This is a genomic window from Streptomyces sp. CA-288835 (assembly GCF_050936385.1).
GTDB lineage: Bacteria > Actinomycetota > Actinomycetes > Streptomycetales > Streptomycetaceae > Streptomyces.
This window is the reverse complement of sequence record NZ_JBNJMW010000001.1, coordinates 6,476,332-6,530,636: the sequence shown is the minus strand read 5'-3', so window position 1 is coordinate 6,530,636 and position 54,305 is coordinate 6,476,332. Positions and strand designations below refer to the sequence as shown.

Annotated in this window: 55 protein-coding genes, 2 tRNA genes and 1 pseudogene (1 of these 58 running past the window's edge); 31 read left to right on the top strand and 27 right to left on the bottom strand. The window is 68.0% G+C overall.

What is annotated here, in order from left to right; all coding sequences use genetic code 11:
- Positions 1-233 precede the first annotated feature (233 nt).
- Entirely contained in the window at positions 234-872 is a 639-nt protein-coding gene (locus tag ACQEVY_RS29870) for a hypothetical protein (protein ID WP_432952465.1), read from the top strand.
- Positions 863-936 (top strand) — tRNA-Lys (locus ACQEVY_RS29865). The genes ACQEVY_RS29870 and ACQEVY_RS29865 overlap by 10 nt, the downstream gene beginning before the upstream one ends.
- 138 nt (positions 937-1,074) lie before the next feature.
- On the opposite strand, the gene ACQEVY_RS29860 is transcribed toward ACQEVY_RS29865, so the two are convergent.
- Entirely contained in the window at positions 1,075-2,319 is a 1,245-nt protein-coding gene (locus ACQEVY_RS29860; protein ID WP_432952464.1) for a M6 family metalloprotease domain-containing protein, read from the bottom strand.
- 468 nt (positions 2,320-2,787) lie between these two features.
- Here ACQEVY_RS29860 and ACQEVY_RS29855 point away from each other — a divergent pair, with 468 nt between their 5' ends.
- Positions 2,788-4,752: a putative bifunctional diguanylate cyclase/phosphodiesterase gene (locus tag ACQEVY_RS29855; protein ID WP_432952463.1), complete on the top strand. Its 1,965-nt coding sequence runs from the start codon at positions 2,788-2,790 to the stop codon at positions 4,750-4,752.
- Here ACQEVY_RS29855 and ACQEVY_RS29850 read toward each other — a convergent pair.
- Together ACQEVY_RS29850 and ACQEVY_RS29845 are read right to left on the bottom strand one after the other, a co-directional pair.
- The gene (locus tag ACQEVY_RS29850; protein WP_432952462.1) at positions 4,743-5,846 is read right to left on the bottom strand and encodes an LLM class flavin-dependent oxidoreductase; all 1,104 of its coding nucleotides are present in this window, start codon (positions 5,844-5,846) and stop codon (positions 4,743-4,745) included. The two genes, ACQEVY_RS29855 and ACQEVY_RS29850, sit on opposite strands and share 10 nt — an antisense overlap.
- A 63-nt stretch (positions 5,847-5,909) precedes the next feature.
- Positions 5,910-6,098, bottom strand: coding sequence for an Arc family DNA-binding protein (locus ACQEVY_RS29845; protein ID WP_432952461.1), 189 nt, complete (start codon positions 6,096-6,098; stop codon positions 5,910-5,912).
- A 17-nt stretch (positions 6,099-6,115) separates the two neighbouring features.
- Between ACQEVY_RS29845 and ACQEVY_RS29840 the strand changes: the two are divergent.
- A pseudogene (locus ACQEVY_RS29840) lies at positions 6,116-7,363 on the top strand (RNA-guided endonuclease InsQ/TnpB family protein).
- 34 nt (positions 7,364-7,397) lie between these two features.
- Here ACQEVY_RS29840 and ACQEVY_RS29835 read toward each other — a convergent pair.
- Complete coding sequence (locus ACQEVY_RS29835; protein WP_432952460.1) at positions 7,398-8,129, bottom strand: maleate cis-trans isomerase family protein; 732 nt, start codon at positions 8,127-8,129, stop codon at positions 7,398-7,400.
- Positions 8,126-9,058 carry a maleate cis-trans isomerase family protein gene (locus tag ACQEVY_RS29830; RefSeq protein WP_432952459.1) on the bottom strand — a complete coding sequence of 311 codons (933 nt, stop codon included), beginning with the start codon at positions 9,056-9,058 and terminating at the stop codon, positions 8,126-8,128. The genes ACQEVY_RS29835 and ACQEVY_RS29830 overlap by 4 nt, the downstream gene beginning before the upstream one ends.
- A gap of 253 nt (positions 9,059-9,311) precedes the next feature.
- On the opposite strand from ACQEVY_RS29830, the gene ACQEVY_RS29825 reads away from it, so the two are divergent.
- Positions 9,312-10,289, top strand: coding sequence for a D-2-hydroxyacid dehydrogenase (locus ACQEVY_RS29825; RefSeq protein ID WP_432952458.1), 978 nt, complete (start codon positions 9,312-9,314; stop codon positions 10,287-10,289).
- A gap of 39 nt (positions 10,290-10,328) precedes the next feature.
- A complete protein-coding gene (locus ACQEVY_RS29820) occupies positions 10,329-11,747 on the top strand; it encodes an amidase (protein WP_432952457.1) in 1,419 nt (472 codons plus the stop codon).
- A 100-nt stretch (positions 11,748-11,847) separates the two neighbouring features.
- On the opposite strand, the gene ACQEVY_RS29815 is transcribed toward ACQEVY_RS29820, so the two are convergent.
- Positions 11,848-12,348: a DUF3830 family protein gene (locus tag ACQEVY_RS29815; RefSeq protein ID WP_432952456.1), complete on the bottom strand. Its 501-nt coding sequence runs from the start codon at positions 12,346-12,348 to the stop codon at positions 11,848-11,850.
- Positions 12,349-12,557: 209 nt separating this feature from the next.
- Between ACQEVY_RS29815 and ehuB the strand changes: the two genes are divergently transcribed.
- From ehuB to ACQEVY_RS29785, 6 genes are all read left to right on the top strand, one after another.
- Positions 12,558-13,487 (top strand): ectoine/hydroxyectoine ABC transporter substrate-binding protein EhuB, encoded by a 930-nt coding sequence (ehuB, locus tag ACQEVY_RS29810; protein WP_432952455.1) that lies wholly within the window; start codon positions 12,558-12,560, stop codon positions 13,485-13,487.
- Positions 13,484-14,221 (top strand): ectoine/hydroxyectoine ABC transporter permease subunit EhuC, encoded by a 738-nt coding sequence (ehuC, locus tag ACQEVY_RS29805; RefSeq protein ID WP_432952454.1) that lies wholly within the window; start codon positions 13,484-13,486, stop codon positions 14,219-14,221. The genes ehuB and ehuC overlap by 4 nt, the downstream gene beginning before the upstream one ends.
- Positions 14,221-14,868, top strand: a complete 648-nt coding sequence (gene ehuD, locus ACQEVY_RS29800) for an ectoine/hydroxyectoine ABC transporter permease subunit EhuD (protein WP_432952453.1) — start codon at positions 14,221-14,223, stop codon at positions 14,866-14,868. The genes ehuC and ehuD overlap by 1 nt, the downstream gene beginning before the upstream one ends.
- Positions 14,869-14,911: 43 nt before the next feature.
- On the top strand, positions 14,912-15,682 hold the full coding sequence (ehuA, locus tag ACQEVY_RS29795) for an ectoine/hydroxyectoine ABC transporter ATP-binding protein EhuA (protein ID WP_432955464.1): 771 nt from the start codon (positions 14,912-14,914) through the stop codon (positions 15,680-15,682).
- Positions 15,683-15,949: 267 nt separating this feature from the next.
- Positions 15,950-16,708: an IclR family transcriptional regulator gene (locus ACQEVY_RS29790; RefSeq protein WP_432952452.1), complete on the top strand. Its 759-nt coding sequence runs from the start codon at positions 15,950-15,952 to the stop codon at positions 16,706-16,708.
- 97 nt (positions 16,709-16,805) lie between these two features.
- A tRNA-Lys gene (locus ACQEVY_RS29785) sits at positions 16,806-16,882 on the top strand.
- Positions 16,883-16,962: 80 nt separating this feature from the next.
- Here ACQEVY_RS29785 and ACQEVY_RS29780 read toward each other — a convergent pair.
- The 4 genes from ACQEVY_RS29780 to ACQEVY_RS29765 form a co-directional block, all read right to left on the bottom strand.
- Positions 16,963-17,481: a hypothetical protein gene (locus tag ACQEVY_RS29780; RefSeq protein ID WP_432952451.1), complete on the bottom strand. Its 519-nt coding sequence runs from the start codon at positions 17,479-17,481 to the stop codon at positions 16,963-16,965.
- Between the two features lie 137 nt (positions 17,482-17,618).
- Positions 17,619-18,233, bottom strand: a complete 615-nt coding sequence (locus tag ACQEVY_RS29775; protein WP_432952450.1) for a lytic polysaccharide monooxygenase auxiliary activity family 9 protein — start codon at positions 18,231-18,233, stop codon at positions 17,619-17,621.
- 110 nt (positions 18,234-18,343) lie between these two features.
- Complete coding sequence (locus ACQEVY_RS29770; protein WP_432952449.1) at positions 18,344-19,024, bottom strand: nucleoside/nucleotide kinase family protein; 681 nt, start codon at positions 19,022-19,024, stop codon at positions 18,344-18,346.
- A 208-nt stretch (positions 19,025-19,232) separates the two neighbouring features.
- On the bottom strand, positions 19,233-20,135 hold the full coding sequence (locus tag ACQEVY_RS29765; RefSeq protein WP_432952448.1) for an SPFH domain-containing protein: 903 nt from the start codon (positions 20,133-20,135) through the stop codon (positions 19,233-19,235).
- A 286-nt stretch (positions 20,136-20,421) separates the two neighbouring features.
- Between ACQEVY_RS29765 and ACQEVY_RS29760 the strand changes: the two genes are divergently transcribed.
- The 3 genes from ACQEVY_RS29760 to ACQEVY_RS29750 all read left to right on the top strand — a co-directional run bounded on the left by ACQEVY_RS29760 (position 20,422) and on the right by ACQEVY_RS29750 (position 25,340).
- The gene (locus ACQEVY_RS29760; RefSeq protein WP_432952447.1) at positions 20,422-21,123 is read left to right on the top strand and encodes a FadR/GntR family transcriptional regulator; all 702 of its coding nucleotides are present in this window, start codon (positions 20,422-20,424) and stop codon (positions 21,121-21,123) included.
- A 330-nt stretch (positions 21,124-21,453) separates the two neighbouring features.
- Positions 21,454-23,403: a glycosyltransferase family 2 protein gene (locus ACQEVY_RS29755; protein WP_432952446.1), complete on the top strand. Its 1,950-nt coding sequence runs from the start codon at positions 21,454-21,456 to the stop codon at positions 23,401-23,403.
- Positions 23,400-25,340 carry a galactose oxidase-like domain-containing protein gene (locus tag ACQEVY_RS29750; RefSeq protein ID WP_432952445.1) on the top strand — a complete coding sequence of 647 codons (1,941 nt, stop codon included), beginning with the start codon at positions 23,400-23,402 and terminating at the stop codon, positions 25,338-25,340. Before ACQEVY_RS29755 ends, ACQEVY_RS29750 begins: the two co-directional genes overlap by 4 nt.
- A gap of 98 nt (positions 25,341-25,438) precedes the next feature.
- On the opposite strand, the gene ACQEVY_RS29745 is transcribed toward ACQEVY_RS29750, so the two are convergent.
- From ACQEVY_RS29745 to ACQEVY_RS29720, 6 genes are all read right to left on the bottom strand, one after another.
- Positions 25,439-26,455: a glycoside hydrolase family 6 protein gene (locus ACQEVY_RS29745; protein WP_432952443.1), complete on the bottom strand. Its 1,017-nt coding sequence runs from the start codon at positions 26,453-26,455 to the stop codon at positions 25,439-25,441.
- Positions 26,456-26,908: 453 nt separating this feature from the next.
- Positions 26,909-27,589: a class F sortase gene (locus ACQEVY_RS29740; protein WP_432952442.1), complete on the bottom strand. Its 681-nt coding sequence runs from the start codon at positions 27,587-27,589 to the stop codon at positions 26,909-26,911.
- A gap of 9 nt (positions 27,590-27,598) precedes the next feature.
- A complete protein-coding gene (locus ACQEVY_RS29735; RefSeq protein ID WP_432952441.1) occupies positions 27,599-28,207 on the bottom strand; it encodes a hypothetical protein in 609 nt (202 codons plus the stop codon).
- 135 nt (positions 28,208-28,342) lie between these two features.
- The gene (locus ACQEVY_RS29730) at positions 28,343-29,122 is read right to left on the bottom strand and encodes an HAD-IIA family hydrolase (protein ID WP_432952440.1); all 780 of its coding nucleotides are present in this window, start codon (positions 29,120-29,122) and stop codon (positions 28,343-28,345) included.
- 160 nt (positions 29,123-29,282) lie between these two features.
- Positions 29,283-29,603 carry a hypothetical protein gene (locus ACQEVY_RS29725; protein WP_432952439.1) on the bottom strand — a complete coding sequence of 107 codons (321 nt, stop codon included), beginning with the start codon at positions 29,601-29,603 and terminating at the stop codon, positions 29,283-29,285.
- An 827-nt stretch (positions 29,604-30,430) separates the two neighbouring features.
- Positions 30,431-31,534, bottom strand: a complete 1,104-nt coding sequence (locus tag ACQEVY_RS29720; protein ID WP_432952437.1) for an ROK family transcriptional regulator — start codon at positions 31,532-31,534, stop codon at positions 30,431-30,433.
- Positions 31,535-31,602: 68 nt separating this feature from the next.
- Between ACQEVY_RS29720 and ACQEVY_RS29715 the strand changes: the two genes are divergently transcribed.
- Positions 31,603-32,697: a Gfo/Idh/MocA family oxidoreductase gene (locus ACQEVY_RS29715; protein WP_432952436.1), complete on the top strand. Its 1,095-nt coding sequence runs from the start codon at positions 31,603-31,605 to the stop codon at positions 32,695-32,697.
- The gene (locus ACQEVY_RS29710) at positions 32,694-33,176 is read left to right on the top strand and encodes a heme-degrading domain-containing protein (RefSeq protein ID WP_432952435.1); all 483 of its coding nucleotides are present in this window, start codon (positions 32,694-32,696) and stop codon (positions 33,174-33,176) included. Before ACQEVY_RS29715 ends, ACQEVY_RS29710 begins: the two co-directional genes overlap by 4 nt.
- Here ACQEVY_RS29710 and ACQEVY_RS29705 read toward each other — a convergent pair.
- The 5 genes from ACQEVY_RS29705 to ACQEVY_RS29685 all read right to left on the bottom strand — a co-directional run bounded on the left by ACQEVY_RS29705 (position 33,163) and on the right by ACQEVY_RS29685 (position 37,004).
- Positions 33,163-33,750 (bottom strand): Uma2 family endonuclease, encoded by a 588-nt coding sequence (locus ACQEVY_RS29705; RefSeq protein ID WP_432952434.1) that lies wholly within the window; start codon positions 33,748-33,750, stop codon positions 33,163-33,165. The genes ACQEVY_RS29710 and ACQEVY_RS29705 overlap by 14 nt on opposite strands.
- 165 nt (positions 33,751-33,915) lie before the next feature.
- Entirely contained in the window at positions 33,916-34,773 is an 858-nt protein-coding gene (locus tag ACQEVY_RS29700; RefSeq protein WP_432952433.1) for a fumarylacetoacetate hydrolase family protein, read from the bottom strand.
- Between the two features lie 100 nt (positions 34,774-34,873).
- Positions 34,874-35,647 carry a YidC/Oxa1 family membrane protein insertase gene (locus ACQEVY_RS29695; RefSeq protein WP_432955463.1) on the bottom strand — a complete coding sequence of 258 codons (774 nt, stop codon included), beginning with the start codon at positions 35,645-35,647 and terminating at the stop codon, positions 34,874-34,876.
- Positions 35,648-35,823: 176 nt separating this feature from the next.
- On the bottom strand, positions 35,824-36,138 hold the full coding sequence (locus tag ACQEVY_RS29690) for a DUF6412 domain-containing protein (protein ID WP_432952432.1): 315 nt from the start codon (positions 36,136-36,138) through the stop codon (positions 35,824-35,826).
- A 44-nt stretch (positions 36,139-36,182) separates the two neighbouring features.
- Positions 36,183-37,004: a class E sortase gene (locus ACQEVY_RS29685; protein WP_432952431.1), complete on the bottom strand. Its 822-nt coding sequence runs from the start codon at positions 37,002-37,004 to the stop codon at positions 36,183-36,185.
- A gap of 126 nt (positions 37,005-37,130) precedes the next feature.
- Between ACQEVY_RS29685 and ACQEVY_RS29680 the strand changes: the two genes are divergently transcribed.
- The 3 genes from ACQEVY_RS29680 to ACQEVY_RS29670 all read left to right on the top strand — a co-directional run bounded on the left by ACQEVY_RS29680 (position 37,131) and on the right by ACQEVY_RS29670 (position 39,120).
- A complete protein-coding gene (locus ACQEVY_RS29680) occupies positions 37,131-37,574 on the top strand; it encodes a DUF3592 domain-containing protein (RefSeq protein WP_432952430.1) in 444 nt (147 codons plus the stop codon).
- Between the two features lie 59 nt (positions 37,575-37,633).
- Positions 37,634-38,650 carry an SEC-C domain-containing protein gene (locus tag ACQEVY_RS29675; RefSeq protein ID WP_432952429.1) on the top strand — a complete coding sequence of 339 codons (1,017 nt, stop codon included), beginning with the start codon at positions 37,634-37,636 and terminating at the stop codon, positions 38,648-38,650.
- A gap of 68 nt (positions 38,651-38,718) precedes the next feature.
- Entirely contained in the window at positions 38,719-39,120 is a 402-nt protein-coding gene (locus tag ACQEVY_RS29670) for a hypothetical protein (protein ID WP_432952428.1), read from the top strand.
- Positions 39,121-39,162: 42 nt separating this feature from the next.
- Here ACQEVY_RS29670 and ACQEVY_RS29665 read toward each other — a convergent pair whose 3' ends face one another.
- A complete protein-coding gene (locus ACQEVY_RS29665; RefSeq protein ID WP_432952427.1) occupies positions 39,163-39,516 on the bottom strand; it encodes a YrdB family protein in 354 nt (117 codons plus the stop codon).
- A 150-nt stretch (positions 39,517-39,666) separates the two neighbouring features.
- On the opposite strand from ACQEVY_RS29665, the gene ACQEVY_RS29660 reads away from it, so the two are divergent.
- The 3 genes from ACQEVY_RS29660 to ACQEVY_RS29650 are packed head-to-tail and all read left to right on the top strand — an operon-like array spanning position 39,667 to position 44,850.
- The gene (locus ACQEVY_RS29660; RefSeq protein WP_432952426.1) at positions 39,667-42,807 is read left to right on the top strand and encodes a DUF3427 domain-containing protein; all 3,141 of its coding nucleotides are present in this window, start codon (positions 39,667-39,669) and stop codon (positions 42,805-42,807) included.
- 42 nt (positions 42,808-42,849) lie between these two features.
- Complete coding sequence (locus tag ACQEVY_RS29655) at positions 42,850-43,848, top strand: hypothetical protein (RefSeq protein ID WP_432952425.1); 999 nt, start codon at positions 42,850-42,852, stop codon at positions 43,846-43,848.
- 27 nt (positions 43,849-43,875) lie between these two features.
- Positions 43,876-44,850, top strand: coding sequence for a hypothetical protein (locus ACQEVY_RS29650; RefSeq protein WP_432952424.1), 975 nt, complete (start codon positions 43,876-43,878; stop codon positions 44,848-44,850).
- Here the strand turns inward: ACQEVY_RS29650 and ACQEVY_RS29645 are convergent.
- A complete protein-coding gene (locus ACQEVY_RS29645; RefSeq protein WP_432955462.1) occupies positions 44,805-45,452 on the bottom strand; it encodes an ATP-binding protein in 648 nt (215 codons plus the stop codon). The genes ACQEVY_RS29650 and ACQEVY_RS29645 overlap by 46 nt on opposite strands.
- Positions 45,453-45,645: 193 nt before the next feature.
- On the opposite strand from ACQEVY_RS29645, the gene ACQEVY_RS29640 reads away from it, so the two are divergent.
- Together ACQEVY_RS29640 and ACQEVY_RS29635 are read left to right on the top strand one after the other, a co-directional pair.
- The gene (locus tag ACQEVY_RS29640; protein ID WP_432952423.1) at positions 45,646-46,494 is read left to right on the top strand and encodes a helix-turn-helix domain-containing protein; all 849 of its coding nucleotides are present in this window, start codon (positions 45,646-45,648) and stop codon (positions 46,492-46,494) included.
- Entirely contained in the window at positions 46,491-46,709 is a 219-nt protein-coding gene (locus ACQEVY_RS29635) for a DUF397 domain-containing protein (RefSeq protein ID WP_432952422.1), read from the top strand. The genes ACQEVY_RS29640 and ACQEVY_RS29635 overlap by 4 nt, the downstream gene beginning before the upstream one ends.
- A gap of 13 nt (positions 46,710-46,722) precedes the next feature.
- Here the strand turns inward: ACQEVY_RS29635 and ACQEVY_RS29630 are convergent, their stop codons facing one another.
- Entirely contained in the window at positions 46,723-47,895 is a 1,173-nt protein-coding gene (locus tag ACQEVY_RS29630; protein WP_432952421.1) for a serine hydrolase domain-containing protein, read from the bottom strand.
- A 120-nt stretch (positions 47,896-48,015) separates the two neighbouring features.
- Entirely contained in the window at positions 48,016-48,504 is a 489-nt protein-coding gene (locus ACQEVY_RS29625) for a hypothetical protein (protein WP_432952420.1), read from the bottom strand.
- 103 nt (positions 48,505-48,607) lie between these two features.
- On the opposite strand from ACQEVY_RS29625, the gene ACQEVY_RS29620 reads away from it, so the two are divergent.
- The 3 genes from ACQEVY_RS29620 to ACQEVY_RS29610 are packed head-to-tail and all read left to right on the top strand — an operon-like array spanning position 48,608 to position 50,285.
- The gene (locus ACQEVY_RS29620) at positions 48,608-49,495 is read left to right on the top strand and encodes a hypothetical protein (RefSeq protein WP_432952419.1); all 888 of its coding nucleotides are present in this window, start codon (positions 48,608-48,610) and stop codon (positions 49,493-49,495) included.
- 41 nt (positions 49,496-49,536) lie between these two features.
- The gene (locus ACQEVY_RS29615; RefSeq protein ID WP_432952418.1) at positions 49,537-49,737 is read left to right on the top strand and encodes a hypothetical protein; all 201 of its coding nucleotides are present in this window, start codon (positions 49,537-49,539) and stop codon (positions 49,735-49,737) included.
- Positions 49,734-50,285, top strand: a complete 552-nt coding sequence (locus ACQEVY_RS29610; RefSeq protein WP_432952417.1) for a GNAT family N-acetyltransferase — start codon at positions 49,734-49,736, stop codon at positions 50,283-50,285. Before ACQEVY_RS29615 ends, ACQEVY_RS29610 begins: the two co-directional genes overlap by 4 nt.
- A gap of 90 nt (positions 50,286-50,375) precedes the next feature.
- Here ACQEVY_RS29610 and ACQEVY_RS29605 read toward each other — a convergent pair whose 3' ends face one another.
- Positions 50,376-51,650, bottom strand: a complete 1,275-nt coding sequence (locus ACQEVY_RS29605; protein ID WP_432952416.1) for a hypothetical protein — start codon at positions 51,648-51,650, stop codon at positions 50,376-50,378.
- Between the two features lie 122 nt (positions 51,651-51,772).
- Between ACQEVY_RS29605 and ACQEVY_RS29600 the strand changes: the two genes are divergently transcribed.
- Positions 51,773-52,357 (top strand): GNAT family N-acetyltransferase, encoded by a 585-nt coding sequence (locus tag ACQEVY_RS29600; protein ID WP_432952415.1) that lies wholly within the window; start codon positions 51,773-51,775, stop codon positions 52,355-52,357.
- Between the two features lie 277 nt (positions 52,358-52,634).
- Here ACQEVY_RS29600 and ACQEVY_RS29595 read toward each other — a convergent pair whose 3' ends face one another.
- Positions 52,635-52,880, bottom strand: coding sequence for a DUF5302 domain-containing protein (locus tag ACQEVY_RS29595; RefSeq protein WP_432952414.1), 246 nt, complete (start codon positions 52,878-52,880; stop codon positions 52,635-52,637).
- Between the two features lie 441 nt (positions 52,881-53,321).
- On the opposite strand from ACQEVY_RS29595, the gene ACQEVY_RS29590 reads away from it, so the two are divergent.
- Both ACQEVY_RS29590 and ACQEVY_RS29585 read left to right on the top strand, forming a co-directional pair.
- A complete protein-coding gene (locus ACQEVY_RS29590; protein WP_432952413.1) occupies positions 53,322-54,047 on the top strand; it encodes a DUF6152 family protein in 726 nt (241 codons plus the stop codon).
- A protein-coding gene (locus tag ACQEVY_RS29585; RefSeq protein WP_432952412.1) for a hypothetical protein crosses the window boundary here: on the top strand, positions 54,044-54,305 show its 5' portion. 236 nt of this gene lie beyond the right edge of the window; 262 of the gene's 498 nt are visible here — the first part of the coding sequence; its start codon is at positions 54,044-54,046; its stop codon lies off the right edge, out of view. Before ACQEVY_RS29590 ends, ACQEVY_RS29585 begins: the two co-directional genes overlap by 4 nt.

Below are 54,305 nucleotides of genomic sequence, written 5' to 3'. Positions count from 1 at the left end.
GCCGCGAGGCCTGAGTCGGCGAAACCTGATTCTTGGAGGCCTGAGCCGGCGAGACCTGAATCAGGGCCACCTGAATCAGGAGACCTGGGTCACGGAGGCTTGAGTCGGGGCAACGGCCGCCCGGCATATGCCGGGTGGGCAAGCTACCCCACTCGCACCCCTCCTGTCCCGATTTCCGGCGACTCCTCGCAATCGGCCTCTCACTGCCAGTAGACCTATGCGCCATGAGCGGCATGAGCAGCACAGGCAACCCGGCAGGCACCGTCGCGCCCAGCGCACGTACCGTCGCGCAAGGTGCACTCACCCTCACCTCGGACGGAGCCGCCTGGCTCGCGTCCGCACAGAGCCACAAGCACAGCGCCACCGTCGCCGTCCGGAACCGCCGGCCCACCACCCCGGCGGTCCTCCCCTGCGGCGCCGCCTTCGACGTCGTCAACGCCCCCGCGATCTTCGGCCGCCGCATGCTGGACGAGCTGTGGGGCGAGGGACCGGGTTCGGGGCCGGTGGCCGCGTACCGGGGGCGGATGCTCCTGTTCGCGACGCCGGGCACAGCGCAGCGACTGCCCGCGCTGCTGAAGTGGGAGGAGTGGGGCTCCGACGGCGGCGCGGGCCGCAGCCGCGCGATCCCGCCCCTGCTCTGCCACGGCCGGGGCGACGCGGTGACGGTCCCGCCCGCGGGTACGACAGCCGCCCCCGCGCCCATCCCCACCCCCGCCCGCTGGGTCGTCGCCCCGGACACCCAGCGGCCCTGGCTGCCAGGCCCGGAGGTCCTGCTCTGGGCAGCGGTACGCGCAGCTCGGGCGGCCCGGATATCGATTTTTCCTCCCCCGGATCCGGGTGCTAAGGTCTACGACGTCAGCAGGCGCCGCTAGCTCAGTTGGTTAGAGCAGCTGACTCTTAATCAGCGGGTCCGGGGTTCGAGTCCCTGGCGGCGCACGATAGCGATGGCGAGGCGTGTTCGCGGAAAGCGCGAACCTCCTCGCCATCGTTGTTTTTGCGCGGCTTCGCCGCGCGTTGTGGGGGCTCCGCCACCCACACCCCCGACGGGCGCGCTGTGACCGTCAGTCCGAGAGCTCACCCTGTCGAGATCCGCACCCCCCACGCCCCCGCGACCGTACGGCTCTCCACCTCGACCCGTACGTCCTCCCCCGGCACCGTGAAGCTCTCACCGAGCCCGACCGGGGCGTCCGCGAGCGGTGGATAGACCGACTCCTCCCGGCAGGCCGCGGTGTCGGGGTGGGCGTCGAGGACCTCGATCGGGCCGCCTCCGGACACGGCCTCACTGCGTACGCGATAGACGAGCACCCCCTGAGAACAGACCGCCCCGTCGTTCCCGACCCGCCCTCGCACCTCGAAGGCGAGCGCACTGTCCCGCCCGGTCCGCACCACCGCCAGCTTCGTCCCACCCCCCGCCGCAACTCCCACCGCACCCCCCATAGCCCCAGCGGCCACACCTGCCCCAGCCGCCCCAGCCCCAGCCCTCACCGGACCGCCGCTCGCCCCCAACGGCTCCAGCGCCAGCCGCGTACCGTCGCCACCCGCCGCCTGCACACACGACACCTGCCGCGATTCCAGCCAGCCGAGCTTCCACTTGTGCCAGGCGAAGAGATCCGGTGCGAGGCCGAACTGGCTGCCCATGAGGTCCCAGTCGCCGACGTACGTGTCCCAGTCGCCCCGATCGTCGGGCGGGCGGTGGTAGAGGTCGGGCAGGTCGAAGACGTGGCCGGTTTCGTGGGCCAGGACCAGGCGGTCCGGTGGATGCCGCTCGAAGACCGTGACGACCCGGCGGATGTCCGTGCCGTCGGCGCGTAGCGGCGACTCCAAGTTGACCACCTTCGTCGCGTCCGAGTTGACGCCGGGTGCATCCGGGTCGGCGACGAAGTAGACGACGTCGTAACGCGAGAAGTCGACCCGCGCGTCGGACGCGGCGAGGGCGTCGCGCAGATACGCGGAACGGCGCGCGGAGTTCCAGTCGCGCCGTATGGCGTACGCCGTGGAGGCACTCGGCATCGGAAGCCATGAACGCACTGCGTGCGGGCGCAGCGTGAACTTGCCATAGGAGGCGCGTTCGAAGAAGCGGCTGGTGGACGGGAAGTGGTCGGCCGTCAGTTCGGTGGGTGTGGTCCGCGGGACGGAGTCGGGGAAGGAGAGGAAGACCATCACCGCGTCGAGTTGGCGGTCTGGGCGCGGATAGGCGGTGTTCCAGGTGTCGAGGCCCACGGAGTGGTGCGCGTCGGTTCGCTTCAGAGCGCAGGGCGTCAAGGGCGGTACGGCATTGGAAGGGCCCGCCGCCAGGGAGGTCGCGGCGAGCGCCGTCATGGAGGTGAACAGTGCCGCGGGACCACGCCAACGAGGTCGTGCCCCGCCACGGGTGAGCCCCTTGAGGGGGAACAGACGCGGCACTTCGACCTCCGGTGCGGAATTCGGGATACCACACCCAGCCTGTACGTATTTGTCAGCCAACGTCCTGTTTGTCTGCACCAGAAGGGTGAGCACAAGGGCATCTGGATGAGCACGCCACAGGGAAGCTGACACCCTGAGCACTCACGGAACGTCACAACCGATCGGCCCCTGAAGGAACATGTCCACGTGCGGGCAGAAACGATCTGTCAGAAGAGCCGGTTAATTGGGGAGACTGAGGAGTAGCTGGAAGGCGTTCGGGCCAGCCTCTATGATCGGCACACTTTCCTGCGCGGACACGGCTAGAGCGGCCGTCCTCCACCGGCCGACCACCCGACGAGACCTGTACGAGTAACGAGTGCACAGCGGGAGCGAACGGTGAGCGGAATGTCCGATGGGCCGGTGCCGGCGGCGGACCTTGTCCGGCCGACGGTCACAGAAAGTGACAGTCAGCCGCTTTCTCACGAGGAGACGACCCCACGCGTCGACACTCACACCTCACGCGTGGACACGCGTACCACACGTACCGAACCGGTGACATCACGCGCCGAGGCCGAGCCTCCACCCGCCCCCACCGGAAGCCCCGGGACCGGCAGCACGACCGACGACCTCGAGGACCGTACATTCCGGTCCGCCTTCGACTTCGCCCCCGTGGCGATGGCCGTCGTCGACCGCGAAGGCCTGGTCGTCACGGCCAACGACGCGCTGGCCGCACTGCTCGGCGCCGGCCCGGACGGACTCGCGGGCCGGGTCGCCGCCGATCTGGTGGACCTGGCCTCCGACGCCCGCACCTGGCACGCGTACCGCGAGGTGCTCCGCGGCCGACAGGCCAGACTGCGCTGCACCCGACGACTCAAACACCCCGACGGGCACTCCCTCTGGGCCCAGGTGACGGTCTCTCCGCTCCCGGAGGAGGAGCAGGCCGTGCTGGTGTCGGTCTGCGACATCAGCGCCCGCCGTGAACTCCAGGCGCGGCTGCGGCACTTGCAGATGCACGACCCGGTGACGCGGCTGCCCAACCGCACCCTGTTCTTCGAGCGCCTGTCGGCCGCGCTGGAGGCGGAGGCGTACGAGGAGTCGGGCACCGGCCGGATCGGGCTGTGCTACCTGGACCTCGACGGCTTCAAGGCGGTCAACGACACGCTCGGCCACCGCATCGGCGACCGGCTGCTCGCGGCCGTCGCCGAGCGGCTGACGCGCTGCGCGGACGAGGCCGGTCACGCGCGAGCGGTCAAGCCGCTGGTCGCCCGGCTCGGCGGCGACGAGTTCGCGCTGCTGGTCGAGGACTCGACGGGTACGGAGCAGCTGGCGGAGCTCGCCAAGTCCGTACTGACGGCCCTTCAGGCGCCCTTCGACATCTCCGGGCAGCGGCTGTCGGTCTCGGCCTCGATCGGGGTCGTCGAGCGGCACGCGGCCGACACCACCGCGACGGGCCTGATGCAGGCCGCCGATACGACGCTGTACTGGGCGAAGGCCGACGGAAAGTCCCGCTGGACGCTCTTCGACCCGGAGCGCAACGCCCACCGTATGACCCGTCAGGCCCTCGCCTCCACCCTCCGCCCCGCCATCGAGAAGGGTGAATTCGCCCTGGAATACCAGCCGTTGGTGGGCATGGAGGACGGCGGTGTACGCGGGGTCGAGGCGCTGGTCCGCTGGAACCATCCTCAGTTCGGCACACTGACGCCGAATCGGTTCATCGGACTTGCTGAAGAAGACGGTTCCATCGTGCAGTTGGGGCGCTGGGTGCTGGCCACCGCCTGCCGGCAGGCGCGCCGCTGGCAGTTGGACCACCCGGATGTGCCGCCGGTCTTCGTGAGCGTGAACGTGGCGGTGCGTCAGGTCTGGGACTCCGACCTGGTGGCGGACGTCGCGGCGATCCTCACGGAGACCGGACTCGCCCCGCATCTCCTCCAGTTGGAGCTCACCGAGTCGGCCGTGATGGGCTCGGCGGGCCGCCCGCTGCAGGCCCTGCAAGCACTCAGCGACATGGGCGTACGCATCGCCATCGACGACTTCGGCACCGGGTACTCCAACCTCGCCTACCTCAGCCGCCTCCCGGTCTCCGTGCTGAAGCTCGACGGCTCGTTCGTACGGGGCTTCCAGTACGAGGAGGCTGGCAACCGCGCGAACCCCGCCGACGAGGTCATCGTCGAAGCCCTCATCGAACTCGCCCACCGGCTGGGCCTGACGGTCACCGCCGAGTGCGTGGAGACCGCCGGGCAGGCCTCCCGACTGCGGCGCATCGGCTGCGACACCGGCCAGGGGTGGCTGTACTCCCGGCCGGTGGCGGCGGATCGTATCTCCGCACTATTGACAGGGGCGGACTCAGGGGCGGACTGTCCTCAGGCCTGAGCCGTCCGCGTCTGCGGCAACTCGTAGGCGTCGGCGATCAGTTCGTACGAGCGCAGGCGTACGTCTCCGCTGTGGGCGTGGCTCGTGAGCATCAACTCGTCCGCGCCCGTGCGCTTTTGGAGGTCGTCGAGGCCTGCGCGGACCTCCTCCGCGGTGCCGTGGATGACGTTGGAGTTCCAGGAGTCGATGAACTCCCGCTCCATGGGGCTGAATTCGTACGCCTCCGCCTCCTCCGGAGTGGGCACGAGCCCCGGTCGCCCGGTGCGCAGACGGATCATGCTCAGGGCCCCGGCCATGACCTGGCGACGAGCCTCCTTCTCGTCGTCCGTGGCGAGCGCGGAGACGCCGATGAGGGCGTACGGGGCGTCGAGGACGTCGGAGGGTGTGAACGACTCGCGGTAGAGGTCGAGGGCCGGAATCGTGTTCTGCGCCGAGAAGTGGTGCGCGAAGGCGAACGGGAGGCCGAGGCTGCCGGCGAGCCGGGCGCTGAAGCCGGAGGAGCCGAGGAGCCAGACGGGTGGGCGGTGCGGGTCCTGTACGCCGCCGGGGGCGGTCGCCTGGATGGGGCCCGGGACCGCGTGGATACGGGCGTAGCGGTGGCCGTCCGGGAAGTCGTCGTCCAGGAAGCGGGTCAGCTCCGCGAGTTGCTGGGGGAAGTCGTCTGCGCCCTCGTTGAGCCGGTCGGTGCGGCGCAGGGCCGCCGCCGTCGCTCCGTCCGTACCCGGGGCGCGGCCGAGGCCCAGGTCGATACGACCCGGGGCCATGGCCTCCAGGGTGCCGAACTGTTCCGCGATGACGAGCGGCGCGTGGTTGGGCAGCATCACGCCGCCCGAGCCGAGGCGGATCCGGTGGGTGTGGGCGGCGAGGTGGGCGAGGATCACGGCCGGGGAGGTCGATGCGACGCCGGGCATGGAGTGGTGCTCGGCCACCCAGTAACGGTGGAAGCCGCGGCTCTCTGCGAGGCGGGCGATTTCGACGCTGGTGCGGAGGGCGTCGGTGGCGGTGTGTCCGGCGCCGACAGTTGCCAGGTCCAGCACGGAGAGCGGCACCGGGGCGGTGCCCGCCGTGTCGCCTCGTATCTCGTCTGCCGCCACGGGGTGCCTCCTGCTGGGTACGACGGTGGGTCCGCGGCGTTCTAACGGGGGCCGGTCGGCGGTTTATTCCGCCCCAGGAGAAGCCGAATCGTCGCCGGGCGATTCGGCGCCCACTCCAGCGGCGCGGAGGCCGACCTCGAGCATGTACACGAGCTCGGAGTTGAGGGACCGCCGTTCGGACTTGGCGTGATCGCGTAGCCGGTCACGGAGGTCTTCAGGGAGACGGAGAGTCATGCGGACTTCATTGATCATGGTGCTATTATGGTGGCATGAAGACACTAAAGAAAGTCGAGGGCACCGGGCACGCCCGGTGGACCTTCCGGCTTCGCGTGTCGTCTACCGCCCGCTCCGCCCTGATGGGCGAATGGGACCGGTGCCGTTGGGTGTGGAACGAGTGCGTGGCCAAGTCCCAGGCCGTTCACCTGCACAACAAGGTGACCGGGGAGAAACAGACGTGCGGCCCAGCACAGCTCGACAGGATGCTGACCGAAGCCCGCGCCCGTATCCCGTGGCTGCGCGAGGGCTCATCAGTTCCCCAACAGCAGATCATCCGCGACTTCGGCCGCTCCCGCACCAAGGCACAGAAGGACATCCAAGAACGCCTACCGGTGCGGCAGCGGGCCGGGATGCCGAAGTGGAAGACCAAACGCGAGGCACTGCCCACCCTGAACTACCCCCGGCGTGGGTTCCGGTTGAAGGGCGGCCGTCTGCACCTGGCCGGGGGCATCGTACTGACGGTCGTGTGGTCGCGGGAACTGTCGGCTGAGCCGTCCTCGGTGCGCGTATACCAGGACAGCCTCGGGCACTGGTACTGCTCGTTCGTCGTGCCCGCCCAGATACAGCCGCTGCCGGAGACTGGCCGCGCACTCGGTATCGACTGGGGTGTGAAGGAGACCGCCACCACCACATCCGAGGCCCACGACCTCCCGCACGCCGGGCACGGCGAGAAAGCCCAGGAGAAGCTGAGCCGGTATGACCGGATGATGCCCGCCGCAGGCCGGCGAAGGGTCAACCTGGATCGAAGGGCTACCGCGCGGCGAAGAAGCTGCGGGCGGAGGCGCACAAGAAAGTTGCCAGGCAGCGTGAGGACACCGGCCGCAAGTGGGCCAAGAAGGTGGTCCGCGACCACGACGCCGTCGCGGTGGAGGACTTTCGTCCGAAGTTCCTGGCCAGGACCACCATGGCCCGCAAGGCCGCAGACACCGCCATCGGCGCCACCAAGGCCGCTCTGATCGAGATGGGCCGCAAGCACGGGCGGGACATCCGCCTGGTCCACCCCGCGCACACCACGATGGACTGCAGTGCGGAGCGAGAGCCAAGCACGCTCCCCCACTGCCTTAAAGGCGTGGGGGGACCCCCAGCCGCTGGGTGAGCGCACCTACACCTGCACCGCCTGCGGAACCGTGTCCCCACGGGACAAGAACTCCGCACGCGTGATGCTCGTCCGGGCTGGTCTCAACCCGGTTGGTGCCGATGGCGGAAGACCTCCTGGAGCGCTGCTCCAGGAGGCGGCCTGAGCCAGGAATCCTCTCCCTTCAGGGAGGGGAGGATTCAAACCTGAACAATTGGCTCCCGTGTGAAGAGCATCCCCAGCTCAGGCGCGTTCACCCGGCGGTCGGCCAACCGCAGGGCTTCCCAGACCGTGACCTGGTTCGCGGTGAGGACGGGTTTGGCGAGGGCCTTCTCCAGGGCGGGGAGGTGGGAGGCCGTGTGGAGGGCGGTGTCCGGGAGGAGGACGGCTTCCGCGTCGGGGTGGTCGCCCTGGCGGGCCATGGTGAGGACCTCGTCGGCGCCCCACGTGCCGACCTCCGCCGCCGTGATGATGCCGCTGCCGCGGACGGAGACCACCTCGATCCCCGCGTCCTTCAGGAACGCCGAGAACAACGCGGCCACATCCTCCGGATACGTCGCCGCGATCGCGACCCGTCGCGCGCCGATCTCACGGATCGCGTGGACGAAGGCGAAGGACGTCGAGGAGGCGGGCATGCCGGCCGCGAGAGCGAGGGTGCGGACCTGCTCATGGGCGCCCTCCCAGCCGTACACGAAGCTGCCGGACGTGCATGCCCACACCACCGCCTCCGCACCGGACAGCCGCAGCTCCTCGACGCCGGCCGCGAGCCGGGCCGCCGAGCCCATCTCCAGCAGCGCGTCCTCGCGGTGGGCGTCCTCGCCGATGTCCGTGTGGACGAGCGGGAGGCGGATGTCGCTCCCCAGGAGCTGCTCGATGCGCGGGTAGTCGTCCTCGGCCGAGTGGCCCGGGTAGAGGAATCCGAGTGCCGTCATGCCCAACCTTCCTGTTCTTCCGGCAGTACGGGCCCCTGTGACTCAGGCACCGACCCCGGCATCGCTCCCGGAACCGACCCCGGGATCGATGCTTCCGGGATCGGAGCTTCCGGGACCGATCCCGGCATCGATGTTTCCGGGAACGCTCCCGGCATCGACTCCGGCAGCGATTCCGGCATCACCGGATGCTGCCGCGCCGAATGGTCGATCAGCGCCTGATAGGGCCCCACCGCTCGCGTACCCATGTGACGCAGTGCGGCCCACATCGTCACCTGGTTGGCTGAGATGACGGGAATCCGCAGCTCTGCCTCCAGCTGGGGGATCACGTCGTACGTGGGGAGGTTGGTGCAGCTGATGAACAGCGCGTCCGCGGCGCCGCGGACCGCCTCGCGGGCCATGTCGACGACGTCCCGGTAGGGGACCTTCCAGATGTGCCGGGTCAGGCCGAGAGAGGAGGTGCCGATGATCTCGATGCCGGCCTCGGCGAGGTACTCCTCCAGGGCCCGGGTCACCGACACGGTGTAGGGCGTGACCAGGGCGATCCTGCGGGCGCCCAGTTCCTGGAGGGCTTCGAGGAGCGCACCGGAGGTGGTCAGGGACTGCACCTCGCCGGCCCGCGTCATCGCCTCGCACATCGCCCGCTCGCCCGCGATACCGCCGACGAAACTGCCCGACGTACAGGCGTACGCGACGACCTCGGGATGTACCGCGTTCAGCGCGCGCACCGCTTCGCCGAGCGTCTCGTGCTCACTGACCAGCCGTGCGAGGTCGAGGCTGACCTCGACGGGCACAAAAGGGGTGCGGGTCAGATGCAGAGAGACCTCGTCCGGCACCCAGCGCCACAGCTCGCGGTCCAGGGCGAAGTCGAAGGGAGCGACGATGCCGACACCGCGTTGTGGGTGCGGTCCACCGAGGAAGGAGACGTCCATGAGCAGGCCCCAAACTCAAGTCGAGCTAATGAGTTGATGGTGAAGAACCGGCCCGAGGGGCCGGGGGACACAAGCCGGCGCATGCCGGGACGTCGGGACAGGAAAGCGGACCGCCTACGGGTCCATGTTGACGAAGGTAGGTTCCGGTGCCAGCGTGGTCAATCCGTGCATCTCAGACGGCTTCCGCAGTTGTCCCGCAAGTGTGCCCAGACCCAAGAGAAGCGGACTCGGATTGCGAAACGGTTTCCCCCCGATGACGGCACCCATGTCCCCGTACACGGCCGAAAACAAGCCGACCCTTTTGGTGCTCGACGCCGAGCCACCGCCTCGGCTCGGGCGGCTCACCGGGCGGGCCCGGGTCGAGCACGCCGACGAGTCGACGTTGGCCTCGTTGCTGCCAGCCGCGGATGTCCTGCTTGTGTGGGACTTCACATCGCACGCGGTGCGGCGCGCGTGGCCCGGCGACGGGCCGCGGCCGCGTTGGGTGCACACGGCGAGTGCGGGCGTGGACCATCTGATGTGTCCGGAGCTTGCCTCGTCCGAGACGGTGGTGACGAACGCGCGCGGCGTCTTCGATCAGCCGATCGCCGAGTACGTGGCTGCGCTCGTGCTGGCCATGGCCAAGGATCTGCCGCGTACGTTGGAACTTCAGCGGGGGCGGGAGTGGCGGCACCGCGAATCGCAGCGGGTCGCGGGTACGCGTGCGTGCGTGGTCGGCTCCGGGCCGATCGGCCGGGCGATCGAGCAGACCCTGAAGGCGCTCGGCATCAAGACTGCTCTGGTCGGGCGTACGGCGCGTGCCGGTGTCCACGGTCCCGACGAACTCGACCGGCTGATGGCGCGGGCGGATTGGGTGGTGTCCGCGGCGCCTCTCACCGACGAGACGGCTGGAATGTTCAACGCGCGGCGCTTCGGCCTCATGCAGCCGTCCGCGCGCTTCATCAACGTCGGGCGGGGGCAGCTCGTCGACGAGGACGCGCTGGCGGAGGCTTTGTCGAAGCACTGGATCGCGGGTGCGGCGCTCGACGTCTTCGAACACGAGCCGCTCACTGCGGAGAGCCCCTTGTGGGAGCTCCCTGGCCTGATCGTCTCGCCGCACATGAGCGGCGACACGATCGGGTGGCGGGATGAACTCGGGGCGCAGTTCGTGGAGTTGTACGAGCTGTGGGAGGCGGGGGAGCCACTGCCCAACGTGGTGGACAAGCAGCGTGGGTACGTACCAGGCCACTGAACTCCCTTCGGACTCCGAAGAACTCCCTTGGAGGCGTGCATGACCGAGCTCACCGAGCTGACCGCGCTGCAACTCGTCGACGGGTACCGCAAGGGCGAATTCAGCCCCGTGGAGGCGACGCGGGACGCTCTCCGACGGGCCGAGGAGATCCAGCCCTCCGTGAACGCCTTCGTCCGCCTCACCGCTGACGAGGCGCTCGAGCGGGCGCGGGAGTCGGCCGAGCGATGGCGGCGCGGTGAGCCGGCCGGGCTCCTGGACGGGGTGCCGGTCACGGTGAAGGACATTCTGCTGATGCGGGGCGGGCCCACGCTGAAGGGCTCCAACACCGTGCGGGTGGAAGGGCGTTGGGACGAGGACGCGCCCTCGGTGGCCCGGCTGCGCGAGCACGGTGCCGTCTTCATCGGCAAGACGACGACGCCGGAGTTCGGGTGGAAGGGCGTCACGGACTCGCCGCAGTCGGGGATCACGCGGAATCCGTACGACCTGTCGCGTACGCCGGGCGGTTCCAGCGGCGGGAGCGCGGCGGCCGTGGCCATGGGTGCGGGCCCGCTGTCGCTGGGCACGGACGGCGGCGGCAGTGTCCGTATCCCGGCCGCGTTCTGCGGGATCTTCGCGCTGAAGCCGACGTACGGGCGGGTGCCGCTGTATCCGGCGAGCGCCTTCGGGACGCTCGCACACGTGGGACCGATGACGCGGGACGCCGCCGACGCGGCTCTCCTGATGGACGTGATCAGCGGCACGGACGCCCGCGACTGGTCCGCGCTCGCGCCGCCGACCGGGCGATTCACGGATGCGCTGGACGGCGGTGTGCGGGGGCTGCGGGTCGCGTACTCGCCCTCCCTGGGCGGGCAGGTGCCCGTACGACCCGGTGTCGCGGCGGCCGTGCGGCGGGGTGTGGAGGGGCTCGCGTCCCTCGGCGCGTTCGTCGAGGAGGCCGACCCCGATTTCACCGAGCCGGTGGAGGCCTTCCACACCCTGTGGTTCAGCGGGGCCGCCCGGGTGACGCAGAATCTCGGGCCGCATCAGCGGGAGCTGCTGGATCCGGGGCTGCGAGAGGTCTGCGACCTGGGTGCCCGTTACAGCGCGCTCGACTATCTGGCCGCGGTGGACGTACGGATGGATTTGGGCCGGCGGATGGGCCGCTTCCACGAGAAGTACGACCTGCTGGTCACGCCGACGCTGCCGATCACCGCGTTCGAGGCGGGCGCGGAGGTGCCGAAGGGCTCGGGGCACCGGCGGTGGACGGGCTGGACCCCGTTCACGTACCCCTTCAACATGTCGCAGCAGCCCGCGGCCAGCGTCCCCGTCGGCCTGGACGGGGACGGCCTGCCGGTGGGCCTGCAGCTCGTGGCCGCCCGCCACCGGGACGACCTGGTGCTACGCGCGGCGCACGCGCTGTACGAGGCGGGGGTCGCCCATGTGGATCCCCCGCCAAGCGCTCCGCTGGAAGCACGGTGATGAAGCTGCGGGCCCGGTGGGGGCTGGTCGCGCAGTTCCCCGCGCCCCTTATGGGGCGCGGCAGCGCACCGGACTTCGCCAAGGCCACACAGCCATTGGCTCAGGCTCTCCGGAAACTCAGCGTCTCCCCCAGCGCGCCTGCCCTCCACAGGTCGTTGCACGCTTCCGCCATGCCTTCCAGGCCCTCCACCACCTGGCCCCAGACGATGCCGGGGACCCAGCCGACATCGGCGTTGATCAGCAGGTTGTTGCGTTCGTAGAAGAGGGCCAGGTCGATGACCGGGGTGCCGTGCTGGACGCCGGATGCCCCGCCGTAGCCGTACGACTTCGTGCCCAGCTGTGTGCCGGAGAAGGAGAAGTAGCACAGGTCGCCGGGGATGGGGGTGACGGTGGGGTTTTCGAGCGGGGGTTCGTCGGGGGCGAAGGCGGGGAGCAGGGTGTAGATCTCGTTGCGGGCGTACTTCGCGTGGTAGACGTCGCTGCCGAGCGGGAGCGCGTTCCACACCGCCTCGCAGGTGATGGGGGCGCGGTCGTCGAGGAGCTTTGCGGTGCAGTGGACTCCGCGCTTGGTCAGGGAGACGTCGATGTAACGGTCGGCCATGGTCACACCCGTACCCCGGTGTGGACCGGAATCCACGGATAGGTCCTGTGCGGCGTGTGGAGCGTGTGGGTCAAGGCGCGCCCACGACGGGGTCACGAAGAGGCCAGTACGCGCAACCAATCCTCACATACCGGGCATTGAGGGATGAGTGGACTCAGTGACTGGGAAGGACCGGCATGACTTCCGTTGGTTCGGGTAGCCGCGCGCCCATGGCTCGACCACACGCAAACCGATCAGGAACCGACAACGGGTCCCTCAGAGGTCTCAGCCGCCGCTCCTTGCTCACAGGAGCGGTGGCCCTGGGCGCTGCGGGAAGTCTCGGGGTGGCGGGCTGCAGCCGCGTCCCCGACGAGGGAAAGGTGCTGGGAGGCAGCCTGCTGGACACCCTGAAGGATCAGGGATCCGTGAAAATCGGCATCGCCAGCGAGCCGCCGTTCGGTTATGTGGGAGACGACGGACAGGCCACCGGAGAAGCCCCCGCTATCGCCAAGGTTATCTTCGAGCGGCTCGGCATCGGCGAGATCAAGCCAGTGCCGGTGGACTTCGGCGCCCTCATTCCCGGACTGAAGGCGCGACAGTTCGATGTGGTGTCCGCCGGGATGTACATCAATCCCGACCGATGCGCGCAGGTGCTCTTCTCCGACCCGGACTACCTGATGCTGGACGCCTTCATCGTCAAGAAGGGGAATCCGCACGGCATCAAGACGTATGAGGACGTCAAGGCGAAGAATCTCAAGCTCGCCTCGGGCAAGGCCTACGCCCAGATCGACTCGGCCAAGGCCGCGGGTATCGGCAACATTCTGATCCTGCCGGACCAGGTCGCCGGTCTCGACGCGGTGGCCCAGGGGCGGGTGGACGCCTTCGCGGGTACCCGCATCACGGTCAGCGACGCGGTGAAGGGCTCCAACCGGGCCGAGGCGACCGAACCCTTCCAGCCCGAGATCGACGGAAAGCCCGTCTACGGCGCGGGCGGATTCGCCTTCCGAAAGTCCGAGCAGAACTTCCGTGACGCCTTCAACGAGGAACTGCTCAAGCTCAAGGAGAACAACTACAAGGAGCTTCTCGAGATCGTCAGGCCCTTCGGTTTCGGCATGGCCGAGATGACCGATCTCACCGCGAAGGAGCTGTGTGCCGGATGATGAGCTCGGAGTTCTTCACCACGTGGTTCCTGCCGGGTATCTGGATCACCATCCAGGTGACGGTGTACGCGGCTGCTCTGGGCGCTGTCATCGCGTTCGGGATCGGTCTGGCACGCGATTCGCAGTTCTGGATCGTACGTTTCCTCGCCGGCGTCTATTTCGAGATCTTCCGTGGCATGTCGGCCCTGGTGCTGATGTTCTGGATGTTCTTCGCCCTGCCGTTCTTCGGCTGGCAACTGGTGCCCATGTGGGCGGGCGTCAGCGCGCTCGCCCTCACCTACGGCGCCTACGGTTCCGAGATCGTCCGCGGTTCGCTGGCCGCCGTAGCCCCGGCGCAGAAGGAGGCGGGCATCGCGCTCAACTTCACCCGCTGGCAGCGGCTGCGACTGATCGAGATGCCGCAGGCGTGGCCCGAGATGGTGCCGCCGTTCAATAACCTGCTGGTCGAGCTCCTGAAGGGCACCGCCCTGGTCTCCGTCATCACGGTGGCCGACATGACCTTCGCCGGCGGTCTGGTCCGGCTTGGCACCAATGAGACGACGCCGATCTACACGCTGCTGCTGGTCCTGTACTTCGTACTCGCCTTCCTCATCACCCGCGGCATGCGGGTGGTCGAGCGCAAGGCCAAGGCAGGCATCGGGCAGCAGCCGGAGAAGCGGGGCGGGATCACCGCCAAGCTCGGCGCTCGCGGTGAAAGCCTGCAGGCCGGTTCGCAGTCCGCGGGAGGCATCTGATGAACTGGGACTGGCAAGTCGTAGACGACTTCATGCCGCGGTTCTGGGACGGCGTACTGGTCACGCTGCAGGCCCTGGCCATCGGCACCCTGATCGCCTTCGCCCTCGGCCTCGTATGGGCGATGGCGCAGCGGTCCACGCTGGTGTGGGTGCGCTGGCCGGTCATCGCCTTCACGGAGTTCATCCGCAACACTCCGCTGCTGGTGCAGCTGTTCTTCCTGTTCTACGTGGTGCCGAACTTCGGCCCCTCGATGTCACCGCTCGCCACCGGCATCATCGGCCTCGGGCTGCATTACTCCACGTACACCGCTGAGGTCTACCGCGCCGGTATCGACGGCGTGCCCGTCGGCCAGTGGGAGGCGGCCACGGCGCTGAATCTGCCCAAGGGCCGTACGTGGCGTGCGGTGATCCTGCCGCAGGCGATCCGCCGCGTCGTCCCGCCGCTGGGCAACTACGTCGTCGCCATGCTCAAGGACTCCCCGATGATCGCGACCATCGGCGCCCTCGACATGCTCGGCGAGGCCCAGGCCTTCAGCAACGAGACCTTCACCACGGAAGCCATCACCGTCGTGGGTGTGGCCTTCATCGTCATCGCCTACCCCGCTTCCCTCTTGATCCGAGCCCTGGAGCGTCGTCTTGTCCGCTGACACCCCTCTGCAGAAAGAACCCGAGAGCAGCCAGAACCCACCGGTGGACGGCAGCGAGCTGATCCGCTTCGACAAGGTCACCAAGCGCTTCGGCAGCAACGTCGTGCTCGACAACCTCGACTTCTCGGTGGACTCCGGCAAACACGTCACGCTGATCGGCCCGTCCGGCTCCGGCAAGACGACGATCCTGCGCCTGCTGATGACCCTGCTCAAGGCCGACGAAGGCACGATCAAGGTCAACGGCGACTACCTCACGCACGAGGAGAAGAACGGCAAGCTCGTCCCGGCGGGCGAGAAGCACATCCGCGAGGTCCGCAAGAACATCGGGATGGTCTTCCAGCAGTTCAACCTCTTCCCGAACATGAAGGTGCTGCGCAACCTCACCGAGGCGCCGGTCACTGTGCTCGGCATGTCCAAGGAGGCGGCCGAGGAACGGGCCCGCGACCTCCTCGAACTGGTCGGTCTGACCGAGCACATCGACAAGTACCCGACCCAGCTCTCCGGCGGTCAGCAGCAGCGCGTCGCGATCGCGCGGGCCCTGGCGATGCGGCCGAAGGTGCTGCTTCTGGACGAGGTCACCTCCGCGCTCGACCCCGAGCTGGTCGTGGGCGTCCTCGACGTGCTGCGGGACATCGCCCGCACCACGGACATCACGATGCTCTGCGTGACCCACGAGATGAACTTCGCCCGGGACATCTCGGACGCGGTCCTGATGTTCGACAAGGGCCGCGTCCTGGAATCCGGCCCCCCGGAGAAGATCTTCGGCGAACCGGAGCACGAGCGGACGCGGGAGTTCTTGAGCGCGGTGCTGTAGGCGCAGGTGCAGTCCCGCGCCCCTAGAGGAAGGCCTCCGACCTCCTTCAGGGGCGCGGGACTGTATCGATTTGCGACTCCGGCGAGCGGGCGCGCCCGTGGTCGAGCCATGGTGACTTGACTGTGGCATATGCCAGAGTGGCGCGTTCCTGCTGAGAGGGCCGGAACGCGCCATCCTTCTCGTCAACAGCCCCTCCCCGTCCGCCCATTGACGGCTATCGTGGAAGCAGCCTCCATCCGAGAACGGCCAAGCAGCGCAGGGGGAACCGTGGCGCTCAAGCACGAGCCGACCGCGCCGTACCACTCGGCCCAGGACGCCTTGCGCGTACTGGAGACCGTGGCACGACACACCACCGGCGTCACCGACGCCGGGCTCGCCCGCGCGACCGGCCTCGGCACGGACCGGCTGACCCCGCTCCTGCGGATGCTGCGCCGCGAGGGATACGTCGAGCAGGTCACCGACGGCGCATACGTCACCGGCGCCGCCCTGAACAGGCTGACCTCGGCACGCGGCCGCGACCAGGCGCTGCGCGAGCAGGTCCAGCGCAACCTCGACCGGTTGCGCGACTCGGTGGGCGCCGCCGTCTACATCAGCCGTTACGTCGACGGCGAGGTCCACGTAACCCAGTGCGCGGAAGGCCCGAGCACCCCCGCGGTGAACGAATGGGTGGACTTCAGGCGCTCCGCCCACGCCAGCGCGATCGGCAAGAGCCTGCTCGGCCAGCTCGACGTGAACGCCCGCCGCGACCACCTCGCTCGCCACAAGATGGCCCGCCTCACCTCGCGCACCATCACCAACGAGCGGGTGCTGCTGTCCAGCCTCGACGCCCAGGCCCCCAGCGTGCCGGTCCTCGACCTCCAGGAGTACGCGGTCGGCACGGTGTGCGCGGCGGTCCCCATCACGGCCGGCTCCGCCGTGGGCTGCCTGGCGCTGTCCCTTCCGATCTCCCACGCGCACCGTCTGCGGGCGGCGGCGGACACCCTGAACCGGGGCGCGGCACCGGTACTGCTGTCCCTCGCACTCTGAGCCGCGGGCTCCGGCTGGACACTGGTCAAAAGCACCCCCGCGGACCAGGTACTATTTTTTCCGTCGCCGACCGCCGCAAGCGGGAGGCGGGAGTCATGCGCCGCTAGCTCAGTTGGTTAGAGCAGCTGACTCTTAATCAGCGGGTCCGGGGTTCGAGTCCCTGGCGGCGCACCACCGAAGGGCCTCTCGCGGGAGCGAGAGGCCCTTCGACGTATCCCAGAGCCATCCGGCCGCGGTCACAGTCACGGCCTTGGTCACGGGGTCATCGTGACGCCATCGATGACGACGGTGTCGTTGGTCTCGCTCGGGGTCTCCTCGAAGCCGAAGACGTCGGACGTCTGGTTGTACGTGACCATGAAGCCGATACAGAACACCGCGGCCACCCCGAGGAACGCCAGGATGGCGCCGGTGGACGCCGCCAGCCTGGCCCGGCGCGGCTCCTTCACCGTGGCGACCACATCGCGGCCCTCGGCGTAGTACACGGTGACGAAGTCGCCCTCGAGGATCGTCCCCGGGCCGTCCTCCTCCTCGAAGCGGACCGTCTGGCCGTCGCGAGCCGTGAACTCGTAGACGTGGTGCAGCGTGGTCCTCACGGACGTGTCGTTGCTGCCGCCGTGTGTCGTCGTGAACATCCGCAGACAGCGCCCCTCGGCCGTGAGGCCGCTGCTCCAAGCGCTACGGATCTGCAGCGAGCGGCGCACCACGCGGTACGCGCCGAAGAGCACCACGGCCAGGACCAGGCTCGGCACCATGTAGAACAAGAAGTCGATCATGCTTCCCCCGAGGTCAGGTACTGCTTGTGGGGGGAACCTACCCGCGGGGGAAGCACGCCTGTCTCAAGTAACGCTCAGAGATCAGGAGTTGGATCGTACGAGTTGGATCGGACCGTGCCTGATCAGAACATGGCGGGTCAGAACGTGACGTCCGAGCAGGCGTAGAACGCGTTGCCCGTGTCGGCGATCGTCCACACCGCGAGGATCACGTGGTGGCCGCTCTTGCCGGACGGCAGGGTGCCGCTGTGGGAGAGCGTCGCCGGGGGCTGGCCGTTGTAGGGGACGGTCAGGAACGGGGCGGTGTCGAGGGCGGCCCGGGTCAGCGGGGCGTTCTCGTTCCACCCGTTCTTGGTGACGTAGTACCGGAAGTCGGTCGTCGAGTGCCGCGCCGTGAACTGCCAGCGGAAGGTGTAGCTCTGCCCACCGGTGACCCTGGTGGTGGGCCAGGCGCCGCCGGACGGGGTCTTCGGCTGGTCGAGCGCGCTGAAGTGGCCGTGGCCGGCGGAACAGATCTGCCCGTCCGCGGGTCCGGCCGCCGGGAAGCCCTTGGGGCCCTCGACGCTCTGAGGCTCCCACTGGATGGCCCCGCAGTTGGTCACGGTGCCGTTGGCGCAGAGCTTCTGCCGGCTGATGGGGAGGTCGGTGTAGCCGTGGCCGCTGGCGCCGCCGCTGGAGAGCACGAACGCTCCCGTGGTGGCGAGGCCGACCACAACCGCGTACCACTTGGTCTTCTTGCCGATCCTTGTACGCATGCTGCCGCTCCTGGAGAACGTGGGGGATTTCCGTGAGCTGTGCGTGCGCATCGCGATGCGTGGACCGATGACTACTCAGTCTTCAGTCTCAGGTCTAGACCAAGCTCAGATTATTGCGACCCCTTGAACATGTCCATACCAATCGCGGAAACGTCCGTACCAATCGTCGACAGGACCCGATGGCACCGGTCCCGGGACTTCTCGACCAACTCCCCGTTCGGATCGTCGTTGGTAGCGACCCAGTTCCGCGCCTGCTCCTCACTCCGCCCGCCCGCCAACTGCCGCTCCACCAGCCGCGTTTGGCGTACGTCCCCCGGCGCCTCCACATACCAGCACTCCCGCATCAGCCCGTACGCCTCGCGCCAACCCGGCAGATCGCAGGCCAGGTAGTTCCCCTCGGTGACGATCAGCCGGGCGGCGGGCGGCACCAAGTGGCGGGCGGCGATGGGCTCGTCGATGGTGCGGTCGTAGTCCGGTACGTAGATGTCGGCGCCGGTGTCCTCCAGCACCCGCCGCAGCAGCGCGACGTACCCCCACACATCGAAACTGGGCTCGGAACCCTTACGGGAGGTCAGCCCCAGCCGCTCCAACTGCCGGTTGGAGAGGTGGAACCCATCGAGGGGCAGATAGGCGGCCCGCTCGCCAAGGTGCGCGACAAGGGCCCGAGCGAGGGTGGACTTCCCGGCACCGGGCGGGCCCGCGAGCCCGAGCACGGCACGCGGCAGGCCATCGGTGAGCCGCCAGGCGTCGGCAGCGAGGGTGACGAGGGCGGGGCGGTCAGCGATCTCCATGCCCTGCATTGGACGCCATCGGTCGGGTCTTCGCCAGAGGCTCTAAGCGGACTTGCCGAGGTCCGGTGCGTCCCCGTGCCCCGAGGGGACGGCCCACGCCCCGAGGAGGCCGCAGGCCTCTTAAGGGGCGCGGGGAACTGCGCGACCAGCCACGACGAACCCGCGGCTTCAAACGAACCCGCTTCGAGCCACCCTCCCAGCGGAGCGCTCAGGCGCCGTCCCTGGCCTCCAAGGCCGCGAGCCGCCGCCGCTGTATCACCGCGGCAACCTCAGGCGCGTACTCCGTCCGCAACGGCTGGACGGAAAACACCTGAAGGCCCGCCGCCGAGGCCTCCCCCGCCACGAGGCGAGTCAGCCTCTCCCTGACCCCCTCCGTATCGGCCGGAAGCCGAGCCAGCGCCGCCTCCACGCATTCGCGCAGATACCGCTCGTAGTCCTCGACGCCAAGCGCGGCCCGTGCGGTATCCCTGACCCGCCAGATCACCAACACCACGACGCGCAGGGCGAGCCCATGCGCGTCAACGGCCGGCATCGGCTCGCTGCGCCAGTGCCGCAGCCGTACGTCGATCCGGCGCCGCAACAGCAACGGGTTCACCCACATCAGCCCCGTACGCCGAACGGTGCCCCGGTAGCGCCCGAAGAGCCCGAGCACCCAAGCACACCCGGTCCGCCCACGAGCCAGCCCCCCGAACCCAAAGAGCCCGACCGCCCCGGACACGGCGAACGCCGCCCACTGCGGAGCACCGAGCCCGGCACCCGCGTACACGGGCAGCCCCGTCAACTCCCGCGCAAGGGACGGCAGTACGCCCGCCCACCAGGCCGTCACCAAACACCCGGCAACCCCACCGCCCCCGGCCACCACACCCACAGCCCCCGGCAGCACCCGAGCCGACCGCTCCACCAGCTCAGGATCGACAACCGGCACCACCACCGACTCCCGCCGAACCACCCGCGGCTGCTCCCCAGTCCCCCGCCGCGCACCGACCGGCCCGACCTCGGCAGGCCGGAACAACAGATGCACCGGAATCTCAGTGGTCGCCTCGTTGTGAATCAACCGCGGCACCCGGGACCCTTCAGGACCCTGCTCCGACTCCGAAGTAGTCGTACTCATCCGGCCGCCCCCTTCGGGTGGAGATGTCCGCACTCGCGCACATACGCCAGTTTCTCAACCCCCACCAACAACCGCATGCTGACGGTCCGAACGATGTAAGGCCCCAAGCAACCGCGGCGAGGTCCTGCGCGGTCCCGCGCCCCTGAAGGAGGCCGCAGGCCTTCCTTCAGGGGCGCGGGGAACTGCGCGACCAGCCCCCACCGACCCGCAGCCTCACCACCGCACCCCACTGCCCCGCACCCTCATCACCGCACCCCCAGCGGAGCGCAACCGCTACCCTCTCGCCATGGCGCGCGACCTGCAGGAGCGGATCAAGAAGCTGATCATCGACCGTCGGCTGCCCTCGGGCGCCCCGCTGCCGACCGAGCCCGAGCTGATGGAGCTTCTCGGCGCCAGCCGGAATTCCGTGCGCGAGGCGTTGAAGGCCCTCCAGGCGATGGGCATCGTCGAGATCCGGCACGGCTTCGGGACGTATGTGGGCCCGATGTCGATGGCGCCGATGATCGAGGGCCTCGCCTTCCGCACGGTCGCCGGGCACTACCGCGGCGAAGACTCCCTGGTCCAGCTGCTCGAGCTGCGCGAGGCCGTGGAGACCGGGCTCATCTCGCGGCTCGCGGGCCGCCTCCCGGAGGCGGACCTCGTTGAACTGGACGCCCTCGTCGACCGTATGGAGAGTCAGGCCGCCGAAGGGGCAGGCCTCGCGGAGACCGACCGGGCCTTTCACGCCACGCTGTACCGGGGGCTCGGCAACCTTCTGCTGGGCGAGGTCCTGGAGGCGTTCTGGGACGCCTTCCACCGCGTACGCACGGATCTCGTGGAACCGCCGCAGGATCCGAAGGTCACGTGTCGGCAGCATCGGGAGATCCTCGACGCGGTCCGAACTGGTGATGCTCTGCGGGCGGAGGACGCAATAAGAGAACACTTTGGTCACATTCGAACACGCCTGACCGCTACCGCACCGCATGAGACCATCAGTCCTCCTAATTAGCGCGAATGACCGGTAAACAGCACGTTTCGCGTCTTGCGATCATGATGATCGTCGTAGAACCCTGAACCCTGGGCTACAAGAGGCTGCGGTTACTCGGCAGTTGGGGGCCGGGAAAGCGGTTGCACCAGAGGCGGGGAGGAGGGGCCCCGTTCAGAGCCCGATGTCGAGGGGGGCATCATGCAACCGGAGGGCCACCGTTCCATGTCTATAGGGTGTGGGTGGTGTGGTGACGGGGGCCTGCTATTGATACGCCTGTGAAGGTCGAGGGGGACCGAACAGGCGCATACGGAACAAGGAGCACGCGATGCACTGCGTGTGGGGGGATGACTCATGACGTCGACGCCGAACGGCGGCCGGCAGAACTCTGACCCGTCTCAGACGACCCAGCTCAGGGTGCCGTCACAGACGACGACGGGCAGTTTCCGCAGGATCAAGAAGACACTGCCGAGATACGACTACGAGCACTACAGCAGGCTCTCGGGTCCTCTCACGCAGCCCGATCCGCACAAGCCGTACCGGGTCAAGTACCGCTCCCTGATCTCGCAGGAGCCGCACCGCATCCGCGTCGCCCTGATGCTGATAGCCGCCCCGGTCCTGTCGCTGGTGCTGCTCGCCTGGCTGCTGCAGCCCACGCACTGGACCGAACGCGAGAACCCGGTCTACGACTTCCTGCCCGCGCTCGACGTCGTGATGCTCGTCTCGATCGGTCTGATCGAGTTCTTCCGCTGCATGAACGTGGTGTCGAACGCGCACGCCACGCTGGTCGCCCGCGACCCCATCCCGGTGGTGCCCGAGACCGGCACCAGAGTGGCCTTCCTCACCTCCTTCGTGCCCGGCAAAGAGCCGCTGGAGATGGTGACGAAGACGCTCGAGGCCGCGGTGAAGATCCGCCACCGAGGCCTCATGCACGTCTGGTTGCTCGACGAGGGCGACGACCCCGAGGTGAAGGAAGTCTGTGCGCGCCTCGGTGTGCACCACTTCTCCCGCAAGGGCGTCGCGAAGTGGAACCAGAAGAAGGGCCCGCACCGCGCCAAGACCAAGCACGGCAACTACAACGCCTGGCTGGACGCGCACGGTGACGACTACGACTACTTCGCCTCGGTCGACACCGACCACGTGCCGCTGCCCAACTACCTGGAGCGGATGCTCGGTTTCTTCCGCGACCCGGATGTCGGCTTCGTCATCGGCCCGCAGGTGTACGGCAACTACGACAACCCCATCACCAAGTCCGCCGAGTCGCAGCAGTTCCTGTTCCACGCGCTGATCCAGCGCGCGGGCAACCGCTACGGCTCCCCCATGTTCGTCGGCACGTCAAACGCCGTACGGATCAAGGCACTCAAGCAGATCGGCGGTCTGTACGACTCGATCACCGAGGACATGGCGACGGGCTTCGAGATCCACCGTCACAAGAACCCGGCGACGGGCAAGAAGTGGCGCTCGGTCTACACCCCGGACGTACTCGCGGTCGGTGAGGGCCCCAACGCCTGGACGGACTTCTTCACCCAGCAGATGCGCTGGTCGCGAGGGACGTACGAGACGATCCTCAAGCAGTACTGGAAGGGCTGGTACTCGCTGCCGCCGAGCAAGCTCTTCAACTACACGATGATGATCATCTTCTACCCGATGTCGGCCCTCAACTGGATCCTGGCGGCGCTGAGTTGTGCGCTGTTCCTGGGCCTGGGCGCTTCGGGTGTGAACATCGACCCGGCGATCTGGCTGATGCTGTACGGCAACGCCTCGGCGCTGCAGATCGGTCTGTACGTCTGGAACCGCCGCCACAACATCTCTCCGCACGAGCCGGAGGGTTCCGGCGGTGTGGCAGGCATGATCATGTCCGCGCTGTCGGCGCCGCTCTACGCGAAGGCGCTGATCGACTCCGTACTGCGCCGCAAGAGCAAGTTCGTGGTCACGCCGAAGGGCGACTCGGCGAGCCCGGACACCTGGTTCGGGACCTTCCGTTACCACTGGTACTTCATCTTGATCTTCGCCGGTTCGATCAGTGCCGGCTTCTACTTCGGCAACTCGCACCCGGCGATGGTCATCTGGGCGTCGTTCGCGCTTCTGATCACCGCCTCACCGATGTTCGCCTGGCGTTATCAGATGCGCCAGGACGCGAAGAAGCCGCCGTCCGCGCCGCCGGAGTCGCAGGACGCCGTGACCACACCACAGCCTCTGCCCACCCATCAGCCCGCCCCGCACGGACAGCAAAGGCCGAGCTGGGCGGCGGACGGGGGCAGTGACCAGACAGTGCAGATCGCTCTTGGGGGACGCAAGAAATGAAAGACCGCTCCAGCCGCCACCGCCGCGCCCGCCGCATCGCGATAGGCGCGGCGGTGGTGGTGGCGCTGGCGGGGATGAACGGACCGGCGCTCTACCGGTTCGGTTCGGCCAAGTACCACGACTACAAGATCAACCAGCCCGAGTACAAGGCCGCGAACGGCAAGTGGGAGATCGTCGAGTTCCCGGAGAAGTACCGGCTGAACACGATCCACGCGGCGCTCCTGCGCACCGGCAAGGTCCTGCTGATCGCGGGCTCGGGAAACAACGCGGACAACTTCGACGCGAAGAAGTTCGACACCCGGATCTGGGACCCGGTCAAGGGCACGATCAAGGACATCCCGACACCGAAGGACTTGTTCTGCACGGGCCACACCCAGCTCGCCAACGGCAATCTGCTGATCGCGGGCGGCACCAAGCGGTACGAGAAGCTCGAGGGTGACGTCACCAAGGCCGGCGGCCTGATGATCGTCCACAACGAGAACCCGGACAAGCCGATCACCATCCCCGCGGGCACCAAGTTCAAGGGCAAGGAGAACGGCAAGACCTTCGTGTCGAAGGACCCGGTCGTCGTCGAGCGCGCGAAGAAGAATTTCGACAAGGAGACCGGCAAGTTCCTGGGGAACGAGCCGGGTCTCGGCCGTATCTACGTCGAGGCGGCGAAGCGCGGCGCCAAGTACGAGACCGGCACCGAGGACAACTACACGATCCAGGGCCTGAAGGGCGCCGACGCGCGTAACACGTACGGCATCGCGCAGAAGCTTGCCCTCGACAAGAAGGACTTCCAAGGGATCAGGGACGCCTTCGAGTTCGACCCGGTGGCTGAGAAGTACATCAAGGTCGACCCGATGAAGGAGGCGCGCTGGTACCCGACGCTCACCACGCTCTCCGACGGCAAGATCCTCAGCCTCTCCGGCCTGGACGAGATCGGCCAGCTGGTGCCGGGCAAGAACGAGGTCTACGACCCGAAGACCAAGGAGTGGGAGTACACCGAGGAAGTCCGGCAGTTCCCGACGTACCCGGCGATCTCCCTGATGCAGAACGGGAAGCTGTTCTACTCGGGCGCCAACGCCGGCTACGGCCCGGACGACGTCGGCCGTGACCCGGGCATCTGGGACCTGAAGACGAACAAGTTCGACAAGATCCCCGGCATGTCCGACCCCAAGCTCCTGGAGACCGCGGGCACAGTGCTGCTGCCGCCCGCGCAGGACGAGAAGTACATGGTGATCGGCGGCGGCGGCGTCGGCGAGTCCAAGCAGTCCAGCAAGAAGACCCGCATCATCGACCTGCTGGAGGACGACCCGAAGTTCGTCGACGGGCCAGAGCTGGACAAGGGCACCCGCTACCCGCAGTACTCGATCCTGCCCGACGACAGCGTGCTGGTGTCCGGCGGCTCCGAGGACTACCGCGGGCGCGGCGACTCGGACATCTTCGAGGCGCGGCTCTACGACGCGAAGAGCAACGAGATGAAGCGGGTCGCCGACCCGCTCGTGGGCCGCAACTACCACTCGGGCTCGATCCTGCTGCCCGACGGCCGTGTGATGGTCTTCGGCTCGGACCCGCTCTACTCGGACAAGGCCAACACCAAGCCGGGCGAGTTCGAGCAGCGCATCGAGATCTACACGCCGCCGTACCTCTACGGCGACGCGCAGCCCACGCTCTCCGGCGGTCCGAAGACCATCAAGCGCGGCGAGTCGGCGACGTTCAAGTCCGAGCACGCCTCGTCCATCAAGACGGCCCGGCTGATCCGGCCGAGCGCCTCGACGCACGTCACCGACATCGACCAGAAGTCCATCGCCCTGGACCTGGAGAAGACGGACGGCGGCATCGAGGTCACCGTCCCGAAGAACCGCAACCTGGTCCAGTCGGGCTGGTACATGCTCTTCGTGACGGACGACCAGGGCACACCGAGCAAGGCCCAGTGGGTCAAGGTTCCGTGATCCGTCCCTGACCGCAGGCAGAGTTACGCAACTGGGGGCGCCCTCCGCCAAGGAGGGCGCCCCCAGTCACGTACGACCTGCTGCTCCTGCTACTCGCTCTACTCGCTGGCCTTCGCGAGCTCCAGCGCGTAGTCCGGCCACCACTCGCCCGCGTTCGGGCCGCCCCTGCAGGTGCCGTCGGACTCGCCGGGGCGCTTGACCCACAGGTAGGCGTCGACGAGGTCGTCGCCGGTCTTCGTGGTGGGCTCCTCGCCGAGCGCGCGGCCTGGCGGATTGCACCAGTTCTCCGCGGGATCGCCTTCGGTGTACGGACCGTTGCCGTTGCGGCTGGTGTCGATCACGAAGGGCTTGTTGCCGATCTTCGCGGACAGCTCCTTGCCGTACTTGGTGCTGTCCTCGGTGGTGTAGAAGTTCGACACGTTCACCGAGAAGCCGTCGGCCTGGTCGATGCCCGCCTTCTTGAGCGGATCGTAGAGATCGCTCGGGTTGTTGCCCGCGTTGCCCGCGTCCAGGTAGACCTTCGTGTTCTTCAGGGACCCGAGCTTCTCGACGGCCCCCTTGAGCAGGTCGAGACGCTCCTGGTGGAACTCCTGGGCCGTGCAGCCGTCCACCACGTGCAGCAGTGCGTCCGGCTCCAGGATCACCGTGGCGTTCCGGTCGCCGATGCCGCCGGCGACCTGGTCGATGAACTCCCGGTAGGCGTTGCCGTCCTTGGCGCCGCCCTGCGAGAACTGGCCGCAGTCGCGGTGCGGAATGTTGTAGATGACGAGCAGCGCGTCCCGGTCGGCTTTCTCGGCCGCCTCGGTGACTTCGCGCGCCTCGGCCTCCGCTTTCTCCGGAGTGATCCACTCGCCTGTGGGATGCGCGGCGATCTTCTTGATCAGCTCGGCTTCTTCCTTCTTCCCCTCCTCGGTGAAGGTGCTCACCTGCTGAGCCGCGTTCCCGTCGGGGTTGACCCAGTACGGGTCGTCGCCCTTCGGCTGCTGGCTGACCTGGCCGGCCTGGTCCTTCTCCCCATCGCCGTCGTCCCCGGAGGAGGAACACCCCGCGAGCAGCAGCACCACTCCGGCCACCGCCACGGACGCCCTGGCTCCGGCCCCCCTGCGCTCGTACATCCAACTCCCCCCATGGGTGCACTGTTCGAAGTACCAATCCTGACATACGCCTCTGTGCGCTCACGAGGGCGTCCGCCCCTTGTCGGACACCTGTTACAGCCACTCCGATCGGCTCTCGCCGTCCCGCAAAGTCGCCGTAACATCTCTAGGCCTAAACGCTGATCCGTTCTAGAGTCGTTCCGGACTTCGACATCGACGCATCATCGACACATCGACGTTCCGAGACCTCCCGCGCCGACGCCGGGTTACTCCCGCAGCCCGAGCGCGCGTGGTCGAGGACCAGCCCGGTCGGCGGCTCAGGGGGAGCGGTCGTCGGCCGGGCTAGGTATCGAAGTCCGCAGTGCGGTATCGCGCCCGTTTGAGGGGCCGCAGGCCCCGATAGGGGCGCGGGGCAGTGTCCATATGCGGCTCCGCCGCGTGGGCGCGACCAGCCCCCACCGGCCCGCAGGTGTATCACCGTGCTCCCAGCGGAGCGGCACCCGTGAGGTACGCCGACACCACCACGTTCGCCGTGTACGCACGGGCTCCCGGGTCGAAGCGCCCACCGCAGGTGACGAGGCGGAGTTCGGCGCGCCCCGGCCGCCGGACTCCGTACGCCTGCCGCGCATCGAAGCGGTCGCGCGCGAGCACCTGGACGTCGTCCACGGTGAACTCGGCGACCGTGCCGTCGTCGCGGATCACCCGCACCTTCGCGCCCGGCCGCAGCTCGCTGAGGCGGCGGAACACCGCCGGCCGCGACTCGGTGTCGACATGCCCCACGAGCAGCGCGGCTCCCTCGGCGCCGGGGCTCGCACCGGCCCCGTACCACCCGACGGCCCCCGCCCGGGAATAGGGCGGCACGTCGATCGCCCCGCGCGCATCAAGCCCGCGGACCATCACCGGCGCCCGCACCCCGAGCGACGGAACGACCAGCCGCTCCGGCCGCGCCGAACCCGCCAATGGCTCGGCGGCGGGCGGCAGTTGGACCCCGAGCGGCCGCCCCACCGCCGCCACGTCACCCGTGGTCGGCGCGGACGTCCCCGGGCGTACGTCGGTCACTTCGCGGCCCCACAGCCACAGCCCGAGCAACAGCACCGCCCAGACGACGCCCGTCGTCAGGCGGCCGGCTCCGGAGGTACGTTCCCGGTCGGACATGGCCGCCCCTCACCTGCCGCGTCCCCGGCGCACACTGCGCACCGCCACGGCCACCGCGGCGGCCCCCGCCAGAACCAGACCGACCACGGTGTGCGGCGTGCCGGGCCCCTCCGCCCGCTCCTGAGCGGCGGACAACCGCGCGGACCCACCGCCGCCGGCGCTCACGGGGGCGGTGGGGGACTGGGGGGCGGAGGGCGCGGCGGGCCCGGCGGCGGCTGCGGAGGGCTTCCTTACGACGGTGAGGGTGCCCGTGGCCGTGTCGGACCCGTCCGCCTGCCCGCCTTTGTCGGCGAGGCCGCCGCAGGTGACCTCGATGTCGTACGTGCCCGGGGTGAGCGTCGAGCGGATCCGCGTATCGCCGACGAGTTCGCCGGTTCGCCCGGCCAGCAGGGCGTCCGCGACGAACGCCCTGGACGTGGCGGTAGCGGTGCCCGACGTCCCCTCCGGGCAGCCCCGCGCCCGTACCTGGATGTCGCTGCCGGGGGTCGGGTTCGCCGGTGAGACGGAGACGTCCGTGTCCATGGGGAGGGCGTCCATGGGGAGGGCGGAGGCGGGGACGGGGGTGAACGCGCCGGCGACCACGGCACCGGCACAGAGAGTCAGTTGCAGTGAGCCCATCGTGAACCTCCGAATACGTCGAGACTCCTCTCCCGGGCGCGTAAACGCACGTGGGGAGGGGCCTCGGCTGGTCCGTTCGGGTAACTGGTTCGGGTACTTGGGATGACTGACAAGAGGAGCCGTTCGGAAACCGGCTCACACCCGGTCGACGAGGTCGGCGATCGAGTCGACGACCTTGGACGGGCGATACGGGTACCGCTCGACGTCCTCGGGCGTGGTCAGCCCGGTCAGCACCAGGAACGTCATCATCCCCGCCTCCAGTCCGGCAAGGACATCCGTGTCCATCCGGTCGCCGATCATCGCGCTGGTCTCGGAGTGCGCGCCGATGGCGTTGAGTCCCGTACGCATCATCAGCGGGTTCGGCTTGCCCGCGAAGTACGGCTTCTTGCCGGTCGCCTTGGTGATCAGCGCGGCCACGGCGCCGGTGGCGGGCAGCGGGCCTTCGGCGGACGGCCCGGTCTCGTCGGGGTTGGTGCAGATGAAACGGGCCCCGCCGTTGATCAGCCGGACCGCTTTGGTCATGGCCTCGAATGAATAAGTACGAGTCTCGCCGAGGACTACATAGTCGGGCTCGTGGTCGGTGAGGACGTACCCGATGTCGTGCAGCGCCGTGGTCATGCCCGCCTCGCCTATGACGTACGCGGTGCCGCCGGGCCGCTGGTCGTCCAGGAACTGGGCGGTGGCCAGGGCGGAGGTCCAGATGTTCTCGACGGGGACGTCCAGGCCCATGCGCTGAAGGCGGGCGTGCAGGTCGCGGGCGGTGTAGATGGAGTTGTTGGTGAGCACCAGGAAGGGGCGCCCAGACTCCCGGAGCTTCTTGATGAAGGCGTCGGCGCCGGGGATGGGCACGCCCTCGTGGATGAGTACACCGTCCATGTCGGTGAGCCACGACTCGATGGGCTTGCGCTCTGCCATGTCCGGTCTCCTGACGTACGCGTGTGCCAGCGTCTCAGGGTAGCCAGCGCCCGGATCTTGGTGGAGGGGCGTCCGGCCTGTGGGCAGGCCGGGTGGGCAGCGAAGGGCGGCAGGGGGTTCGGAGTTCGGAGTTCGGAGTTCGGGGCTCGGGGTTCGGGGCTCAGCGGCGGCGTCGGGCGATGAGCATGGCGCCGGCTCCGGTGGCGATGAGCAGCAGGCCGGCGGCCGCCGTTCCAAGAAGCCCACGCCGGGAGGCGGGTCCGGTACCGGCCAGCTCGTCGGGGAACGGGAACCCTTTCTCGGGTACGGGTTCGGGGGTGCCCTCCGGAGTGGCCTCCCCTTCGGGCGTGTCCTCGTCCTGGGACGTGCCCTTGGGGACGATACGAAACCGGTAGTCGTTCGACTGCCCCACCCAATCCCCGTCATCGCCATCGTCATGCCGCCGCACGACGGCCGCGTTGGCAACGACATCGTTGGGCATAGCATCCTCGGCAACAGCAAGCCGAACCCTGACGGACACCGTCTCCCCCGCCCCCACGCTGAACCCCGAAAACCCCCCGTCCCCGTCATCGAACACCCCGACGCTCTCGTCCTCCCCACTCCGCTCGAAGCGGACGGGATACGCCTGGGCCGCGGCGCCTTCAGACGCGTAAAACTCAAGCCGAACCTGCCCGCCCTCAAGCACGCGCTTCTGATCCACGAGCACGAGGACGGGGTGGATGCTCCGGCAGGTCTCGCGGGTGGTGTTGGTGAGCGCGAGATACCAGCTCCGATATCCACCTCCGGCCTCATACACGGAGGGCCCACCGTGAATCCGAGTACGGATAGGGAACGCCCGACTGCCGGAGGGGGCCGAGCAGTTGGGCTCGGGAGCGAGGGCGTGCGCGGGCAAGGGAGCAAGGGCGGTGACTAGAGAGAGAACCAGGAGGAAGGCAGACAAAGAGGTAGGCAGTCGCATGAACACAGGAGCCTGCCGGGAGCCGAGACGTCAGGCAGTCCGAGGACTCCGGGCGGACCCCGTTCGGGGGTCGAGTTCAGCAAGTCGGCTCAGCGCGGACTTGCCCGCCGCTCACGGCTCAGCAGCGGAGGGCACCCCTATACGTTGCCTCAGCAGGACGCGCCCTTTAGGGGCGCGGGGAACTGCGCGACAAGCCACAACGCACCCGCAGCTTGGAACCGGCCTTCCAGCGGAGGGCACCCCTATACGTCACCTCAGCAGGGACGCCCCTTCAGGGGCGCGGGGAACTGCGCGACAAGCCACAACGCACCCGCAGCCGCCGACGCGTAGTCCCTCCCGAGCTCTCAAGCTCACCCTTCGGCGCGCCCGAACAACGGCGCCAACAACAACTGAGCCGCCCCCTCAGCCACCCCCCACTCCCCGCCGGAGGCAACCCGCACCGGCACAGGAGAACTGGCCCCCTCCCGCCGAGCTCGAGCATCGAGCACCGCCCCCACCCCCCGCACAAACCGCTCCGGCTCACCAGCCACAATCCGCCCACCCAACAGCACAAGATCAATATCAAGCAGCCCCACCACATTGGCAGCGCCAGCGCCCAGCACCCGAGCCGCCTCGTCCACATCCCCCCGAGCCACAGCCTCCAGGCACAACACCTCAACGCACCCCCGATCCCCGCACGAACACACCGGCCCGTCCAGCTGGATCACCTGATGCCCGAACTCCCCCGCCGCGGTATGCGCCCCCCGATGCACGGCCCCACCCAGCACAAGCCCGGCCCCCAGCCCCGTACCCAGATGCAGATACGCGAAGGACCCAACCTCCCCTTCCACCGCGAGCCCGAGCGCAGCGGCATTCGTGTCCTTGTCCAGCACGACCGGCATCCCCAGCCGCCGAGCCAACGCGTCCCGCAGCGGAAACCCGTCCCACTCGGGAAACCCGGTCACCCGATGCAGCACCCCGTGGGTGTGGTCGAGAGGCCCGGGCATGGCGACCCCGACCCCCAGAACCGCCCCCAGCTCCTCGTCCACCCCTCCCACCAGCCCTTCGACCTCCCTCGCGGCCACCTCCACCACGGCCTCGGCGCCCGCCCCCAGATCCAGTGGCCCCCGCCGCTCCCCCGCGACCGCCCCGGTCAGATCGACGAGCACCGCCCGCAGCTCATCGCGTTCAAGATGCAGGCCCACGGCATGCCCGGCCTCCGGTACGAGGCGCAGTGACGTCCGCGGCTTGCCGCCGGTGGAGGCCTGGCGCCCCGCCTCCTCCACCAGCCCGTCGTCCCGCAGCCGCGCGGTGATCTTGCTGACGGCCTGCGGCGTCAGCCCCGTACGCTCGGCGAGTTCGAGCCGGCTGATGCCCGCGCGCCCGGCGCTGCGCAGCAGATCGAGCACCAGCGCGGCGTTGTAGCCGCGCAGTGCGTACAGATTCGCTCCGCCTCCGCCGTTGGTCCTGTTCACGAACCCATTGTCCCCCCGGGTTGCTCTTTGGCAACAGCGTTGCTTAAGTGTGGGGCATGGTGGAGAACATGACCGACACACCTCCTGTCGCCCCCTCCCGCGCGTCCCGCGTAGGCCTCATCGGCTACGGCCTCGCAGGCTCCGTCTTCCACGCCCCCCTGATCGCCGCCACCGAGGGCCTCCGCCTCGACACGGTCGTCACCGCGAACCCGGAGCGGCAGCAGCAGGCGCGTACCGAGTTCCCGGACGTACGGATCGCCGCGTCCCCCGAGGAACTCTGGGCCCGCGCCGACGACTTGGACCTCATCGTCATCGCCTCCCCGAACAAGACCCACGTCCCGCTCGCCACCGCCGCTCTCAAGGCGGGCCTCCCGGTCGTGGTCGACAAGCCGATCGCGGGCACGGCGGCCGAGGCCCGCGAGCTGGCCGCGTTGGCCGACGCACGCGGACTGCTCCTCTCCGTCTTCCAGAACCGCCGCTGGGACCACGACTTCCTGACCCTCCAAAAGCTCCTCGCCGACGGCGAACTCGGCGACGTCTACCGCTTCGAGTCCCGTTTCGAACGCTGGCGCCCCGAGCTCAAGGGCGGCTGGCGCGAGTCCGGCGACCCGACAGAGGTCGGAGGTCTGCTGTACGACCTCGGCAGTCACGTCGTCGACCAGGCCCTGGTCCTCTTCGGCCCCGCGGCCTCGGTGTACGCGGAGTCGGACGTACGCCGCCCCGGCGCCGAAGCGGACGACGACACGTTCATCGCGCTCACGCACAAGAGCGGCGTCCGCACCCACCTCTACGCCTCCGCCACCACCGCCCAACTCGGCCCCCGCTTCCGCGTCCTGGGCTCGAAGGCCGGCTACGTGAAGTACGGCCTGGACCCCCAGGAAGCCGCCCTCCGCGAGGGCGAACGCCCAACGCCCGGCAAAGACTGGGCAGTTGAGCCCGAGAACCTGTGGGGCCGCCTAGGCTCCGGCGAGTCCCCCCTGACCGGCGGCGGCCGCCCCGTCCCCACCCTCCCGGGCGCCTACCCCGCGTACTACGCCGCCCTCGCCGCCGCCCTCCAAGGCACCGCCGACAACCCGGTCACCGCCCTGGAAGCAGCCGCCGCCCTGGACGTACTGGAAGCCGCCCGCCACTCGGCCCGCAACGGAATGACGGTGACCCTGTGACCTCCGACTCCTCCCCCCTCGCCCCCAGCGTCGCCGAACTCGAGGCCCAGGAACGCCGCCTGACGCTCCCCCACTTCACGTACGACGACGCCTGGACCCTCGGCACACTCCTGGTCGACCTCGCCCGCGAACGGAACGCCCCGGTAGCCATCGACATCACCCGCTCCGGCCAACAGCTCTTCCACGCAGCCCTCCCCGGCTCCACCCCCGACAACGACGCCTGGATCACCCGCAAACGCCGAGTAGTCGAGCGCTACGCAGCCTCGTCCCTCCTAGTCGGCACCCGCTTCCGAGCCAAGGGCTCGACCTTCGAGGACGACTCCCGCCTCGACCCAGACGTGTACGCCGCCCACGGCGGCGCCTTCCCGATCACGGTCGAGGGCGCAGGCGTAATCGGCACGGTGGTGGTGTCGGGGCTGCCGCAGCTGGAGGATCACGCGCTGGTGGTGGAGGCGCTGGAGCGGTTTATCGCGGGTTAGCGGGGTCGGCGGTGGCACCAGTCTCGCGCGGGAACTCGTCCGTGGTGAGCTTGATGCCGACCGGGGTCTGGGTGAGGTCGATCTCGTCGCCGAAGTCGAGGGTCAAGTTCCCGCGGTACCTGCCGCCATGAGGGAGCGTGTGGAGGTGCCACTCGGCGGTGTACGGGTCGACGATCAGGTAGACCGGCACTTCGGCAACGGCGTAGGCCTCCAGCTTGGGCCCGTAGTCGTTGGCCGCGGTGTTCTTGTAGATCACCTCGGCGACGAACTCGACGTCCTGGTAGCGCCAGCGGCCCTTGTCGTCCTTGGACGCGCCCTCCTTGAGGGCAGTTACGTCGGAGGCGAAGCCGTTGAGACGGCCCGGATAGTCGATCCGGACGTCCGACTTCACACGCTTGCGCGGGTACTTGGTCCTCAACTGCTCGTAGATACCCGAGATGATGTCCCAGTGGCTGTTCCGCTGCGGCCACATGTAGACGGCCCCCTGGACGATCTCGAACTTGAACCCCTCGGGGGCAGGTTCAAGCCACTCGAACATCATGTCCAGGGTGCCCTCGTCGCTCTCCTCGTCCATCGCGATCCTGTCTTCAGGCAGCCGCGTAGTACAACGGGACGTTCACCAACCCGGTCACGCCGGGATGCCGAACGCCCCTTCAGGGGCGCGGGGAACTGCGCGACCAGCCACAACGAACCCGCAGCCAGCGACGGCCCCGTCAACCCGCCGAACCCAGCGGAGCGCTCACGCATCCTTGAGCTCCTGCCGCTGCCGCCCCAGCCCCTCGATCTCCAGCTCCACAACATCCCCGGCCCGCAGGAACGGCTTCGGCTCGGGCTGGCCGAGGGCGACCCCCGCCGGCGTACCCGTGTTGATGATGTCGCCCGGGTAGAGGGTCATGAACTGGCTTACGTAGCGCACCACTTCGGCAACCGGGAAGATCTGGTCGGACGTGTTGCCGTCCTGCTTCAGCTCGCCGTTGACCCACAGCTTCAGCGACAGCCGCTGCGGGTCCGGTACCTCGTCCGACGTCACCAGCCACGGCCCGAGCGGGTTGAACGTCTCGCAGTTCTTGCCCTTGTCCCAGGTGCCGCCCCGCTCGATCTGGAAGGCGCGCTCGGAGACGTCGTGCGCCACCGCGTACCCGGCGACATGCGCGAGCGCCTCCTCGTGCGAGCCGAGATAGCGGGCCGTACGCCCGATGACGACCGCCAGCTCGACCTCCCAGTCGGTCTTCTCGGAGCCGCGCGGTACGAGCACGGTGTCGTACGGCCCGACGACCGTGTCCGCCGCCTTGAAGAAGATGACCGGCTCGGCGGGGGGCTCGGCGCCGGTCTCGGTGGCGTGGTCGTGGTAGTTGAGGCCGATGCAGACGACCTTGCCGATCCGGGCAAGCGGCGGCCCGACCCGCAGCCCCGCCGCGTCCAGGGCGGGCAGCTCCCCGGCCTCGGCCGCGCTCCGGATCCGCCCGAGCGCCGCGTCGTCGGCGAGCAGCGCCCCGTCGATGTCCGCGACGATGCCCGACAGGTCCCGTAGAACCCCTTCGGCATCGAGCAGCGCGGGCCGCTCCGCCCCAGCCGTACCGACTCGCAGCAGCTTCATGATCCCCATCTCTCTGCACCACGTGCACAACCATCGGAGGTCTGGTCGATCCTCCAAGCTGTACGTCCACTCCGCAAGCCCCGGTTCAGCACGTGGACCTTCACCCGGCGGCAGCCGCCAACGGCGAGGCCCCCGGCATGTCCCGGTACAGCACAGCTCGCTCGACCGCACTCCACGTCGTACTGGTCACCACGTACAACGCGGCCGCCAACGGCACGAAGGCGACCGTGAACAGCGTCATGAACGACATCAGCGGCATGAACTTCAGAATCGCCCCCATCCCCGGCACCTGCTGCTCCTCACCACTCCCCGCGGCCGCCACCCCGGTCATCGCACCCATCTGCCGCTTCGTACGCCGGTAGTTGAAGGTCGCGACGAGGGTGACGACCGCGAACAGCCCGAGATAGACGAGCCCGTGCGCCCCGAACACCCCGCCCTCCCCCAACGCATCCATCCACCGTCCGCCGAGCGGCGCCGCGAACAGCTTGTGCGCGAGCAGGGAGTTCGCCTCGCCGCCGATCGTCGAGTTCGAGAACAGGTGGTAGAGCAGAAAGAAGGCCGGCGCCTGGAACAGACTCGGCAGACAGCCGGACAGCGGCGAGACCTTCTCCTTCGCGTGCAGCTCCAGTACGGCCTTCTGGAGCTTCTCCGGGTTCTTCCCGTGCTTCTTCCGCAGTTCGGCGATCTGCGGCTGCAGCTTGGCCCGCTCGCGCTGCCCGCGCGCCGCGGCCCGGGAGAGAGGGTGCACGAGGAGTCGTACGAACGCGGTGAACAGAACGATCGCCGCAGCCGCCGCGGACGCCTGGAACAACGGCTCGAGGAGATCGGCCAGCCCTTCGACGAGGCCGGCGAAAAGGGACATGAAGGCGGACAGGACATCGGACATGGGTGAGCCCTCCGGGGGTCTCGTCGTACCGGGAGATGAGAGATCCGGGATCTGAGATCTGGGATCGGATCCCGAGATCTGGATCCTGGGATCTGGATCTACGTCGGCATGACGGCCCGAGGGGAGAGCTGCTGCGTACTGCTGCTGCTGTTTTCCGAGTGCCCCTACGCGGCCGTCAGGAGAAGACGACCGGGTGCTCGTGGACGCGTACGCCCCCGAGCGTCGGGATCGCGTTGCGGCAGGAACGCCGTACGCCGCTCACGGTCGCGGATGGCCGTACGCACCCGGGTGGGCGGCACGGCGGGCGCGAGCCGAGCGGCGATGAGTGAACAGGCGGCGAGCGCGGACCCGGCCGCGGCGGTCGCCGCGAAGGCGACGGCGCCGACGAGGCTGCCGGAGTCGAGGAGCGCCACCTCGACGAGGAGAAGGAAGAGGAAGGCGAGCGGCCGCAACCTGGCGGCGACGGGCGTACCACCCATCAGCTGTCCTCCCTTCCTCATATCGTCAACCGTGTTGGCTCATCCTAACGGGGCCGCATGGAAGCCAGCTTCCCCCAGACGACAAGGCGGTACTTGGAGGTGTACTCCGGGGTGCAGGTGGTGAGCGTGAGGTAGTAGCCGGGGTCGGAGTACCCGTACCGCGGGTGTACGAGGCTGCGGGGGACGTCGCGGATGACCCCGCCGTCGCGGGGGGCGGTCTGCGGGATCGTCCGGTCGACGACGTACGTATATCCGGCCGCCCGCGTCTCGACCTCGATCCGGTCCCCTTCCCGCAGCCGGTTGATGTACCGGAAGGGCTCGCCGTGCGTGTTCCGATGCCCCGCGAGCGCAAAGTTCCCGGCCTGGCCGGGCTGAGCGGTGTCCGGGTAGTGGCCGGCGTACCCCTTGTTGAGGACGTTCGGCTCGCTGATCCCTTCCGCGACCGGGATGCGAAGCCCGAGCCGGGGGATGGTGAGGATGGCGTACGCCTGATCCCAGCGGGGTTGCTGGGCGGGGGTGGCGGAGGTGTCCGGACTGGCCGACGACCCGGACCGCTGACCGGTGCGGGAGGACCCGCCCGCACCACTCGTACTGCCTGTACTGCTCGTACCGCCGGAACCGCTCCCGCCCCCGCTCACAGACGGGCTGCCGCCCTCCCCCTGACTCCCCTCCCACTCCCTCTCCAACGCCTGGACCTCCCGCTCGGCGCCCTCCCGGGCCTGCCGATTGGTCCACCACAGCTGATGGACGACGAGGAGCATGAGGACGACACCGAGGGTTACGAGGAGCTCGGCGCCGTTCCAGAGAACGCGCGCGACGAGCGCATGCCGCCGCAGACTCCGCCGACTGGTGACGGGAACCCGCATCCGCACGCCTCCTGCCCCACGCCTCCTGCCCTTGCACTGCGGGCGCACGATAAGGGCTGCGGCCTCAACTCACCATCCCTACAAGCGCGATGAGAGCCTTGGCTTACGGACTTAGGGTCGCTGCTCATGAGTGCGTACTGGCTCCTGGCCCTGATCCCGTTCCTCACCGGCCTCTCCGTGAGCGCGCAGCAGGGTATGCTGGCGATCACCGAACGCCTGCTGCGCCGCACCGCGCGCCGCGTCGAAGGCACGGTCACCGGCCACGTGGCCTCCCGCGAGGCGACGTACGCCACCCTCCACCCGGTCGTCCGCTGGACGGACGCCGACGGGGTCGAGTACGAACGTGCCGTCCCCGACACGGTCAGCGCCCACCGCATCCAGGAGGGCACCCGCGTACGCCTCCTCGTCATGCCGGGCGCCCCCGACACGGTGGGTCTGGACTCGCCGGACCGCTACAGGTCGGCGATGTTCGGCGTATGGCTGGGGGCGGTGCTGTGGGCCGGCACGCTGACCGCGGTACTGATCCGCATCGCGACGCTTTTGCCCTCTTCCTGCGGCCTCTACTGCTGAGCACCCCTGGCAAGCCCATCTCTCTTTGTTCGAACGGCGACGGCAGTACGGTGTCCCCCATGCGCCCCGACACGCCTGCCGAGTACGTCGACCACAACGCCGAAGCGGCACGCCTGGAGCGGACCGCCGGCCTCTACCCCGAGGACGCCGAGCACCTGCTGCTGCAGGCCGCGGCCCACCTCGAACTGGCCGACGACCGCTCCCGAGCCAGCACCCTCTACGACCGCCTGCTCTCCACGCCCGACTCCCTGGAGAACCCCCTCCTGGTACGCGCCCTGAAGGCGGCCAACCTCTGGGAGTACGGCCACGAGGCGGAGGCCAGAGCGATCATCGAGGGCGTCCGCGCCGCGTCCCCCCGCGACCCGGCCCCCTGGGTGATCATCGCGGAGGCCCTGGAGGCCCACGACGAGCTGGAGGCAGCGCAGGAGACGTTCACGGAAGGCGCCACCCTGCTCCTGACGGACGTAACGGACCCCCCGTACGCCACCCACCCCCTGCTCTTCGGCCGCCACCGAGTCCGCCGCATGCTGGGCATGCCCCACGACCACTGGGACACCCGAGCGGACACCCTCCACAAGGCGCCGGTCTCCTTGGACGAACTCCACGACCCCAAGCGCGTCTGGTCCCTGGGCTCGGACAACCCGGCGGAACTCCAGGCAGAGATCGCCCGCCTCCAGTCGGAACTCACGACGGCAAGGGAGGCCCTCTCCCGCCCCTTCCCGGTGGCCATACTCCACTGGCCGGCCGACGAACTGGCCGAACTGCTCGCCGCGTACCCGTCGTTGGAGTCGGAGTACCCGTCGCATGAGGAGCACCTGGCGACGATAGAGACGTCGCTGCGCGAGCTCGCGGCCTCAGGCACGGGGAACTTGGGAATCGTGCCGGGGACGGTGCCGTCGTACGAGGCGTTCGCGGCATCGGAGCTGGCGTCGCCTGCGGACGCTTCGCTGCTGCCGCAGTATGCGACGACGCTGGCGGCGCGGGGGCGGGCTGTGGCTTGGCCGCCGGAGCGGGGGGCTGCGTGCTGGTGTGGGTCGGGGCGGGCGTACGAGGGGTGTCATGGGGGCGACGCCTGACGGGGAGGAGTTCGAGACGGGCCAAGGCCTCGTTGAGCGTGTGATCAGCGCTGCTAGATTCGTCCGCCATGCGCTCACGTGAGTTCGACCTCGACTTTCGCGACCGGGCCAGTCGCACACGCTCCTGGGGCATCGCACTGTTGTCCCTCGCGGCGCTCCTCTGGACCTGGTGTTTCTGGTTGCTACTCACGCCGTACGAGGTCGCCGAGGAGCCCGACGACCAGTTCCCCGAGGAGTGCGAATCACGGTTGTTCACGGAGCGCGGCACAGCCAACGAGGGCCTATTCAGGGAGGATTGGTGCCAGAACGAACGTGACTGGCCCGAGGCCCTGGCCGTCCTCGGCCTTTCCATCCCAGTGTCGATCGTCGGCGTGGCCCTCTTCACGAACGGCACCGTGTCCCTCCGAATGAGCGCCCACGCCCAGGCAATGCGCGAGCTGGACAGGCTTGCGGACGCGCGCAAGACCTAGCCCGTACGGCCGCCTGCTACATACGACGCCTCGTGAAGACACTCACCCAGCAGCACGCAGCACCGTGACCACCACCGTGTCGAGAAGCACGACGCCCCCGAACCACAGGGCCAGGCCGCGATGCCCGATCGACGCCAACGCGACGACAGCCGCTCCAAACACCAACGCCTTCACCGCGAGCACCCCCACCAGAGGCAGAGCGAACGAGGCCTGGGGCGCGGCAAACGCCCCCCAGATCACAGCGGCAAGCAGCGGAGCACCGAGACCCAGGGCTACGGACGCCAGCCGGGAGACCGGCCGAGTGAACCCCCACCAAGCCAGGGCCACGAGCGCCGCCAGTTCCAGAACGAAGGCGAGACCCTCGGCGGCCCAGCCGAGCGGTGCGGGGATGGTCATGGTGTGTGGCCTCCCGTGGTTGCCACCGGTCAGGTCACCCGGGGGCCGGAGATCGCTTGGAAACGATCAAACTTCAGTGCAGCACCTTCGACTGTCAGTAGTTGCTGTTAGAACAGAACACTATCGGGGTGAGCAATCGAGGGAGCATCAGTGGCGGAACCGGGGGACCTGACGCAGCCAGTCGCTGGCGTCTACGAGCAGCTCATTACGCGCAGCTTGCACGGGGAGATAGAGCGCCTCGAAGCGGCAGGTTGGAAGGCTATTGACGCGGAAGTCAGCGCAGAATCGTCTCCGCACGTGTTGGCTCGCTACGTCGGTGAAGCCGTCGGACGCAGGCTGAGTCAGCTTCCCCACGACAAGCAGGTCGCCGTCGCGAACCAGATTCTGGAGTCGCTGGCCGCGAGTGCGCCTGACCCGGACGACACCGTCGGCGCCATCGTCGACGGTCCACGACAGCTCCTGACCCTCGCAGAGCGGGAAGCTCCGGGGGTCTACGCGCTGCGCCCTCTGACGCCCCTCTCGGAAACGTCACTGATCACCAACTCCTCGGACGACCCGAGCCTGGGCGCGGAGTTGAGGGCCGAGCTCGCCACCGCAGACCGCATCGACCTGCTCTGCGCCTTCGTGAAGTGGTACGGCATTCGCGTCCTCGAGGATTCGCTGCGCGCCGCGAAGGAGAGGGGCGTGCCGATCCGGGTCATCACGACGACCTACATCGGCGCCACCGATCGGCTCGCACTCGACCGCCTTGTTCGCGACTTCGGCGCCGAGGTAAAGGTCAACTACGAGATCCGCTCCACGCGACTACACGCCAAGGCATGGCTGTTCAGGCGCAACAGCGGCTTCGACACCGCGTACGTCGGCAGCTCGAACCTGTCCAAGGCCGCGCTCCTCGACGGCCTGGAGTGGAACGTACGACTGTCATCGGTCGCCACCCCCGCGGTGCTCGACAAGTTCGAGGCCACCTTCGACGCGTACTGGAACGACAGCGCCTTCGAGTCGTACGACCCCGACGACGATGGCGAGCGTCTCGATCGAGCCCTGGCGCAGGCGGGCGGCTCCGGCTCCCCGAGCGACTTGAAGATCAACCTTTCCGGGCTTGAGGTGCGTCCCTTCCCTCACCAGCGGGACATGCTCGAGCGTCTCCGCGTAGAGCGCGAAATCCGCGGCCGAAACCGCAACCTCCTGGTCGCTGCCACCGGTACCGGCAAAACGGTAATGGCGGCCCTGGACTATCGATCACTACGCAGAAAGTTCGGCAACGGAAACCCGAGGCTGCTGTTCGTCGCCCACCGCAAGGAGATCCTCAAGCAGTCCCTGCGTACGTACCGCGAAGTACTCGACGACGCATCCTTCGGGGAGCTACTCCACAGCGGCGAGGATCCACGCGCCTGGAACCACGTCTTCGCGAGCGTCCAGTCACTCAATGTCCAACGGCTGGAGCAACTCGCCCCCGACCACTTCGACTTCATCGTCATCGACGAGTTCCACCACGCCACGGCGACCACCTACCGGCGCGTCATCGACCACTTCAAGCCGAAGGAACTGCTGGGCCTCACCGCCACCCCCGAGCGCATGGACGGGCGGAATGTACAGGACGAGTTCTTCGATGGACGCATCGCAGCGGAGATGCGGCTCTGGGAGGCCCTCGAAAATGATCTGCTGTGCCCCTTCCACTACTTCGGCATCCCGGACGGCACCGACCTGACCAACGTCGGTTGGCAGAAGGGCACTTACGCAGACCGCGACCTCGACAACGTCTACACGGGCAACCACGCACGTGCCCGCATCGTGGTCAAACAGATCCGGGACAAGATCTCCGACCCAGGCGCCATGCGCGCCCTGGGCTTCTGTGTGACCAAGAAGCACGCGCACTTCATGGCCGACTTCTTCCAGAAGGCCGGGTTCCGGGCAGTAGCGCTCGACAGCGACTCGCCGGCTGCCGTACGAGCACAGGCGCTGGCTGACCTACGCGACGGAAAGCTTCAAGTGATCTTCTCCGTCGACCTGTTCAACGAAGGCCTCGACATCCCTGACGTCGACACTCTGCTCCTGCTGCGCCCTACGAATAGCGCCACGGTCTTTCTCCAGCAGCTGGGCCGGGGACTACGCCGCACGGACACGAAGCCAGTACTCACCGTCTTGGACTTCATCGGCCACCACCGGGCGGAGTTCCGCTTCGAGGAGCAGTTCCGGGCCCTGACGAATCTCTCCCGCAACCGCCTCGTCGACCACATCGAGCGTGACTTCCCCCAGCTTCCCTCCGGCTGCCAGATCATCCTGGAAGGCGTCTCGAAGGACCTCGTCCTCGACAACATCCGCACCCAACTGGGTGCCACCATCAAGACCTTGGTGAACGAAGCCAAGGCATACAGCACACCGCGCCTTGCGGACTACCTCCGCGAGAGCCGCCGCGAAATCAAGGAGCTCTACAAGAGCGACAACTCGTGGACAACGGTCCTCCGCAAGGCAGGCCTGGTCGAAGACCCGGCGCCGCCAGGAGAAGCAGCACTCCTCAAGCGTGTCCACGCGTTCTTGCACGTAGACGACCCCGAGCGCGCCCAGGCCTACCTCCGCCTTCTCGCCGACGACGCTCCCGCGTACGAGACTCTGGCTCCGACTGACCAGACGTACGCCCGCATGCTCTTCTTCAACCTGTGGGACAACGCCGGAGGTTTCACCACCTTCCAGCAAGGCCTCGAATCGCTGCGCTCCCAACCGGTGTTCCGAGATGAGCTTCGGCAGGCGCTGTCGTATGTCATCGAGCAGGCCGATCACTTCCCGATCCCTCTGTCCGCACCCCACGCCCACGTCCCTTTGAAGGTCCACAGCGCCTACAACCGCTCGGAGATACTGGCCGCTCTCGGCGTGGCCCGCTTCGGTGGCCAGATGCCTCGGTCTTTTGCCCAGGGCGTCCAGTGGGTCGACGACCTCCAGACCGACGCTCTGCTCATCACGCTGGAGAAGAACGAGAAGGACTTCTCCCCCACCGTCCGCTACAAGGACTACGCACTGAGCCCCACGCTCTTCCACTGGGAATCGCAGAACGCCACCGCAGAAAGTTCCCGTACGGGCCTGCGCTACCAGCATCACGTCCAACAGGGCAGCCACGTCCTCCTGTTCATGCGCCGCTACAAGAACAACGACATCGGCAAGTCCCAGCCTTGGATGCTCCTGGGCCCGGCCACGTACGTGGAGCACAGGGGCAGCAAGCCGATGGCGATCACATGGCGGCTGCAGCACGAGCTTCCGGCTGACGTGTGGACGTATTCGGCCATCAGCGCAAGCTAGTTGACCACACCTGATGTCAGAGTGATCGGTTAACGTCAGAGTATGGACTTAGCTTCGATCAGACCTGGGCTACTGACCACGCGCGAGGAGATGAAGGAGGTCTTCGGTGGAGGGCCCCAGGGAGGGATCATCCCGTCCAATACCACCTCAAACATCCTCATCTACGTAGATCACGACAGTGGTAAGAAGTACGGCTACGAAGATGGCTGGCTAGAGGAAGAGGACGAGCTGGGGCCCGTGTTTGAGTACACGGGCCAGGGCACCCGCGGAGAGCAAACGTTTCTGGGGCAGAAGGGCTCCGGCAACAAGGCCGTCCTGTACCACGCCGACGCGGGAAGGTCCTTGCGAGTCTTCATGGCAGCAGGGAGAGTTCCTGGCTCCAAGTCCGCTGCCAAACAGCAGCGATACATCGGCGAGTTCGAGTTGGACTCGAATCAGCCGTATACCGTGCGCGAGGCGAACGACGAGAAGGGCGAACGACGTCGCATCATCGTCTTTCGCCTGCGCCCCGCCGGAGAATACGAACGCGTCGCCAAGGACGTCATCGCGCGCGCGGCAGAAACCGAGGCTCATCCAGTGGCTGCGAATGTAGCCGCCAGCAGGATGATGGAGCCCAAGTTAGTCGAGCCGAAGAGGCAGCGAGCCTCGGAGAGTAGGCGTGCGGCCCAACCAAGTCTCATCGCCGACCTCCGCCAATCAGAGCTGCGCGATCAATATCTCGACGAACTCGCGAAGCAACAGCACGATGTCTTCGCGTACCAAATCAAGATCGCAGGAACAACAACCATCCTCAAGACTGACCTCTACGACGCCACCGAGCATGAGCTGTATTCGGTGAGAGGCGAGAGCAGCCGCGAGGAAGTACGCATGGCAATTGGGCAACTCAAGGATTATGCAAGGCATATCTCACCGCGCGGGCCCAAACTGGTCGTACTTCTCCCCGAGAAGCCGCAGGACGACTTGCTGAATCTTCTCCATACGGAGCGAATTGATGCTGTCTTCCGAGACGGCGCCGGATACACGCGATCCGTGGCAAATTAGCAGCACTCAGGAGCCCTTGGAGTCATCATGGCATCATCACGGGAGCATGATTTCCTGTCAGCCACTGCTTTACGCATCATGGAAGATGCATCAAAGTCTAGGCTGTTTGGCTACACGGAAGGACAGCGCAAGCTGTTCGACTTTTCCTGCGACCTCAAGAGGGACTGGTCGAAAGTAGTGGCAGGGCAGACTCTGTGGAAGCACGGCGGGGATGGCATAGACAAGGATATAAGGACGTTCCTCAACGAGGAAGATATCCATGCGGCAGTATACATCGCACGTTACGAAAGCAAGCTCCGCTCCCGATTCACCGAGGTAACCCAGTCGTACCTCAAAACTCCGATGCGAGGTCGACTGTCACGCTTACGCGTCTTCTGGGTTCCGCCAGACTTTAAAGCAAGCGACGAGGAGGCCTGCGAATCGGTCCAAAACGCTTTGAAGGAGGAGATAGCGAAGGACCTCCTCCTTCAAGTAGCCCTTGGGGGGCTCACCTCTCAGGATGCGACTCGTTTTTCGTCCTCAAAACGCCCAGGCCTCCCCATCGCCATCCTTTCATACATCAAGAAGCACGGCTATCGAAACAATAGACGAGCAGCCAAAGATCTCGACGTAAGCCTTGATGCACTCCGGTACGAGATCGAGCGACTCTTCATCATCGGATTCCTGAAAAGCGACAGCCTACAAGGCGGCAAATACCGAGTAACGGACAGCGGAAGCGCCATGCTCGATATAAGCTCACGCCTCCGGGACTATCTTCGCGGAAATCTCGGCGACGGAAACGTAAATGAGGAGTTCGAGCACATATGCAGGCTCCTCGGAATCGACTACCCGTCGATACCTACCACAACACGCCTCTTAGGCAAGGACGCTGAGGTAGACATACAAGACCCCACGGCTCTCCTGTTGCAGCACGTAGCACAAGCCGACGCAGACGGCTCCGTCGACTGGCCCGAACCCTACTTCGAGCTACCCTCGGCCTCCGAGATCTCCGCCTCGAATTGAAACTGGGCGCGATCAAGTGCTTCGTCCGCGTCGCAGCCGTGCACCCGCAGCCAGTGAAGGAGGTCCGCGATCACATCGATTGCGGCCTCCTCCGCAACAGCCACGCTCAACGTGCTCGGGGCTGCCGTGCGCGGGAGTCGAGCGGCGCCGTAGAGCCCGAGCATGGCCTCGGCTCTAGTCACGCGTGCGCCGCCGCAATGCCCGTCGGCGGATGACAACCCAGTCGCCAGCTCGCACCAGGTCACTTTCCGATCGCCACGGAGCTGGACACCCCAGCGATCGGCGATGGCGTCGACGAGGGCCATGCCGCGTCCGCCCTCCGAGTCGGAGCCGGCGTGGACGAGGGTGGGCAGCGCTCGCGTATCGGGGTCGTGAACCTCGATACGCAGGTGGGTGCCGCTCATCGACACCGCGAGCGTGGTCGGAGTGCCGAGGCCGACGTGCGTGATGACGTTGGCGACGAGTTCGCTGACGCAGAGTTGGGCGCTGTCGACGAGGCCGTGCAGGCCCCAACTCCCCAGGTGCAGCCGCATGATCCGGCGCAGAGCGGCCACTTCCTCCGGCTCGGCCGTGAAGTCCAAGTCCCACGGCTTGCGCGGCATGCACATCGTCTGGATCACACTCGCCCCTCTCACAGAGTTGTCCACGCCACACGCAGAGTGGCGATGCTCGTAAGAATGCGGGCGGCGTATCCCGTCGTGCAATGTGCACGGCGGGAATCCCACGATCGAGTGATTGGCAAGCACGCCCCTTGGCACCGAGACTGAACCCCGGTTACGAGAAGGGTGTTTGGGGATGGCAGGTTCACCGACGGCACGCCGTCGTCGCCTCTCGATCGAGCTGAAGAAGCTGCGCGAGGCGAATGCTCTGACCTGCGCCCAGGTCGGTGCGGCGCTGGACTGGAGCGGCTCCAAGGTCAACCGGATGGAGACGGGCAGCGGCAGAGTCCAGCCATCCGACATCGATGCCCTGTGTCGCTTCTACGACACCGGCGATGAGCTACGCGAGTTCCTCAAGTCCCTTGCCCGGCAGGCCAAGACGCGCGGCTGGTGGCAGGTGCACGGCTCGGGCGCCGTGCCAACGTGGTTCTCCATCTACATCGGCCTGGAGCAGGACGCCTCCACGTTCCGCCAGTACCAGTGCGAGGTGCTTCCCGGCCTCATGCAGACCCCGGCGTACGCCCGCGAACTTCACACGACGGGCGCGCACGTACGCCCCGAGGACATCGAGCGGGCAGTAAAAGTCCGCCTGGAGCGCCAGACCATGCTGACGGGACCCCAGGCCCCGGATGCGTGGTTCGTCGTCAACGAAGCTGCCCTCCGCAACGTCATCGGGGACCGGCCGTTGATGAGGGAGCAGCTTGAACGGGTCCTGGAATCATCGGAGTTGCCGAGTGTCACGGTGCAGGTCTTGCCGTTCGACTCCGGCACCTACCCGACCACGGGCTCGTTCACGATGCTCGGCTTCCCCGATCCCGAGGACCCGGATCTCGTGTACCGGGACGGCATCACCGACGCCGTGTACCTGGAAGGCGAGCATCATGTGCGTGAGTACACGAGGGCCTTCGACGGGTTGCGGGCAGCGGCCTTGAGCCCGCAGCGATCCGCCCAACTGATCAAGTCCGTAGTGAAGGAATACGCATGATGCACGCTTCAGATCCCACTCCCGACTCCCCCTCCGCCTGGTTCAAGTCCTCCTACAGCAACGGCGCGGGAGGCGAATGCGTCGAGTGCGCCTACGGCGCGGACGGCGCCCTCGTACGCGACTCCAAGAACGCCAGCGGGCCTGTGCTCGCCATCCGTGCGCACGCGTGGGAGGCCTTCGTACGGACCTTGAGGGCAGCGGAGCACGAGCGCTGACCGCAAGTTGCGGTTACGCCAGCGACCTTCGCACAGCATCAACCAGCGACTCCGCACGCACATCGTCGAAGCCACTGATGATGTGGTTCATCGCGTAGCCGAAGGCGATGCCGTGCTCCGGGTCGGCGAAGGCGAGTGAGCCGCCTCGGCCGGTGTGGCCGAAGGAGTTCGGCCCGGTCATGGGGTTGGTCTCGGTGGGCAGCATGTATCCGGAGCTGAATCGGCTCGGCATCACCATCACCTGGTCCGTGCCGCTGGCCTGCTCCTTGGTCGCCGATGCGAGGGTCTCGGGGGTGAGCAGGCGTACTCCGTCCACCTCTCCGATCAGCGCGGCGTACATCCGTGCCAGTCCGCGTGCGGTGCCGATGCCGTTGGAGGCCGGGAGCTCCGCGGCTTGTACCTCAGGCGAATTGAAGTCGATCTCGGCCGGGTCGGTGACCTGGAACGCCCTGTTGCTGAACGAGTTCGGGTCGCGCCAGGCGGCGACCATTTCGCGAAGTTCCTCGGGGATCGACTCTGGGGGCACTGTGGTGAAATCGACCTCGGGCTGCTGGTACGCCATGCGGCTGACTCGGTGGCGTTCACTCGCGGGCAACCCGATGAAGAAGTCCAGTCCCAGGGGGCCAGCGATCTCGTCGGCGAAGAAGCGGCCCGGCGTACGGCCGGACACCCGGCGGATCACCTCGCCGACCAGCCAGCTCCAGGTCCGGCCGTGATACCCGTGCGCTGTGCCTGGAGCCCAGAGGGGACGCTGAGCGGCCAGCGCGGCCACCATCGGCTGCCAGGACAACGCCTCGGCCAGCGGCACCGGTTGGTCCAGGGCGACCAGGCCGGCCTGGTGGGACAACAGCCAGCGCACCGGGATCTCCGCCTTGCCGTTCGCGGCGAACTCCGGCCAGTAGTCGGCCACCGGGGCGTCCAGGTCCAGCGCGCCGCGCTCGGCCAGCACGTGCGCCGCGGTCGCGGTTGCCCCCTTGGTCGTCGAGTAGACGAGTTGCAGAGTGTCCCGCGCCCACGGACGGTCCGTGTCAGGGTCGGCGGTGCCACCCCAGAGGTCCACCACCGGTCGGCCATCCCGGTACACGCACACCGCCGCGCCGATGTCCCCATACCGGGCGAGGTTCGCCGCGAATGCCTCGCGCACCGGCTCGAACCCGGCCTCGACTTCACCGTCGATCGTCGTCATGCCGACCATCCTGGCGTTCTGTCCGCCGGGCTCCAAGAGGGCGGGCTCGGCGCACAGTTGGTACCAATCAGGCGGTGACGTGCAGCGCCTGAAGGCGCTCACTGACTCACGGACTGAGGGTCACCCGTCCCCACCACCGCATTCATAGTTCTCCACGGCGTCGAAGGCGGGACGGTTGCGCTCGCCGTACACCGGGTCCAGGACATCGTTCGCGTTGGCGCCCGATTTCAGATTGCTCACCGAGGTATCGATCGCCTTGAGCACCGTACGGAACTCTTCGGCGATGTCCGGCGGCGCGCTCGCCTGCATCAGCTCACCCGTGTCGGCGACCAAGGCGGCCTTCCTCCGTAGCTCTTTGAAGTCCAGCGGCTCCCCTTGAATCGCCGCACCCACTTCGGCGCTGTAGGCAATGACGCTCATCTGGAAGAGCGACAGATCAAGGCAGAAGGGCGGTGTTGGCGTGGCGCTCCGGCGTGCGGTCGATGCGCTGGGCGACGGGCTGGACGAGGCCGGGGCCGATGCCGGTGGCGCAGCGTCCGGGGAACTGGAGCAGCCCGCCGTCATCAGCGCGGCGGCCATCGCGAGGATCCATCTGCGTCGGGCGGTCATGGGCGGAGAGTAGGCGGCGGAGGCCGGGAGGGGTCCCGGAGCCCCGGTCGGATGATGGTGCGCGGCTGCGGCTGAAGCGGTGGAACCGACGAGGGGAACGGCTATGCCGGTGAAGGCAGGGATGAGGCGCGTCGCCGTACTGACGACCGGAGTTGCACTGGCCGTTGGCGGCTGTTCGGCGGGCACGGACGACGGGGGCGATTCGGGGAAGTCCGCGGCAAGTGCCTCGAAGTCGGCGTCGAAGTCCGCTGGGCCGGACCGGGCGCTGGTGAAGTGGGCCGATCAGATGTGTGAGGCCACGGAGCTCTTCGAGACGATGAAGACGGACAGTGCCAACGGGGTCAAAGAGATCACGGATCCGCCCGGGGACGCGCTGGTCCCGCCCGAGGCCACCGCCTACGGCTACCTGTCGGGCACATCGACGTCCTTCGACGAGGTCGTGCGGGAACTCGGCAGGGTACGGCCCTCGGGCATCACCTCTGCGGACCGGCTGCACGACACCCTGGCCAAGGAGGTCGAGCGGGTCCAACCGGAGGTCACCGGGCTGGCCGACTCCTTCGGGTTGGAGGATTCGGTCGACCGGGCCGAACGTCTCGGCAAGTTGATCCAGTCCCTGAAGATGCCCGAACCCGACCTGCCTGCCGTGGTCGCCAAGGAGCCGAACCTCCAGGCCGCCTACCGCACGGCGCCCAACTGCGCCCCGCCCAAACCCCTGCCCAAGGCCGCGGACGGCACGGACACCTCCGCCTGCAAGGACGGGACCTGCGAGATCCTGGTGACGAAGCAGACGAACTTCGCGGTCGCCGCATGGAACCTGCGTGTGTCGCTGACGGAGACCAAGGCCACGGTGCGCAACAACGACCCTGAGGGTGCCACGGGGGAGTTCACGCTTGCCGCCGGCGGAAGCGGAACATTCGGCTCGGGCGGCGACCTACTCACCGTCCATGCCGTCGCCGTCAACGAGGACGGCGCCGTACTGAAGTTCAACTGAAGTGACACGCATACCCGACCTGCACTGTGCCAGCCACGCTGATGCCCGAGAGCGGCGTCACCTTCGAGGTGTTCTGCACGGAGCCCGGCTGTGGCGAGGACTCCGGCGCCCAGGAGGAGCAGGAAACGGCCCAGGAATGGGCGCTGAGACACACCGGCCGCACCGGTCATAGCCTGTTCCAACGCGTCGTCACCGACCACGCTCGCGTGACCCGCGAGGAACCCGAAAAGGAGCTTCTGTGAGCCTGGACCTGCGGCACTACGCCAATATCGACCTGGTGCGGCAGACGATCGTGGACATCCATGTCGAGGTCCGCCAGCGCGACTTGGGCCTCACGGGGCCCTTCTACACCGCCGAACGCTTCAACGAGCGCCTGATCAGCCACCGTTCGGAACCCGGCTGGGAAGCAGTCATCGCGTACGACGGCAGCGAGCCAGTCGGCTTCGTGTACGCCACCCCGCTCGGCCCCGACACCCGCTGGTGGACGGCCATGAGCGCCCCGCTGCCCGACGGATACACCGTCGAGACGGGCAAGCGCACCCTCGTGCTGAACGAGATCGTGGTACGGCGCCCGTGGCGCGGCACCGGCCTCGCTCACCGCATCCACGAGGAACTCCTGGCGGGCAGAGGCGAAGAGCGGGTCACACTGCTGGTCAATCCGAAGGCGGGAGACGGCAAGGTCCAAGCCGTGTACGAGCGTTGGGGATACGAGACGATCGGCGAGCAACAGCCGTTCCCCGACTCCCCCGTGTTCGCCGCGATGATGCGCGAACCGCTGCACCAGGCGTGAGCCGTATCGAGCACGGCGCGAGGGCTCAGGAGGAGCGGCGGGCCGCTGCGGCCCTCGGCAGGGGCCGTACGGAGCGCGCTGCCCGCGCCGCTACCAGTACTCGGCGGAGACAGGGCCGAGGACGGTCCAGTGGCCGTCCCCGGCCGCCCACCGTTCCAGCCATATGTCGTGTCCGAAGCCGAGCGTGTGGCTGTCCCTAGGCGGGCCGCCCACCTCGAACCAGCCCGAAAGGCCGCGCACGATCTGGCCGTTGAGGTTCTCCCCGAGCGACGAGGCCATCTCCTCCGGGTCGGACGGCGTGGTTCCGCGGCCGTCGACCCACACGGTCCTGTACACCCGGATCAGCGTCTGCGCCGCCTCGTACTCCTCCAGGGCGCCGGGCCTGTCGGGCAACCGCATGAAATACGGGCAGAACTCCGTTTCGCCCTTGACGCAGTCATCGGCCCGTACGGCGCCGGGCCCGGCCGTGCTTACGCGGTACAGGGTGATGCCGTCCGGGACCTGGCCCGGATCCTCACGCTCCGCCTTCACGCAGGTGTTGAGCAGCCAAGGGGTGTGCAGCACGGGGCCGCGGAAGCCGGCGCGGGCCAGGGCGCGCAGGTCGTCGGTGAGAGAGGAGCGCGAGCCGGAGAGATACACGGCGTCGCCGCGCCCGCCGGAGAGGGCCGAGCGGAGCTCCGGGGCGGACATCGCGCCCGGTCTTTTGATGTGCACCGCCGTCGGGGGCAGCTGCGGATCCTCCCACTCCGGGCCGGGCCTGCCCTTCCCCAGCTGCTCTGCCTCGATGGCGTCGGAGCCGTAGGCGCCGAAGACGACCAACTGCTGCGTGCGGTGCTTCTTGCCCAGGTAGGCCCGCACTTGCCAGCCCACCTCGGTGATCTGCGGGGCGACGGTCCAGTGGAAGCTGCGGCTGAGGCCGGGCGGGTTCTCCCAGCGGCAGGTCCCGACCACCGGCACCTGCGCAACGAGTTCGTCCAGGTCGGGGTCGTCCGCGATGGCCGCCACCAGCCGCGGATGGTCCCGCCGCAGCTTGTCGAGCGTCAGGCCGTCCCCCGGGGCCACGGCGACGAACTCCAGCGGCAGCCCGCCCTCTGCCTTGTTGTTGCGCAGCAGATCCCGCAGCTCGGCGAGCGCGACGCGGGCCGCACCGGCACGGTCCTGGCCGGCGTCGCGGGTGACGACCGCGATCGTGAAGGGCCCCGCCCCCTTCGCCCCGCCCGACCCGTCCGCCCCCTCCGCCCCCTCCGTGCCCTCCGTGCCCTCCGTGCCCTTCGTGCCCGACGTCTGCTGGCTGATTCCCAGAACGACGAGCACCGCGGCCACGGCGCCTGCGAGCAGATACGCCAGTACCCGACCTCGGCTCATACCGATCGACGGTACGGGCGGAACATCCGCCTCAGTAGGGTCTGTCTGGAATCAGTGCTGTTACCCGATCACCCCCGCTTACTGCACCTCAAAAGTTCCAGGTAGGCGATGTGCCTGCAGCCATGCAGCATGGTGGGCGCGCCCATCGGCGCGCCGGTTCCAGTCAGCTGCGGCACTACACCGACATCGACCTGGTGCGGCAGGCGGTCGTGGACATCCATGTCGAGGTCCGTCAGCGCGACTTGGGCCTCACCGGGCCCTTCTACTCCGCCGAGCGTTTCAATGAGCGCCTGACGGCCCACCGTTCGGAACCCGGATGGGAAGCGGTCATCGCGTACGACGCCACCGAGCCCGCAGGCTTCGCGTACGCCACCCCGCTCGGCCCCGACACCCGCTGGTGGACCGCCATGACCACCCCGCTGCCCGACGGATACACCGTCGAGACTGGCAAGCGCACCCTCGCGCTGAACGAGATCGTGGTCCGGAGCCCGTGGCGCGGCACCGGCCTCGCTCACCGCATCCACGAGGAACTCCTGGCGGGCAGAGGCGAAGAGCGGGTCACGCTGCTGGTCAACCCGAAGGCAGGAGACGGCAAAGTCCAGGCCGTGTACGAGCGTTGGGGATACGAGACGATCGGCGAGCAACAGCCGTTCCCCGACTCCCCCATGTTCGCCGCGATGATGCGCGAACCGCTGCATTGGGCGTGACCGTCAGACTCGGGCAGCGCTGGACGTAAGCGTCGCCATTCGACTCAGCGGAGACCGGATCTGATCTCCCGTGCCACAGAGCAGGCAGCGTTCGTGGTCATGCGTCGTTGATGACGCCCAAGCAGCTCGCAACGGCTGAACAGGCATGCCGGTGTGCCTAGCCGCTGCGCACCGCCTGAACGGACCTTCCCTCTTCACCCGGCAGGACCCAGGCCCAACTCATCGCCATGACTGCGGGCCGTGTCCTGCCGAATCCCATCCAGCGGCCGATTTGTGCTCAGCCGCCGCTCTTGCGTCGGAACGACCTCTGGTTCGCAGCCGGACCGTGCGCGCCGCGGATCTTTGACGCATCGGTGTTCGCAGCGATGTCGGCGGCGTCCGCCTGCATTCCGCGCTTGCGCGCCAGGGCCTCCCGAAACTTGCGCTTCAGGTCGTACTGGCCGTCATCGTCGGGCGAGAGGGCAGGGCTCTCGGCGTCAGCTGACTCCGAACCTTCTTGTGATGCAGACTCTTCTGCGGCCATGGTGACCTCCTGGTTCGGGCAGTGGAAAGCACAGCTTGTCATGCCGGACACCGCATGAGACGCCCGCGGTCGGCATCGCAACGGCCGTCGCTCGTGGCTGTCACGCAGGCGGCCAGGCAGGCCGGCCCGCACCGGCCTTGGGGAACAGCCACCGGCGCACATGGAGCAGGCACGGTGCGGGGCGCCAGGGCAGAACACCGAATATTCGATCCCGGTTGTCGGGGGCGAGTTGAGATTCCCCGCTGGCGGCCACCTGATGGGGAGCCTGGACCGTGCGCGCGCAGTCTCCTGCATCCGCCACTGAGGCGCCTCGTCATGAAGCCCCTGATCGGCATGACCACCCTCATCCTGGGAGGAAATTGACCCTCCTTTGCTGGGCTCTTGTTGAGGTTCACTGGCTGCGGCACCCCCCCCCAAGACCTCTCGAAGGAACGGCTCGGTATGCACTTCAACCCGGTCGCCGCCTCCGCGGCTCATCAGGGCGCCCGTCTCGTCAGGCTGGTGGCCGCGGCCCTGGCCTCCGCGGTGACGCTCACCTTGTTCTCGGCGGGTGCCGCGCAGGCGCATCACGGGTTCGACGACTTCGACACCGATCGCCTCTACTACGTAGCGGGTACCGTCTCGCAGGTCCGCTGGGGCGAGCCGCACTCCCACTTCACTGTGACCGTCGACGGAGACCTCCCCGCTGACACCCCCGAGCGCGATCTGCCCGAGGGACTGCGGGACGCCCCCGACAGCGACCCGATCAACGCCGCACCATCCTTCAGCGGGTCTCACGACGAGCTGGAGGTCACCATCGCGCCGCCGAGCTTCACGGGGATGTGGGGCCTGGACCGCGAACTCGAAGACGGTGAGCGGATTGAAGCCGTCGGTTACGTCGGCAGGAGTCACACCGACGAGTTCCGTCCGGTCGTGTTCTGGTACGAAGAGGGGAAGCCTGTCAACCAGGTGCTCAACGAGGAACTCCCGGCGACGCCGCTGCCGGTCCCATATCCGGAGGGCGACGCAGCGTCCGGTGACGCCGACCAGGACTCCCCGTCGGCCGCAGCGGACTCGGACTCCGAAGGCACGTCATCGACCGTGGTGTGGGCCACGCTCGGGGGCGTACTGGTCGCAGTCATCGCAGGTGGAGCCCTCTACCTGCGACGACGCTCGTCCCGGGCGTGACGGCACTCGTCATGGACAGTGTCTTCTCCTGGCTGGAGGACAGCTGGTTCGCCGAGGCCGTCCGTGGCACGGCCTACCTCTATCCGGTGCTCGAAAGCGTCCACATCATCGGCATCGCCCTCCTCATCGGCCCGGCCGCAGCATTCGATCTTCGGCTGCTGGGGCTCGGGGCGCGGACACTGCGGGTGACGACCGCGGCCTACCACCTGCTCCGCCTGTCACACCTCGGCTTCGTGATCGCGGCGGTCACCGGCGTGG

Bases quoted from the DNA above. Each gene is read 5' to 3' on its own strand.
- ACQEVY_RS29655 (WP_432952425.1), top strand. From the start codon at position 42,850: ATGGACTTAGCTTCGATCAGACCTGGGCTACTGACCACGCGCGAGGAG.
- ACQEVY_RS29770 (WP_432952449.1), bottom strand. From the start codon at position 19,024: ATGGAGATCGCTGACCGCCCCGCCCTCGTCACCCTCGCTGCCGACGCC.
- ACQEVY_RS29675 (WP_432952429.1), top strand. From the start codon at position 37,634: ATGCGCCCCGACACGCCTGCCGAGTACGTCGACCACAACGCCGAAGCG.
- ACQEVY_RS29640 (WP_432952423.1), top strand. From the start codon at position 45,646: ATGGCAGGTTCACCGACGGCACGCCGTCGTCGCCTCTCGATCGAGCTG.
- ACQEVY_RS29845 (WP_432952461.1), bottom strand. From the start codon at position 6,098: ATGATCAATGAAGTCCGCATGACTCTCCGTCTCCCTGAAGACCTCCGT.
- ACQEVY_RS29605 (WP_432952416.1), bottom strand. From the start codon at position 51,650: ATGAGCCGAGGTCGGGTACTGGCGTATCTGCTCGCAGGCGCCGTGGCC.
- ACQEVY_RS29650 (WP_432952424.1), top strand. From the start codon at position 43,876: ATGGCATCATCACGGGAGCATGATTTCCTGTCAGCCACTGCTTTACGC.
- ACQEVY_RS29780 (WP_432952451.1), bottom strand. From the start codon at position 17,481: ATGATCGACTTCTTGTTCTACATGGTGCCGAGCCTGGTCCTGGCCGTG.
- ACQEVY_RS29600 (WP_432952415.1), top strand. From the start codon at position 51,773: ATGCAGCATGGTGGGCGCGCCCATCGGCGCGCCGGTTCCAGTCAGCTG.
- ACQEVY_RS29680 (WP_432952430.1), top strand. From the start codon at position 37,131: ATGAGTGCGTACTGGCTCCTGGCCCTGATCCCGTTCCTCACCGGCCTC.
- ACQEVY_RS29615 (WP_432952418.1), top strand. From the start codon at position 49,537: ATGCCCGAGAGCGGCGTCACCTTCGAGGTGTTCTGCACGGAGCCCGGC.
- ACQEVY_RS29860 (WP_432952464.1), bottom strand. From the start codon at position 2,319: ATGACGGCGCTCGCCGCGACCTCCCTGGCGGCGGGCCCTTCCAATGCC.
- ACQEVY_RS29775 (WP_432952450.1), bottom strand. From the start codon at position 18,233: ATGCGTACAAGGATCGGCAAGAAGACCAAGTGGTACGCGGTTGTGGTC.
- ACQEVY_RS29755 (WP_432952446.1), top strand. From the start codon at position 21,454: ATGACGTCGACGCCGAACGGCGGCCGGCAGAACTCTGACCCGTCTCAG.
- ACQEVY_RS29620 (WP_432952419.1), top strand. From the start codon at position 48,608: ATGCCGGTGAAGGCAGGGATGAGGCGCGTCGCCGTACTGACGACCGGA.
- ACQEVY_RS29635 (WP_432952422.1), top strand. From the start codon at position 46,491: ATGATGCACGCTTCAGATCCCACTCCCGACTCCCCCTCCGCCTGGTTC.
- ACQEVY_RS29745 (WP_432952443.1), bottom strand. From the start codon at position 26,455: ATGTACGAGCGCAGGGGGGCCGGAGCCAGGGCGTCCGTGGCGGTGGCC.
- ACQEVY_RS29705 (WP_432952434.1), bottom strand. From the start codon at position 33,750: ATGGACGAGGAGAGCGACGAGGGCACCCTGGACATGATGTTCGAGTGG.
- ACQEVY_RS29835 (WP_432952460.1), bottom strand. From the start codon at position 8,129: ATGACGGCACTCGGATTCCTCTACCCGGGCCACTCGGCCGAGGACGAC.
- ACQEVY_RS29870 (WP_432952465.1), top strand. From the start codon at position 234: ATGAGCAGCACAGGCAACCCGGCAGGCACCGTCGCGCCCAGCGCACGT.
- ACQEVY_RS29830 (WP_432952459.1), bottom strand. From the start codon at position 9,058: ATGGACGTCTCCTTCCTCGGTGGACCGCACCCACAACGCGGTGTCGGC.
- ACQEVY_RS29735 (WP_432952441.1), bottom strand. From the start codon at position 28,207: ATGGGCTCACTGCAACTGACTCTCTGTGCCGGTGCCGTGGTCGCCGGC.
- ehuB (WP_432952455.1), top strand. From the start codon at position 12,558: ATGGCTCGACCACACGCAAACCGATCAGGAACCGACAACGGGTCCCTC.
- ACQEVY_RS29820 (WP_432952457.1), top strand. From the start codon at position 10,329: ATGACCGAGCTCACCGAGCTGACCGCGCTGCAACTCGTCGACGGGTAC.
- ACQEVY_RS29715 (WP_432952436.1), top strand. From the start codon at position 31,603: ATGACCGACACACCTCCTGTCGCCCCCTCCCGCGCGTCCCGCGTAGGC.
- ACQEVY_RS29725 (WP_432952439.1), bottom strand. From the start codon at position 29,603: ATGCCCAACGATGTCGTTGCCAACGCGGCCGTCGTGCGGCGGCATGAC.
- ACQEVY_RS29685 (WP_432952431.1), bottom strand. From the start codon at position 37,004: ATGCGGGTTCCCGTCACCAGTCGGCGGAGTCTGCGGCGGCATGCGCTC.
- ACQEVY_RS29750 (WP_432952445.1), top strand. From the start codon at position 23,400: ATGAAAGACCGCTCCAGCCGCCACCGCCGCGCCCGCCGCATCGCGATA.
- ACQEVY_RS29765 (WP_432952448.1), bottom strand. From the start codon at position 20,135: ATGAGTACGACTACTTCGGAGTCGGAGCAGGGTCCTGAAGGGTCCCGG.
- ACQEVY_RS29740 (WP_432952442.1), bottom strand. From the start codon at position 27,589: ATGTCCGACCGGGAACGTACCTCCGGAGCCGGCCGCCTGACGACGGGC.
- ACQEVY_RS29760 (WP_432952447.1), top strand. From the start codon at position 20,422: ATGGCGCGCGACCTGCAGGAGCGGATCAAGAAGCTGATCATCGACCGT.
- ehuD (WP_432952453.1), top strand. From the start codon at position 14,221: ATGAACTGGGACTGGCAAGTCGTAGACGACTTCATGCCGCGGTTCTGG.
- ehuC (WP_432952454.1), top strand. From the start codon at position 13,484: ATGATGAGCTCGGAGTTCTTCACCACGTGGTTCCTGCCGGGTATCTGG.
- ACQEVY_RS29690 (WP_432952432.1), bottom strand. From the start codon at position 36,138: ATGGGTGGTACGCCCGTCGCCGCCAGGTTGCGGCCGCTCGCCTTCCTC.
- ACQEVY_RS29645 (WP_432955462.1), bottom strand. From the start codon at position 45,452: ATGCCGCGCAAGCCGTGGGACTTGGACTTCACGGCCGAGCCGGAGGAA.
- ACQEVY_RS29590 (WP_432952413.1), top strand. From the start codon at position 53,322: ATGCACTTCAACCCGGTCGCCGCCTCCGCGGCTCATCAGGGCGCCCGT.
- ACQEVY_RS29700 (WP_432952433.1), bottom strand. From the start codon at position 34,773: ATGAAGCTGCTGCGAGTCGGTACGGCTGGGGCGGAGCGGCCCGCGCTG.
- ACQEVY_RS29815 (WP_432952456.1), bottom strand. From the start codon at position 12,348: ATGGCCGACCGTTACATCGACGTCTCCCTGACCAAGCGCGGAGTCCAC.
- ACQEVY_RS29855 (WP_432952463.1), top strand. From the start codon at position 2,788: ATGTCCGATGGGCCGGTGCCGGCGGCGGACCTTGTCCGGCCGACGGTC.
- ACQEVY_RS29630 (WP_432952421.1), bottom strand. From the start codon at position 47,895: ATGACGACGATCGACGGTGAAGTCGAGGCCGGGTTCGAGCCGGTGCGC.
- ACQEVY_RS29730 (WP_432952440.1), bottom strand. From the start codon at position 29,122: ATGGCAGAGCGCAAGCCCATCGAGTCGTGGCTCACCGACATGGACGGT.
- ACQEVY_RS29825 (WP_432952458.1), top strand. From the start codon at position 9,312: ATGACGGCACCCATGTCCCCGTACACGGCCGAAAACAAGCCGACCCTT.
- ACQEVY_RS29625 (WP_432952420.1), bottom strand. From the start codon at position 48,504: ATGACCGCCCGACGCAGATGGATCCTCGCGATGGCCGCCGCGCTGATG.
- ACQEVY_RS29595 (WP_432952414.1), bottom strand. From the start codon at position 52,880: ATGGCCGCAGAAGAGTCTGCATCACAAGAAGGTTCGGAGTCAGCTGAC.
- ACQEVY_RS29670 (WP_432952428.1), top strand. From the start codon at position 38,719: ATGCGCTCACGTGAGTTCGACCTCGACTTTCGCGACCGGGCCAGTCGC.
- ACQEVY_RS29665 (WP_432952427.1), bottom strand. From the start codon at position 39,516: ATGACCATCCCCGCACCGCTCGGCTGGGCCGCCGAGGGTCTCGCCTTC.